The following is a 57,671-nucleotide window of genomic DNA, read 5'->3' as shown; positions in this document are numbered from 1 at the left end:
GTTGCTAATCGCATGACAGAAGAGCTCCTGGATGTGGCAGACAAAGTCTATACCCGTGATCTCTTCAGTCGGGATTAAGCCGTTACCGAAAGATTCAAGACAGGCCAGGGCAAAGTACATCCGGCTGATAGGTTGTTAGACAGCCTTTACAGAATATTGATGTGATCTTCATCTATTAGCAACATCTCTCGGTTAAAATAGCAGTAAGAAGAAACATGACTTTTTCGGCAGCGGGGGTTGATGTCAGGGTGTGAAGGTATCCATCATTAAGGAGTCATTTGTTGAAAGCCTGTCGCCAAAACCATAACAGTACTTAAAAACAGATGGGCATTTTGATGAAAGATGAGAAAGGTTGGGAAGTCCAAGGGAGGAAGCTAACCATGCGCATCGCCATTTTTACCGATACATTTACCCCGCAAATCAACGGCGTCACCAATACTTTGAATCAGCTAATCCGTCAGTTGGAATCCAGAGGCATTGAACACAAAATTTTTGCACCAAAGTACGATCATGAAGCTGATCATCAGGAAGAGCGCTTCTACAGTCTCAAACTATTTCTCTATCCGGAATGCCGATTGGCGCTGCCAAATATCTTTCGGATTCACGATTCTCTCAGCAAATTCAAGCCTGATCTCATTCATTCCTTCACCGAATTTAACATGGGGATTACTGGGCTTCGTTATGGGAAAAAACACGGTATTCCCACCCTTTCCAGTTATACCACCAATTTCACCCAGTACGCTGATTATTACAAAATGTCGATGCTGAAACAACCGATTTGGGAATACATGCGCTGGTTCCACAATCAAAATGAGCTGACTCTCTGCGCAACCGATGAAGCTCGAAAACTGCTCCATCGCAATGGAATTCATCGCACAGCCATTTTCTCCAGAGGCATTGATACCAACAGATTCAAACCGATTCAAAGAAGCGAAGAGCTGCGTCGCTCTTTGGGCGTAGACGGTCAAAAGGTGTTCTTATATGTGGGCAGGGTATCGTTTGAAAAAGACATGGACATTCTGTGCAAGAGCAGTCGACAGCTGCAGAGCCTTTATGGAGACAAAGTGGCGTTTATCGTGACGGGTGATGGGCCCTACCTTGAAAAATGCCGGCAGCTAATGCCTGGAAACACAGTTTTCACCGGTTTTAAAATGGGCGATGAACTGGCTCGCCTGTATGCTTCCAGTGATGTGTTCGTGTGCCCTTCTTCCACTGAAACCTTTGGGAATGTGGTGCTGGAAGCCATGGCCTCAGGCCTGCCGGTGATTGGCGCTGACGCCGGTGGGGTGCGTAATCTGATTAAAGACGGCCAAAATGGACTCACATTCAAAGCAAGGGACGAAGAAGACTTAACCCGATGTATGACAAGGTTAATGGAGAATGAATCACTGATCAATCACCTGATCAAGAATGGACTGTCTTTTTGCCGCAGTCGTTCATGGAAAACCATTGTAGATGGACTGGTGCAACAGTACCAGTATGTGGTTGAAAACGATGCATCATCCAAAAGTGCCAAATCATCACAAAGTGCCTAATTCCCCCTTTAGATAGACAGCAAACAGCAAGGCTCTCCCTGATTATGGGAGAGCCTTGCTGTTTGTGCGATCAGTGAATGGTTTATGATTAATCGGATACTGGCGGCGGTTCATAGGCAGTGAGTAGATAGGCTTCATTCATCAGTTCGAAATCCTGACGAAGCCCGGGGGTCAGAATCACTTCATCGTCGCGGGTGATAAAAATGGCATCAGCACCGGGCGTATCAGTCACATATCGGTAACCTTTTTCCAGGCCCATGACAAAAACAGCGGTGGAGAGGATGTCAGCCTCCAGGGCGGTGCCAGAGGCGATGGTGACGCTCACCAGCTCGTTGGAAGCCGGTCTGCCGGTGCGGGGATCAAGGATGTGGTGAAAGCGTTCACCTGTGTTTTCGTCAGCGAGATAGCGTTCATAGTCACCCGATGTCACTACAGATCGATTGATGACACCAAGACGCCCCACCAGGCCAGTGCTGCCAGGGATGGGTTCTTTGATTCCGACGTACCAGGGAGTGCCGTCAGGCTTTTCTCCCAAGGCATAGACATCGCCGCCAAAATTGACAAAACCGCTGGTGATACCCAGATCCTGGAGCACCCGGGCAGCCTCATCCACGGCATAACCTTTGGCGATACCTCCCAGATCAATAGCGGTGCCACGTTGGCGTATGCGCACGTCACTGCCTGAAATTTCGATGGTTTCGATGTCAATGGCCGCCAGGGTATTCTGAATGGCTTCCCGCTCGGGCACCTGGGGCCGGTCTGTGCTGAGTCCCCAAAGGGATGTCAGGGTTCCCAGTCCGATATGAAACAGCCCGTCAGTGAGCTGATAATGGCGAAGGCCCTCTTCAATCATAAAGAGCACATCGTCAGTTACGGTGACGCCTGTTCGGCCTGCAGCGGCATTGATTTGATAGATTTGGCTGCCAGGAAGGGTGGCTGACATGCGCCCTTCAATTTCCTGTACCCGTTCGAAAGCTGATGCCACAGCAGTATCGCCTTCGGGCCGATGTTCACTGTGAATTCGAATGTGGCTGATGGTGCCCAGCACTGTTTCAGTCTTTTCAGACCAGCCAGGATCAGTGGAACTGCAGCCAGAGAACAGAACGGCAAAAAGCAATGAAGCAGAAAGCAGCAGACTGGTCATTTTCACCGGAATGCCGCGTGTTGTCAACAGATGTTTCATGATTTCTCCCCATTTCCTGCGTGATAAAGAACATCCTAATTACAGCATAGGCAAAAGAGAATGTCAATGGCTGGAAGTGGGAAGTGCGATGAAGTGGCATCGCTGGCCCGATTGTCGAAGGTATGAATACGAAAGTGAGTGAAAAAGGTGATGATGAGGATTGTTTGTGTTAAAATGAACATGGCCGCAGAACTGTCGGCGGCCATGAATGATCAATGACAAATGACCCATTACACAGAAGGAGTGGAGCCCTATGAAAGATCCCCGCATTCAACAATTGGCACATAATCTGATTCATTATTCTGTTTCCCTTCAGCCGGGTGAGAAAGTTCTCATTGAAGCAGTTGGGCTGGAGTACCCACTGGTGGAGGCACTCATTCATGAGGCATATGAGGCAAAAGGATTGCCGTTTGTCACGGTGAAGGAACCCCGGTTTACCCGCCAATGGCTGCTGGGAGCCAGCGAAGAACAGGTGAAACTGGCGGCTGCCGTTGAACTGCAGCAGATGAAAGCCATGGATGCCTATATCGGTATTCGGGCAGGTAACAATGCCAACGAACTGGCAGATGTACCCGGAGAAAAAATGCGCCTCTATTCAGAGCATTTTGTGGGACCGGTGCACATTCAGGAGCGGGTGGGCAATACCAAATGGGTGGTGCTGCGTTATCCCAACGAAGCCATGGCACAGGCCGGCATGATGAGCACCCAGGCTTTTGAGGATTTTTATTTCAATGTGTGCAACCTGGATTATGCCAAAATGGACAAAGCCATGGACAGCCTGGTGGAATGGCTGGAAAAGACCAGCGAAGTACACATCACCGGCCCAGGCACAGACCTGCGTTTTTCCATCAAAGACATCGGTGTGGTGAAATGTTCCGGCAAACGGAACATTCCTGACGGCGAGGTATACACAGCACCGGTGAAAGATTCGGTGGAGGGCACCCTGACATACAATACACCTTCGCTGCATCAGGGTTTTGTATATGAAAATATCTGTCTGACGTTTAAAGAAGGGAAAATTGTGAAAGCCACCTGCAATGACGAAACAAAAATCAACGAAGTGTTGAACACTGATGAAGGGGCCCGCTATATCGGTGAATTTGCCATAGGCGTGAATCCCTACATTCTGCATCCCATGAAAGATACTCTTTTTGATGAAAAAATCATGGGAAGCTTTCATTTCACCCCCGGCAATGCTTATGGTGAAGCTGACAACGGCAACCGGTCGTCGGTGCACTGGGATTTGGTCTGCATTCAAACCGCTGCTTATGGCGGCGGCGAGATCTACTTTGATGGTGTGTTGGTGCGCAAAGATGGTTTTTTTGTACCAGAATCACTGCAGGTGCTGAATCCGGAACAGCTGAAGTAAAAGAGAATCCATTGGAGAGGGAGTGAGCAGAAATGACACGGGAACAGCTTGCAAACCGTCTGAAAAACGGAATCCTGCTGGGAGATGGGGCCATGGGCACCATGCTGGGAGATGCGCTGGCAGATGCCCAGTGCCCAGAGGCGCTCAATGTGCATATGCCTGAAAAAGTGAAAGCTGTCCATGAAGCCTATGTGGCGGCGGGCAGCGGCATGATTCAAACCAATACTTTTGGTGGGAATCCACTGAAATTGAAAGCCTATGGACTGGAAGCCTCTCTGGAGAAAATCAATGAGGCGGCAGTCAGGCTGGCGCGGGAAGCAGCCGGTGAACAACGGTTGGTGGCCGGCGGCATTGGTCCGACAGGCAAATTGCTGGCTCCCATGGGTGAATTGTCTTTTGACGATGCGGTGGCCTGCTTCTATGAACAGGCCTGTGTGCTGGCAGCAGCAGGCTGCGACCTGTTTCTCATTGAAACCATGTCTGACATTCAGGAAGCCCGGGCAGCAGTCATAGGGGCCAAAAAAGCAGCGAATCTGCCGGTGATCTGTACCATGACTTTTGATGCTAATGCCAGAACCCTCACTGGTTCTGATCCGGAACAGGCAGCCACAGTGCTGGAAGCGCTGGGGGTCAGTGTGCTGGGAGCCAACTGTGGCATCGGGCCTGAAGTGATGGTGGAAATTATTCATCGGATGCGCCGGGTCACCAGCCTGCCCCTCATGGCCCAGGCCAATGCCGGCTTACCGGTGCTTCGGGGGGGTCAGACGTTCTTTGAGATGACGCCTGATAAAATGGCCGCCTTTATCAACGGAATGGTGGATGCCGGGGCCAATGTGATCGGCGGTTGCTGTGGCACCACACCAGATCATCTGGCGGCTTTTGGTGCCATTACCCGCACCTTGAAACCGGTGCAAGTGTTTGAGCGTGGCATTACCAAGCTGGCGGGCACTCAGGTGACGGTGATGGCAGGTCCCGGCCATCCCACTCCCATGATTGGTGAAAATATTAATCCCACTGCACGAAAGGTCATTAAAGAAGCTTATCTCAGTGAGATCTATGATCCCATTGTGGAGGAAGCCCTGCGCCAGCAAGAAGCGGGCGCCTCGGTGATTGATGTGAATGCCGGCGTACCCGGTATTCAGCAGGTGTCAGTGATGCCCCGCATCTTACAGCGAATTCAGCAAACCATACCCCTGCCGTTGTCCATTGACGCCACCGACCCGGAAGTGACAGAAGCAGGACTGAAAGTTATTCGGGGTAAAGCCTTGATTAACTCAGCCAACGGTGAAACAGCACTGCTGGAAAAAATGGTTGATTTGGCAGTCGCCTATGGGGCAGCGTTGCTATGCCTCACTTTGGATGAAAAGGGAATTCCCGAAAAAGCAGAAGGTCGTCTGGCGGTGGCCCGGCAAATGGTGGATACGGCACTAAAAAGAGGCATGCGCCGGGAAGACATTCTCATTGATCCCCTGACACTCACTGCGGGAGCACAGCAGGACCTGGTAATGGAAACCCTGCGGGCCCTGCGGATGATTCGGGAAGAACTGGGTGTGAAAACCATCTTAGGTGTCAGCAACATTTCCCATGGTCTGCCCGCCAGAAAGCCTGTGAATGCCGCATTTTTGGCCATGGCACTGGAAGCCGGCCTGGATATTCCCATCATCAATCCCAGGGAACCCCTTTATCGTCAGACGGTGGCAGCAGCAGATGTGCTGACGGGGCGTGACCAGAAAGCCCGCAGGTATATCAAAATGGCGGCAACCGCTGAGTCCCAACCCGGGTATCAGACGCAGACAACGGCATCCACTGGAAAATCAGATACTGAAAAAATACCAAAATCGGGTACATTTGTGTCGGATTCACCGACAGCGAAGGAAACGCAAACCCCGGCTCATCGACTTCATCAGAAAATTGTTCAGGGAGATGCCGAAGGCATTCTTCCCCTGGTGGAAGCCCTGCTGACAGAGGGATGGAACGGACTGAAAATCATCGAAGAGGTGATCTCACCGGCCCTGGGGAAGGTGGGTGACTGGTATGAAGACGGCACCTATTTTCTTCCACAGTTGCTCATGGCAGCCGAAGCCACACAGGAAGCTTTTGCCGCCATTAAAAAAGCCCTGCCGGGATCTGATGAAACCAGCAGAGGGACCATTGTCATGGCCACTGTGAAAGGCGATATTCATGATATCGGGAAGAATATTGTATCAGTGATGATGGAAAACCATGGCTTTCGCGTGGTGGATCTGGGGCGGGATGTACCGGCGGAAACCATTGTGGAGGCAGCTCAGCGGGAAGGAGCACACCTCATTGGGCTCAGTGCCCTCATGACCACCACCATGCAACAGATGGAACGGGTAGCGGAACTTCTTAAAGCGGCAGGAATGACAACGCCGCTGATGGTAGGCGGAGCCGTACTGACGCCGGGATATGCGCAGAGCATCGGGGCTGTCTATGCACCAGATGCAGTGCAGGCTGTGAAAGCAGCTAAAAGGCTGCTGGGTTAAAGCCCGGCAGCCTCAGTCACATCACTCTCCAATAATCATGCCCAGTGCAATCAGTTCCTGCTGCAGATCAATCAACTTGTTTTTCAGAGCATCATAATCTTTCTTTAACATTTCTTCATCCAGCAAGCGTTCTGTCTGGGGAACCAGGCTTTCAATCTGTCGGTAAACTTGCTCCAGTTCCCGCTTAATGTTCTCTTTTCGCTGAATGGGCAGTAACACTTCAGCAGAATCGGCTTTAAGCACTGCTTCCTCCATTTCAAAAGCATAACCCACAGAGGGAACTTCAACAGGTATGTGAAACTGATCCCGAATCAATTCAGCCAGCGCGTTGGAGGCATCTGGTTCGCCATGAACCAGAAAAACTTTTTTGGGCTTCTTTTGAAAGCCTCGCAACCACTCCAGCAGAGCCGGTTGATCTGCATGACCTGAAAAACCGTCTATGCTCACCATTTCAGCCTTTACAGCGATCTGCTCCCCCAGAAGCTTTACTTTTTTGATGCCGTCTTTCAGCAGCCGCCCCAGCGTTCCCTGGGCCTGATAGCCCACAAAGATCACTGTATTTTTCGGGCTCCACAAGTTGTGTTTCAGATGATGGCGCACCCGGCCGGCAGTACACATGCCGCTGGCAGAAATGATGACTTTTGGGTGAGTGGCAGTGTTTAACTTGATGGATTCATGATGATCCCTAACAAAGTGGAGGTTGTCAAATGACAGCGGGTTATCTCCCTTGAGAATCAGCTCTTTGGTGGCATCATCGAAAGAATGGGCATTCCTTTTAAATATTTCTGTGGCAGAGATGGCCATGGGACTGTCGATATAAACCGGTGTTTTTCGAAAGAGATCCATCTCGTTTGATTCGCCAAAATAGCGATTCAGCTCATAGATAAGTTCCTGGGTACGTCCCACGGCAAAAGAAGGAATGATGACGGTGCCTCCCCGTTGAAGCGTTCGGTTAATGGCACTCATCAACAGGTTCATTCGGTCTGCCACCTGTTCATGGGTACGGTCACCATAGGTGGATTCCATGATGAGATAGTCTGCTTCTTCAATGATCTCAGGGTCGCGTATCAAGGGTTTATCAGGCATACCCAGATCGCCGGAAAAGACGATTTTTACAGTATCTGGCGCCTCGCCGCCATTTGGCTCTGTAATCCAGAGTTCAAGGATGGCAGAACCCAAAATATGACCGGCATCCCTGAATCGAATGCTGATCTGATGGTCAATCACAATTTTTTGACCATAGAGCACGGGATGAAAGTATCGCAGGCTTTCTTCAGCATCTTTCACCCTGTAGAGAGGTTCGATGGGTGGATCCCCCGCCCGTTCCCGCTTTCGGTTGGTCCATTCAGCGTCATTTTCCTGGATATGGGCGCTGTCCAACAGCATAATCTCTGCCAGGTCTCTGGTAGCCCGGGTGGTAAAAATTTTCCCCCTGAAACCCGCTTTAACCAGCAGGGGTATCCGGGCACTGTGATCCACATGGGCATGGGTCAGAAAGAGATAGTCGATGGTGGCGGGGTCATAAGTGAAGGGTTTTCGGTTCAGAGCTTCCAGCTCGCTGCTTCCCTGAAACAGACCACAGTCAATTAACAACCGGCTTGATTTTGTTTCGATTAGAATATTGGAACCGGTGACGACCTGAGCAGCACCCAGAAAACGAATTTCCATGGCATTCACCTTTCTTTCTTATGATGGACTCAACAACAGCAACATTGTTACATACATTCCCCAATATGCAGATGACAAACAACCGAAAAAAGCCGTTGCCTTGGCACTGAAGAAACGTTACACTGATAGAAAGACTCATCAACAACGGGGACATCAAATCGGTGATGACGTCACGCGACCAAGTAGTCGACGTTTCCGATACTGCTGAAACCGGAGCGAAAGGAACCTGAAACGACGATGCAAGCTGCCAAAATACTGATTCTGGAAACCAGTACCCACAGTAACAGACTGAACAAAGACCAGTTTCGAAAATGGGGCTTTGAGGTGACTCAGCGTATCTGCGACGAGAATGTGTTGCAAGAAGTGCTTCGCATGGAGCCGCAGTTGATCTTTGTCCAAACCGATAACGAAGACATGCCAAAGCTGCTTGCATGTATCAAGCATGCCAGATTACAGATCAAATTGAAAGAAACACCCATCGTTGTGCAGCTTCCTGACAAGGGGAACACGGCAAAGGAGTCACTGTTCCAGGCAGGAGTCACTCATTGCCTGCTGGAACCGGTTTCGGAAACTGAGTTGAAGGAGTGCGTCAACAATCTACTGAAACAAGTGGAATTAAAAAACAGGTTGGAGATGACCCAACGCGCTTTAGAAGAGAGCCTGCATAAGGTTAACCGCCAACGGGCAGAACTGGATCACCATCTGACATTAGCGGCTAAAATTCAAGAGTCACTGATTCCTCAAAATCTGATACAAGTGCCGTTTTGCAATTTCTATTGTCACTTTCAACCCTCCGGAAAAGTAGGAGGCGACATTTACGACATCTTCATGCTGGATGACCGGCACATGGGACTATATATGGTGGATGTGATGGGACACGGGGTGGCTTCTTCCATGCTGGCTGTGGCACTCTCTGAGTTCCTTGTGGTGGATGTGAATCGAGGCACACCCTTAAAAAGAGAACTTGATGAAGCCCCATATTATGAAATTGTATCACCGGTGGAAGTGATTCACTACTTAAACAAAAGATTTTCCTTTACAAAATACCAGCATTATTTTACAATTTTCTACATGGTGTTCAATGTGGAGACTGGTGAGTTGCGGTATGTTCGTGGGGCCCATCCTGAACCGCTTCTCATGCGGCAAGACCAGACAATTGAAACACTAAACGCCTATGGCACGCCAATCGGTTTTGAATTCTCTCAGGGATATGAGGAAGGAACACTTCAGTTGCAGTCTGGTGACCGGTTGCTGGTCTATTCAGACGGACTGTTGGAACTGGAGGATGACATGCGGCAACCCATGGACTATGATAAGCTGCAGCACATGGCAGGTAAATACCTGGCTGAAAGTAACGGCCAGGGAAGGCCCTTTGCCATGAAGTTCAAGCAAATGGTGGATCATCAGTCTCGCTTAAAAGATGATCTGACCATGATTGAAATGGTGTGGCAGCCCTAACATCTCTCATGGAATGATGATTGCGGAAAGAAGGGATTTATGAAATAGTGCGAAAACAAAATGGATAGTACCCTCTGCCACTGTTGGTTCATTCCTTAATGATGAACAGGGCCGCAACATATCACCGATGAATAGGAGATGCTGAATTGAAAGAGTTTACCATTATGAAGAAGCTGGAAGAATACACCTATGTTTTGGAAGTTATATTGGCTGTTCTGCTGGCAATTGGAATTGCCATAGGTCTCATTGACATTGTTAAGTATTTTGTAGTTATTTTACAGGCAGGAACTGACGAAGCGTATTCCATTTTTAAGCATTTTTTGGCACATACACTGTTGTTGGTGGTTGGCATCGAGCTCATGCTGATGCTGCTATCCCACTCAACAAACGCCATTTTGGAGTTGGTACTATTTGTCATAGCCCGAAAGATGCTGATTTACGGTGAAACAATGATGGATATGGTACTGGGAACATTGGCCATTGCCGGTGTTTTTGCCATTCTAAAATATCTGGCTCCGAAGAAAGACTTTGTTGCACGGGATGACAGAGTTTACTCTGCATCCACCAGTGTTGATAAAATTCATCAGGATACCGGATTGGATTTGCCGACAAACCGGGGGAACACTGTGGGAGGACTGGTGTGCAGTCTGGCAGAAGAAGCCTGCGTGCCCGTTTCGCAGGGATCAGAATTCGAATCAGGAGATATTCGCATTAAAGTTGTCAAAGCCACTGACGGTGTGATTGAAAAAGTCATGATCACCAAAGTTGACCAAAATTCAGAAGCAGAAAAAGACAAAGAAGACACACAAACAAACTGGCATTATTAATCTACTGCCTGTAAAAAACCTCCTTTTCACGGAGGTTTTTGCATAAGTGAAAACGGGAAAAGGTTTGCATAAATATTCATTTATTTGAATTATTTTACATTTTACCCTTTACAATTGAATGGAGCATGCTATAATTAGTTTTATTGATGGTGTCGATTCATCAAGGCGAAGGAGGCTATGACAATGGAAAAAAACCTTGACCACTTATTGTCACAGAAAATGCTTTACAGCGTACCGGTGTGGGCCCATGATAAGGATACACTGACCAGGCTGTTACAGGCATTCCCCAACATCCAGTTTGTTTCGCTGGTGGGGGTGGATCTGAGAGGAAATAATACAGATGAAAAAATTCCCATCTCCATTATGCTTGATGATGTGGAAGCCTTTTTAAAACTGGGCGTTCAGACTGACGGTTCCAGCGTTATGCTTCACGAGATTGCAACGCTTAATAATGCCAAAGTGGATATTATTCCAGATTTGGAAGTCAACTGGTATGTGGATTACAACCCGGATCACCACTATGAAGAAAATGGGCTTCCCATTGGAACACTTCGAATTCCTGCTTTTCTGGAACATGAAAACACCTATGTTGGTTCCCGTGGTGTTCTGAAACGATTGGAACTGTTCTTTGACACGGAACTTAAAAAGACATTTGCAGCTCACCCTGAAATGTTAAAGTCTTACGGAATTGGTTCTGTGGATGACATTGAAAAAGTGAAACTGACTGCAGCAACAGAGCTGGAGTTTTGGGTCAGAACGCCCCAGGATAGAGCCAATATTGAAAAGCTGTCCACCTCACAAACGCTGAAAGAACAGTATTGGAAGCGCACAAAAGGCAGTGTGCGGACGGCCCTCGAAGAAACCATGATGATGCTGGAGTACTACGGCCTTGAACCCGAGATGGGGCACAAGGAAGTGGGTGGTGTGACGGCTAAAATCGGTAACACCGGCAAGCTGGACCATGTCATGGAGCAGCTGGAAATCGACTGGAAGTATAACACGCCCATGGAAACAGCAGATAATGAAGCTTTTGTAAGAGACATTATCGAAGAAGTGTTTGAAAAATATGGGCTTGAAGTCACTTTTATGGCGAAACCCATTGAGGGTGTTGCCGGCAGTGGCAAACATACACACATGGGCATTGGTCTTTCCCTGAAAAACGGCCAATTTATTAACCTGATGACGACGCCTGAAACCGATGAGTATTTAAGTCCGGCAGGGTGGGGCTGCCTCATGGGGTTGTTGGAAAACTATGAAGCGATTAACCCATTTGTTACCTCCACCAATGATGCTTTCAATCGGCTGAAGCCTGGGTTTGAAGCACCTGTGTGCATTGTAGGTTCAGTGGGTCACACCCCTCAGTCGCCTTCCCGAAACAGAACAGTATTGGTGGGATTGGTACGCGACATGAAAAATCCGTTGGCCACACGCTTTGAGCTGCGTGCACCCAATCCACTGTCCAACACCTACCTGTATGTGGCAGCGTCCTATCAGATGATGCTTGACGGAATCAAGGCAGTAGCTGCCGCCGGTTTAACATCAAAAGAGTTGGAAGCTGAGTTTTCCAAAGGAGCTGGAGAAGAGAAATTCTACCTGGATGACGCCAGAATGTTCCGTAGCGAGCATGATGTCTTTGACGACTACACAGAAATAGAACGAAACACACTTTTCAGTAAACCGCCGGCCACTGTCTGGGAAAGCCTGACGATCTTCCGCGAAGCTGCTGACAAAAGAGAAAAATTATTCCGCGGCAACGTCTTTACAGAGGCTATTGTCCATTCTTATGAACTTGCAACTCTTGACCAGTGGGTTAGTGAAATTTCCGGGCGTATCATTTATCAGCACATGAAACTTGTTCGCAAAACCAGTAAGCTTCATGGGTTGGATTACGTCACTGATATTGATGTCGTTAACTGGGAGAAAATCAATGCCATTCGGTATGAGCTGATGAAAGACAGCCTTGAGAAAAAAGCACACCTGACACAGTTGAGAGAAGCAGTTACCGATCAAGACTATGCACGTGTTTCTGAACTGCAGTTGTACATTGCAGAGCAAGTGAACAGCCTGAAACAGCTTTACCTGCAATATCGTCGAAATCTCCTGGAAGAGATTAATGGGTTTTAGGTAAAGTCTGCAGTAAAAATACTACAACATTTTCAGACAAATATCGCCAAGAGCCCCCGGTTTTTATGGGGCTCTTTTATTTTTTTCCGGCACTTCTGTCGATGAAGAACGCCAAAAGTCTCAAAATGCTTGTTTATATTGCATGTGATGGGGTATAATCCAACGAAACAACGTCATCAAATAAGGGAGTGAAAGTGCATGAGCTTGAAAGAACTGTCCAAAAAAATGCATGAACTGAAAAAGGTACTTGACCCTGAACGTGCACGGAAAGAAAAAATGGCTGAAAAACGCAGAGGTGTTGCAAAAGGCCTGGTTACCGGTGCATTCCTTGGAGGCTTAGCCGGTGTCTTCTTTGCGCCTGACAAAGGAGAAAACACCCGCAAAAAAACGAAGGAAGAAATTCTTAAAGCCAAGGAAAAGGTTGAAGAGGAACTGAAAGAAACCAAAATAAAACTGGGCGAAAATCTGGAAGAGGGCAAGGAAAAAATCAGCTCCTTTTATGAAGAAACAAAAGAAGTGATTGGTGATAAGGCAGACGACCTGAAAGAAAAAGCAGTCGACTTGAAACTGAAACTCAAGCGAGACAAAGAGAACCTTGATGAAGAACTTGACGCAATGGCAGATGGTGTGGAAGACAAAGTTGAAGATGTCAAGGAACAAATTGAAGATGCTGTGGAAGAAAAAGTTGAAAAAGGGAAAGATGCGAAAGAGAAAGTTGAAAAAGCTGCCGAAGCTGCAAAAAAGGAACTTGAAAAATAATAATCTTCCATAAAGGTGTGATTACATGAATGCAACCATCACTGTTGGCGAACTGCTCGTCGTGCTGATGTCTGTTTTAGGTGTGGGTGTGCTGGTCTATCTTCTGATCCTGCTCATGCGGGTGAATGAAACACTGAAGAGTATCCAGGAAATTGTTTCAAAAAATGAAAAACACCTGGACGAGTCCCTGGAACGTATTCCCCGTGTACTTGAACATGTGGAAGGGATCACGAAACATGTGGATCAAAGTATGGTACATGTCCAGTCGGCCATTGAAAATGTCAGCGATGTGACTGATTATGTGACAGATATGGTGGAAGGCATCAATGAAGAAGTGGTGGAGCCCCTAAAGGAAGCGTTTAAATTGCTGCTGATGATAAAATCGTTCTTTGGGGGATCCAAAAAGAAAAAGTGGTTTTAGTTCCGGCAAATCATGTGTAAGAACCATAACAAGATGAATGAATATCAACCAGCAGACGCATTTCTGAGCAAGAGGGCGTCTGCTTTTTTGGTGCAGGAAATGGTGTGTGCATCAAAAATGAGGAGCAAAGTTTATAAAGTATCAGGTTGTGTTTTTATACTCGCAGCTCTCCGACAGTTTCTCAGCTGCCGGCAGAAATACTGCAACAGCGGCTTTGATCTGTCTTTCATTGCTGAAATAAAAGTGTCACAGGCAACAGATAAACGTTAAATAGTGCTTGACAAAAAGGTTATTTATAAGTATAAATGTATATATATACATTTACGAAGGAGTGGTTCACATGAACCCTTGTGAAAAAGCCGGTATCTTGGTGGAGAGCATCCCCTATATTAAGCAGTTCAGGAATGAAATTGTGGTCGTTAAATATGGGGGAAATGCCATGATAGACGAAGAGTTAAAACAGACTGTCATTGAAGACATAGTGCTGATGAAATATGTGGGGATGAATCCTGTGATCGTTCATGGTGGCGGACCTGAAATCAACGCACTCATGGAAAAAATGGGCAAAGAACCGGTCTATGTGAATGGCCTTCGGGTGACAGATGCTGAAACCATGACACTGGTGGAGATGGCGCTGCTGGGAAAAATCAATTCGGAAATAGTCGGTCGTCTGAATCAAATGGGTGTACTGGCAACCGGCATCAGCGGAAAAGATGGGAGACTGCTGGTTTCTGAAGCCCGCGACCCGGCTCTGGGACTGGTGGGAAAAGTGAAAGAAGTGAGAGGCGAACTGATTCATCAGCTGTTGAATCTGGATTATGTTCCGGTGGTGGCACCTGTCGGCATTGGTGCATCCGGTGAGTCATACAACATCAATGCCGACGAGGCAGCGTCACGAATAGCACTGGCATTGAATGCCAAGAAACTGGTGTACATTACCAATGTTGAAGGTGTGCTGGAATCGGTGGAATCACCCGGGAGCCTGCTGTCGCATATTCATGTGGATGAAATCGACGATCTCATCGCCCGGGGCATTGTTCAAAATGGAATGATCCCGAAAATAAAATATTGCCGAAAGGCTGTCATGGGAGGGGTCGAACGCGTACACATGATCAACGGTAATAAACCACACGCGCTACTGCTTGAAATTTTTACCAACGATGGGATTGGTACCATGTTGACACGGTAGCATCGGCATCCTGACATTACAATGACCTGCTACATGCGGCTAAAGCATATGACACTTCGCAACAGCCTGAAACCTGCCACTATGGCGGGTTTTTGCATATTTAACCATGTAATGGGTATAAGCCCAAGGAAAGGCCAGAGACAGCGAAAACTATTGAAATATAAATGATCAGAAATGGAGCTGATGGTCATGAAGTTCATTCTGCAGGATAAAGTGGTTTTGGGAGTGAGTGGATGTAATTTTGGGGCGCCCTACAGATATAACCGGAAAGGGTGGGATCGAATCCAGCTGTTGAACAGGGAGCAGGGTGATTTCATCTGGCATCCTGTCTGTCCTGAAGTGGCGGCAGGCCTGGGTGTCCCCAGAGATCCCATTCGACTTTCGGGAGGCAATGGGCACGATGTATGGGCTGGAAAAGCGCGTGTGCTGAATCGCAGAGGACAGGACGTGACAGATGCTGTCAAACAGGCTTGTCTCCAATCGCTGGAGATTTTGCGATCAGCCGGAGCCGTTGGGTATGTTTTTATGGAGGGCAGCCCTACCTGTGGTGTTTACCGCACAAGCCTTAAAAACCAAAGACTGGGACACCCCCCGGGCGTTTTGGGGGCGCTGCTCCTTGAGGAAGGTTTTTTTCTTATTCCAGCCATTGATCTCGAAAGCCCACTGCGTTGGTGGGATTGGCGCAGAAGGCTGCATGCGTTTGTTTGGGTGGGAAGGCAAGAGGTGACTTCGAAGCAGGAATTGTATAATTTGTGGTATACTGTCAAGTTTTTGTGTCAGGAGCTGGACGAACCAGCCGCCCGACAGATCGGGAAAGATCTGGCAGCACTGCCCAAGGGTTTTTTCCCTGGGCATTCAGAAGAACTCAAAATGCAAATACAGGCGATTTTAAGACAACCTTCAAAAGTGAGCCGGATCAAACAGCGTCTTTGGAAAAGCTATGTGTATTACCGAAGGCATACACTGGGAGACGATGCATTTGTCCTGCCGCCAGAAACGCCTCGCAATATGACCCAAATTACCCATGAGTTGATGAACATGGAACGAAAAGCCTTTGAAGAAGGACAGTTTTTTTCCTCTGCCCCCATTCTCTATCGGGATGAACAGCGGGTTCGTAAAATGATGAATGAATCACCTGATGCTCCATGAGAGAGGGTCTGTTTCTGCCGATGACGTAAACCTGAGAGAAATTCATCGAAAAACCAGTTGAAATCTGTTAAAATGATAGTGTGGTGATGATTAGAAACCAGACTTGGGCAAGGAGCAGACCACACTGAATCGATCCGTCGGGAGGAGACGTGTTTGTGCTGATCAATTCCCATTCGTATATTTGGCTTTTTTTCTTTTATGGCTTGGCCTTTTTTACTCTGGGAACTTCATCATTACAACAGAAGTTAAGGCATAGCAGTGAATTTCCACTGATGCGATGTATCCACTTGCTGGGTTTTTTCGGGGTGCTTCATGGTATTTCCGAATGGATAATCATGTTGCGGGTCATGGGTGTTTATCAGGAGATTGATTCGGGACTGTACCTGGTCGAGACCTTTGTTAATGGTGCTTCCTATGCATTCTTACTCAGCTTTGCCATAGCCCTGTTGGTGCGGGAACGCCTGAAATACTTAAATCTGCATATTTGGATTCCAGCGATGATCTTTACCCTCTGGTGTTTTTTCTACCTTGGGAGATACTATGGTGCTCCGGTGCAGGTATACCGTCACATCACTTTATTTAACCACCTTACCCGCTACTTCATGGGATTCCCTGGGGCACTGCTGTCGGGTGTGGCCTATTATCTCAGTGGGCGTCAGTTGCGGTTACTCAAGTTACCGGTCTATGCCCGGCTCTATAGTGTTGCCGGCGTTCTGTTCATTGTCTATGGGATCACAGCGGGGCTCTTAACACCACAAATGACAGGTTCTTATCAAAATGTCACGGCGGTGGAAACCATTATTATGACATCCAGGCTTCCAATTGAGCTGCTGCGGGCGGGTTCGGCCATCGGAATTACCATATTGACCATACGGTTGTTTGATTCTTTCTGCTGGGAAATGCAGGAACGTCTTAATGAGTATGCGCAGCGACAGCTTTTGCTGCAGGAACGAAAGAAAACCACTCGAATGGTGCATGATCAGATTATCCAACGTCTTTTTGGGGCAGGAATCTATATTGAAAATATGCTGGGTAAAGAACCGGCCACCTATGAAGAAGGGCTGTTGGTACTCAAAGATGAGTTGAATGCAACCATTGGAGAAGCCCGGGCGTTCCTGAAGAGTTTTTCTGAGAGCAGCCTCGTTATGGAGGACTTTCAGGAAAACCTGCAGCATCTGGTGGATCGCTTTCGAATGCAATCTCAGGCAAAACTGGATTTTGAGTATCACGTTCCACCAATGGTGCTGGGAAAACTCTCTGCCGAGAAAAATGCCCAGCTTTACTACATCGTACAGGAAGCGCTGCTGAATATTCAAAAGCATGCCCAGGCGAGTCATGTTCGACTGACAGCCACCTCAAACCTTGAAGAACTGGTGATACGCATTGAAGACAATGGCATCGGTATTTCGTTGACATCTGATTCTTTTCAGGGATTTGGAATACGATCCATGAAAGAAAGGGCTGAAAAAATGAATGCCACCATTCATTTTGAACGTCGGCAATCACACACCTATGTAACCATCATGGTTCCCTGGGAGGAGCGATAAAATGAAAAAGGACATCAGTCAGATCATGCTGGTGGACGATCATAACATTGTACGAATGGGGCTCAAAGGTTTAATTGACAATGATCCTGAACTGAAAGTCTGCGCAGAGGCAGCATCGTTGTCTGAAGCCTACCAGCTGTTGTCATCGATCACACCTGACCTGATACTGCTTGACATGAAACTGCCCGATGGCTATGGAGCTGAAGGTGTCAGAGAAATGAAACGAATGCTCCCAGGTACAAAAGTGTTGATTCTGACAGCTTTTGCAGAGGATTATATGGTTCAGGAAAGCCTGCGTAATGGTGCTGACGGATACTTGTTGAAAAATGTGGACGGACGCTCCATCATTCAGGCGATTCATAACGTCTTAAACAGTCTGATGGTGATGGACCCATCAGTGGGAAATACCATGCTGTCCACATCCAGAGATCCGCTGATTGGCCAGTTGATTGATCGGGAACAGATGGTTTTGAACCTGATTAGTCAGGGGAAAACCAATAAAGAAATTGGAGAAAGTCTTTTTTTAGCAGAAAAGACAGTGCGTAATCTGATTACAAAAATCATGAAAAAAATAAACGTAACCAATCGAACAGAGGCGGCAGCTTTTTGGTTAAAACATCGGGCTGGAAAAGATGAAGATCGGTAAAAATCATTTACTGAGAGATAGGGACAAATATCACTTTTTATCAAAATCCCAAATGAACGCCTATCTTCGAAAAAAAGCAGACAGTGAAAAAATGATTGAAGATCAGGGATAAAAGAGGATGGATGATACAAGAAAATGCAACAGGCATGGCACAAATGTCCCGTGTCTGTTGCATCCACTTGTTTAAATTGATGGAAGCGGGTATAATGATGAAGGTAATACCAGAGTGGTCAATCAATTGTTGATAAATATGAAGGAGGCGTATTATGAGTAAGAAGCAAATGAAAGGTGCACTGATACTGATGATGGTTGCAGTGCTTACCATGGGAGTATTGACTGCTTGCGGTGGATCAGGAGCCACAGAAGAGGCACCTGCGGCAACCCCGCAGACAGTATCAGGTACAGGACAGGGATATGCAGACGATGTGGTTGTTGAGGTGACTGTTCTGGATGGGGTTATTCAGTCCATCGAAGTGGTCGAATCAGCAGACACCCCGGGCTTGTCTGACGGCGCCTTTGATGCTGTTATAGAAGCCGTTCTGGAAAACCAGTCCACCGATGTGGATGCGGTCTCCGGTGCCACTGGTTCCAGTGAAGGACTTCTGGAAGCCATTGAAGATGCTCTTTCCAAAGTTGAATAATCATTAAACAAGCGACTGAAACCCCCGGCCTCCATCTGGAAGCCGGGGGTTTCGTTTCGGTAACAGTAAAATGCTTCTTCAGCGGTAACTGTGAATTCCAGGCAAAAGCGTATTCACCCCAATAAAGGTAAAAATAACGGCGATGAAACCAATGACAGAAAACCAGGCGGCTGGTTTTCCCTTCCAGCCCCGGTTAAACCGTAAATGAAGATAGGCAGAGTAGATGATCCAGGTAATGAGAGACCAGGTTTCCTTCGGATCCCACCCCCAGTAACGAGACCAGGCACTGCGGGCCCAGATGGCTCCGGTGACAATGACCAGTGTAAGCATCAGGTACCCAAAAGCGATAATCCGGTAACTGAGAAAATCGCAGGCATCCAGATCAGGGAGCAGGCGCCTCTTATGAGCACCTTCCTTGCGGCCTGAAATGAGATAGATGAGAGACAAACCTGCGGCCACAGCAAAAGCACCATAAGACAGCACGGCGGTGCCAACGTGGACGGTGAGCCAGCGGCTCTGCAATGCCGGCATTAGCGGGCGCACATGACGGGGCAGTAAAGAGGCATATCCCATCATTAGAAATGCCAAAGGCATGACAAAGGCACCCACTGCGGTAAATCGATAGTAGAAATGAATCGCCAAATAACAAAGAACAATGCCCCAGGTAAAGCTGTTGGCGAATTCATACTGGTTACTGAAAGGCAGACGGCCAGATTCAAGAATGCGGGCGCCCATGGCCAGTGTGTGAATGAGAAATCCCGATAGAGCGGCATAAACGCCCAATTGGCCGGCCCGGGCTTTGGAAGATGCCAGGAAAGCAAAAAAACTGAGAGATGCAGCAATGTACAACACAAAGGCGATGGTAAACAACATTTCTTCTACAGCGATTAAATTCATGAACGTTCTCCTTCTTTCTCTTTCAGTTGTTGGAGGATTCGCTTCAACCACATGGAGAAGCCCCAGGCATTTTGTCGCGAAATGGCGTAAAGTTCCCCCTGACGAACAAGGATATACTTGGGATAGAAGTAAAAAGCCATCAGAAGACCCGCCATCAGCAGCAAACAGCCGGCCAGCACTGCATAGTAACCAAAGTCTTTTCGATAAATAATGCCGGTGTATAATACGCTTTCTGCAAAACCAATTTCATAACCCTGGTAGGTAAATCGCTGAGAGGGATTCATGATAAAAGAGTCAACAAACTCACCAAAATGATAGAGGACCACGGCATAATGGGGATTGCGCTCTTCTTGGGACAATGTGACAGGCATTCCCTGATGACCCAGCTGAAACTCCGGGAAATATCCAAAAAGATGCACCGTCAGATGTGCAGGCTGAAAAAAAGTGGTTTCGTCATTACGTAAGAACTGATTGAAGACTACCTCATTGGTTTCAATTTCTTTAATCTGCAGACGACTGGCCCAGCCAAAACTGCTTTGATAAAGCATCATGCCCCGGTGACGCAGGGGACGGTTGACCCAGATGGTTTCTGAACCGACAGGAGCGTCATTTTCCAGGATTAACAGATCGCTATAGTATTGCTCGGTTGATCCGTCTTCTCTGAAGGACATGTAGAAGTCCTGAAGCTGAACTGAAAAACCTTCCTGATGAAAAGTGGCAGTTTCTCCGGGCATCAAGTTGAAAAATCCTTCCTGAGCAAAATAGTTCCCAATAAAACTGCCCAGAATAATGGTGATGATGCCTGCGTGGGTGATGGTGGAGGCAAAAACACCCCAACGGTTGCGAGTGGCATGGTAAGTTCCGGGTTCATGGAGAATTTCGGAGATGTGATACTTTTTGCGACGAAGCAGGTCCAGCAACTCATCAGAAGTAATGTCATCCCGCCACAGGTTCTCTGCATCCGGTTTGGGAGATGGGAAATAGTCCTGTCGATAGCGTCGTTGTTGTGACGGAATCATTTTCAGGGTACATCCCGCCAGATTGATTAAGAACATGACCATAATCACTCTGAAAATCCAGGAACTGTAGGTTTGATGGAATCCCAGAGCAATAATGAGACTTCCAAGACGGTAGCTGTCCAGGTAATGGCCAGGCGGAAGGTCTTGGGGCAATAGGGTTCCGAAGGTGACATAGATGGCCATTATAATAAAGAGAAAAATGCCAAATCGCAGGCTGAACAACCAGCGTTTGATACGATTGAAAGTCATGGGAGGCCTCCTTCAGTCCATAAGCATCTTTAATGCGATGAAAAAGGGAGATTGCTCTCCCTTTTTCAGGTGATTCATAAACGCTCAGATGGAATTGACGATGTGATTTTCTATTGAGGAACGACTGGAATCAGGTTCCAATTTGCCTTGCTGTCAGACTCCAGCAAATCTTCTTCCCGCAGGAAAATCTTCTCGTTGCCGTGGCATGCGTCACACGATTCGTTCTGGAAAGTGATGCGCTGAATGTTGTGAGTGGGGGAATATTTCCAGTTGCTGATGTCATCATAATTGGGAAGCAGGTCTGGTCCCACGACTTCAAACGAATCCACATAAGTGGGGATATGCCGCAAGGTGACGTATTCGTAGGGGCGAGATTCTGACTGAATGGGATTCTTGCCAATACGGAACATCAGACGAACCGTTGAGGTGCTTCCCAGTCCGGTCTGGTCTTCGTTGTATTCCACGTGACATTCAAAGCAGTTGTTATTGGCCTGAGCATGGCAAACCTGGCATGACAAAGAATCACCGTGAATGTTATGCACCTGTAGTTCAGATTGTCCGGGTCGCTGATCATCATGGCAGTCATAGCAGCTGGGAAGTTCAGACTTCGTCCACATGCTGTCATTCACTTCCCCGGTACCATGGAAGTTGTTGACAGGATGGCAGTCCATGCAAGTCATCCCCATTTCAAAGTGAACGTCTCCCCGAAAACCAACTGTCCCCATGAACTCGCCGGCATTTCGGGCACCGTGACATCCGAAGCAGGTTTGATCCATGGGAGGGGTTCCAAAGAAATTATGCTGATCGATGAGGCCGCCGGTGAATACCTTGGGCCGGCTCACATGACAATCGCCACAGGTTGCATGGCAGGCAATGCAGTTCTTATCAAAAATTTCATCATGATGAGGTGAATCCGAAAGAAGGCTGTCATGGGAAAATGCCATGAGTCCGTTTTGCATACCATGAAGGTTGTAGTGGATGGAATCGGCAAAGGTATCGGTCACGCCGGCGTGGCACTGATAACAGATTCCCTGCAGGTCACGGGACGGATAAGGCTGCATGCCAGTGTGCGCGGCATCCTTGTCCATCACATTGTCACCACCGTGGCAGGTGATACATCCCAGTTCGCCGTGGGTTGAGGTTGTAAAATCTGTGGAAACCAGAAACATGTCTGTGGCCGTCAACTGAGGCCCGGCAACACCTCAGCCGCCTTCGCCGCCGTGACCGCCGTCCTCTGCCATGACCGCCATGGTTTCGATGACCGTTGCATCTGTATGGCATGCGATGCAGCTGCTGCTATCTGTGGGTGCGATGGAAACAGGCGTGGTGGGCTCTTTTGGCCCACTGCCGGTGGTAAGCGTATGTACTCCCGCCAGAACCGCCACAGAAAGAACAGTCATCAGGAGGGCACTGACCCATCTGTTTTCATAGAGTTTCAGGGATTTATCTGCCATAACATCACCTCCATTGTTGATATTCGTCGCGATGTCAGCACATCATTTTGTTTCATATAATATCAGTGTGTTGACATTATTTTACCGGATGTATGGCACCAACACAAGGAAAATAAAAAAGTTGAACGAATATTTATAAAAAAATATCTGGTTCAGCAGATTTGTGATGTCGTGAGGAATGAAAAGGGAGCCCTTCCAAATCATTAATGATATCAGAAGGGCGTCCTCATGGTAGCGGTGAGGGTTATTCGGTAACGACGGGCATTTCGGCGTTGGTCCAGCCTGCCATGCCGCGGTTTAGAGTAAAGCTGTTGTAGCCGTTAAGTCTTAGCAGCAGATGGGTCTGGCCAGCCGTCTGGCCAGAATAGCAGGTGACATAGATGGGACGCACTTTGCTGATTTCACTCAGACGCTCACCAACGTTCCGGAAAGGAACATTGACAGCACCCTCAATATGACCTGTGTCAAAATCATCTTCTGCCCGGATATCCAGTACGGTGATGGCATCGGGTGTACTGTCAATTAAATCGAAAAGATCCTGTGGCGGAATGATGTGGTTGTTGCCGGCAGCAAAGTAAGTGCTGATGGCATCGAACAGAATTTCTTGTTCATCGTCCAGATTCATGTCCCGCGCGTCACCCAGTTCACTGGCTTCAGTTTCCAATGTATCTTCACCCAGATCCAATGGCGCCCAGCCGAAGTTCATGCCACCCTGCATGGAGATGGCGTTGTAACCAAGAAGCTTTAAAGCGGCGACGCCTTGCGCTGAATTCTGTCCACTGTAGCAATAAACAATAATTTGACGTGTGGTGGACAAGCGATTCATTTGATTGGCAAACTCAGGGAAAGGAATGTGGACAGCACCTGGAAGGTGGCCGGCTTCGTAGTCTTCGGCCGCACGCATATCCACCAGCACAATGGCGTCGGGGTTGTCTTCCATCAACTGCAGCACATCTGCAACGGGAATCATGTTCAGGTTATCTGGGATACTCTCAAAATAACTGCTTGTGTGAGCAGCAATGACTTCTGCGGGGTCAAGTGTAACTTCGGGCTCTTCCTCAGGTGCTTCTGCCGGGGCTGGTTCTTCAGCCGGAGCCGGCTCTTCTGCAGGTGCCGGAGCGGGTGCCGGAGAACCACATCCTGTGAAAAGAATGAGCGAGAGCATTAATGCCAGAAACAGAATGAGTTTTTTGTTGCTAAATAACATGGTAAATCCTCCTTTGTCATTTGAGATTTTTTTGTTTATACATATTTCAGCATTTCCAGATGAAAGAAAGGGAAGCAAAGCATCTTCATCCGGCAATGGACTGATCAAATACTACGCTGAGAATACACATGGAGATGGAAACGTTTTCACGAAAGCGGCTAAAAAAAACAATCAGGAAGGTAAATACGCTGACAATATAATTTTTATATGCTATGATAACATCATAACCGAATGTTAAAATAAAAGCAATCCATATTCATTAATTTTATACCCATTTAATTCCATGAGCCTGACAGGCGTTCCTGTTTTTATGTTAGAATATAATCATGAAACCATCTGCCCATATGACAGATGCACTTGAAAGGGTGGATCCAATGATCAATTCAGCGGCACTGGCAAAAATCAGGAATATAAGAAAAATGAGTCAGCGTGAGATGGCCGACCACCTTCGTGTTCCATTGAAACAATGGCAGGAACTGGAAAGAGGCGAAAAAGAACTGACGCCCAGTACCTTCAGCCGTATGGTGACGGCGCTTGAAATCAGCGATGATGAAATTCCCAGTTGGAAACAGCTGGCTGTGGGCAATACAGGGGTTAAGATTCGCGCACTGCGAAAAAAACAGGGGTTCAGCCTGGAGCAGTTGGCCACCTTGACAGAACTTTCGGCAACGTATTTGAGCGAGGTGGAGCGGGGAGAAAAAATTGCGTCTTTTTCTGCCCTGAGATCCATCACAGAAGTGTTCCAGGTACCTATCAGTCTCTTTGTGGGAAACAAGCGCAAACAGAGCATTGTCGGGGAAAAACTGCGTGCTGCCCGAAAAGATCGTACCATGACACAACAGCAACTGGCAGAAGCCGCCGGAATCTCCACAGCCATGGTGGCACATCTTGAAAATGGTAAAGTGCAGGCATCTTTGGATACCATCGAAAAGATCAGCGAGACACTGGGTATATCAGTTTGTTACCTGATTTTGGAGCAGGAAGAAGTGGAAGAAATGATCGGTGCCATCACACCTGAAATGAGGGATATTCTTTTTGATCCCCAGGTTCAAAATATCATTGGCTCCATTTGTACCTTTAGTAAAGAAGAAATGACGATGGTGTTGAACTATGTTCATATGATTAGAAATCCCCATATCAAAGCCTGATCATCACTGATAATTATATGGAAAGTACGAATGAGGCGGGAAAAGGGGCTTGTGATGTGGGAATAACGCCCTATTTATCCTTCGTTCACTGGACATTGGGTGGAAAATCCGATATTTTACTATCATAAAGTTATACGGAGCCCACCAGAGTTGAGAGCGTCTAAGGAGTGAAGCCGATGTCTGCCTGCCAGGATGAAATTCTGTATCACATATTAAAAAACCCACATCTAAACCTGGAAGAGATTGCCTTTCTGACAGAAACCTCTGAAGATCAATTAGTACGTATGAAGCAGCGCCTTGAAAAAGAACCATCAGATTAATCAAAACAGCTTGAGTCAACTCAACAGCATTTCTGCAAAAACTGCCGCGAACTTTATTTTTCGGCAGTTTTCTGTGCGTTAGTGCACCTTTCCAATTGGAAACTTATTCACGGAAAGGTTTCCTTAGAAGTGAAAGGGATTGACAAAAGAGAAAAGACTTCATACAATGATGTTAGTTATTACTAACGAAATGAAGGCGGGATGAATCATGCCGAAATCTTATTTAACACGCAAAGAAAAAATCATTATCAATGCCATTGATATTCTTGACCAGGGAGGCATCAATGGGTTAACAATGAAAGAAATCGCCAATCAACAAGGCATTACAGAACCTGCGGTGTATCGCCAGTTTAAGAACAAACAAGAAATTGTGTTGACAATTCTCGCACGTTTCAGTGCCTTCGACAAGGCTCTGGAGAACGCGATTTATCAGCATGCGTATGCCCCTGATCAGGCGATCGTCTATCTGATGGAATCCCACATCACCTATTATCAAAATTACCCGCAGGTGATCACCGTGTTGTTTTCTTTCGATGTCTATCGGTATGATCCGGAAGCAATGGCCTTGATGGAGACGATTATGAGACAAAGGCATCATTTGATGACAAAACTGGTGACGCAGGGCGTTGACCAGGGTCTTTTCAATTCTGAACAGGAGCCTTCTGACTATGCAGAAATGCTCTTGGGGCAGATGGAATCAACCATGTATCGTTGGAAGCTGGAAGATTGTCGGAAAGATGTCAAGGAAATTCTGATGAAACGTGTTCATTGGATGCTTGAAAAAATGAAACAGCCCATGAATGAAGACGGCAAAGGATAAATGGGTTAAAGAGAAGTGTGGAAAGAAGGGATAATCGTGAGAATTCTCATCGCAGAGGATGATTTGGGAAGCCGTGTGTACATGCAGCATTTTCTGAAGTGTTTCGGGGAATGCGATTTGACAGCTGATGGAATCGAAACAGTGGATGCATTTCTGATGGCCTGGGAAGAAGGCGAGCCTTATGATTTAATTTGTCTGGATATCATGATGCCCAAACTCGATGGCCTTAAAGTCCTGAAAATCATTCGCGATCTTGAAAAAAAAGACAGATTGAAGAAGATCAGCAGGCAACCATCATTATGACCACTGCGCTGGACGAAAAACAAACAGCCTCTAACGCATTTGACCTGGGTTGTCAGGCCTTCGTCCCGAAGCCCATGGATATGGAATATCTGAAAAAAGTACTGGTGGAACTGGGGTTTACAGAAAAAAACAAGTAAAAAACACCTGGCGGCCGCCAGGTGTTTTTGAAAGGGTCGGTAGACGAATGAAGCACTACTGATTAAAGTGGTTCCAATGAAGCACTTCTTCCAATTCCCGTTTCTCTGCCACAAAATGTTCGTCGCTATAGCCCAGAGAGACGATGGAAATAAGTTCCATTTCAATAGGGGCTTTCACAATTTCTTTCAGTTTGGAACAAAGGTCGTCATACATGGGAGGAATTTTGCAGGGAACACCTTCGCACATGGCGATATCATCATTTTCGTAATAGGGGCCCTTGCAACCCCCGATCCAGCAACTTTTAAGGTCATAGAGGCGTGCGGCCACGATAATATTCTGTGTGGCAGCAGATCCGTCCTCAATGAAATAGTCGGTTTCTCGGCGACAGAGAACAACAATGGCAGCCGGTGCATCTTTCAGAAAACGGCCATTGATGTGAACTTCAGCAAGTTGTGTCAGAACTTCCCGATCGGTGATCACCACAAACTCCCAGGGCTGAATGTTTCTGGCAGTAGGGGCCATCCGTGCAGCATCCACCAGATCCTTCAGAACTTCCTCATCAATGGGTGTGTCTTTGTAGGTGCGAATACTGCGAATATCCTTTAAGAAAGCTGTTTTTTCAGGATTAGCGCTCATAAGATCCCTCCGTTTTGTCTGATTGATGGTGGATAACGTGCTGATTATCCCATAAATACCCAGCAGCACGGGGGGTTCAATCAATTAATTTTATTTTATGTAGACACTTTTATGCGGAGGTGCTGAAAAAAGCACGATAGATCGCCGAAACAGCCTTTTCAAAGTCTTTATTTTCAACGCCCACAATTATGTTAATTTCGCTGGAACCCTGATCAATCATACGGACATTGATGCCGGCGTTGTAAAGAGCTGTAAAAAGTCTTGAAGAAATACCGGGAGTATAGGCCATTCCATGACCCACAGTGGCGATGAGGGCCATGTGAGGGTACACCTCAAGCAAATCAGGCTGACATTGCAAATGAATTTCTTCCAGCAACTGGTCCAGTTTTCCATTCAGTTCACTGCTGGGAATCACCAGTGACAACGTGTCGATACCCGAAGGCATATGTTCAAAGCGTATCTGAAGCTGTTCCAAAATCGTGAGCAACCGCCGCACAAAACCCATTTCTCTTTTCATTAGATTTTTTTCGATGGCGATAACGGTAAAATCTTTTCGACCGGCGATGCCAGTGATGGTGCCCCGGGGTGTCACCGCGTCTGCATAGCTGACAATCATGGTGCCTGGATTTTCAGGTTCATTGGTATTTTTGATATTGATGGGAATGCCGGCCTCAAGCACCGGGAAAATGGTTTCTTCATGGAGCACTTGAGCCCCCATATAGGAGAGTTCCCGCAGCTCCCGGTAGGTGATGGTATGAATGGGTTGTGATTCCGGAACAATACCGGGGTCGGTGACAAGAAAGCCGGAAACATCGGTCCAGTTCTCATAAATGGAAGCGCCAACAGCTCGTGCCACGACTGCGCCGGTAATATCAGAGCCGCCCCTTGGGAAAATTTTAATGGAACCATCAGGCAGTGCTCCGTAGAAGCCGGGGATTACCACTCTGGATTTGCCGGCAACCGCCGTATCCATGGCTGATGCAGTTGCTTCAGCATCCACAGAATGGTCGGCTTTGAAGCGAATGACAGTTGCGGCGTCCAAAAAATCACATTCCAGAAAGTGGGCCAGCAGAAGACCGTTCAAGTATTCTCCCCGACTGACCACATAATCAAGATTGGCGCCTGCACTGATCTGTTCCCGGGTATCGTCCAACACCTGTTTCATGTCAAAATCAATGGCCAGTTCACGGGCGATTTGCAGGTATCTGTCGGCTATAATGCGAAATATTTCGCCGAAAGGAACCCGGTGAGAGACTTGGGCGTGGCATAAATATAAGAGATCGGTAATTTTAATATCTTCCCGATGGCGCTTGCCCGGCGCAGATGGGACGATGAATTTTCGGGTGTCATCTGACAAGACAATGGAACGTACTTTTTGGTATTGGCCGGCATCTGCCAGAGAACTGCCGCCGAATTTGGCAACTTTAATGGTCATGTGCAACACTCCTCAAAATGAATAATAGCATTATAATGTAAATTTTCAGAAACAGTCAAGTTGTTTTGCATGAAGAAATGGAAAATGCCTGGGAGCTGGCAATGAAACTCAGCAAAAGGAGTGGTGATATGCCAACTGTTTATCTGCTTTATTGCGCCGACGGGAGCTACTATACCGGCTGGACAAGCAATCTGGAAAAGCGCCTGAAAGTACATCAAAGCGGCCGGGGTGCCCGGTACACCCGCAGCCGTCTGCCGGTTCGGCTCGCCTATGCGGAGGCAGTGTCTGATAAAAGTGCAGCACTTAAAAGAGAATACCAGATACGTCGTCTGAGCCATCAGCAAAAAGCAGCCATGGCGGCGACCTATCATGAATAAAAAGCCGATTTCCAGTGAGGAAATCGGCTTTAAAATGCACATTATATACAAGCGATGATCAGGCAGCTTATTCTGTTCGGGCAGCCATTTCTTTATCCAGAAGATAAAGGATGTGACCCTTGGCACCCACCATTTTGATTTTGTCAATAATGCTGCGCATGGTGTCTTCCTCTTCCACCTGCTCGTCAACAAACCAGTTTAGGAAAGATACGGCAGGATAGTCTTTATCCGCCAGGGCCATCTCCATGAGAAAGTGAATGCGTTTGGTGACGAATTGTTCATGTTCAAAGGCGGCTTCAAAAACAGCCTGAATTGACTCGAACTCGTTGGTGGGTTCATCCAGCCCCTGAATCACCACTCGCTGGCCAAGTTCATCAATAAAATTAAAAAACTTCATGGCATGCATGTTTTCTTCCTGGGCCTGCACCTTGAAAAAATGGGCGAAACCCGGCAGGTTCTGATCATGACACCAGGCAGACATGGCCAAGTAATAATTGGCAGAAAACATTTCGTGCTTGATCTGATCATTCATCTCTTTCAAAAGCTTTTTTGATAACATATTTCATCCTCCTGTTCAGTAGTTGCATTATTCAGTGGTTGCAATAATCACTTCAGCTTTATTATACACTGATTTGCAACAGGATAAACACATATCTGGTATAATAAAATCATCGACTTACAAGCTATTTCAAGATGTCACCCGCAAAGGAGGAATTTTATGAAGGTACAGTTGCTGGCAACAGACATGGATGGTACGTTGCTGGATGACTATAAACGTCTGACCGAAAAAAATTGCCTGGCCTTACAGGGAGCTCATGATCAGGGCATCCAGGTGGTCCTCTGTACAGGGCGCCCTTATCAGACGGTGAAACCCTATCTGACTCAGCTGGCAATTCCCTGCTGGCTTATAACCAACAATGGCGCTGTCATTCGAGATCCCAAAGGGAATGTGCTGCATACCAGTTACCTGCGTCACGAGACCTTGATTCAAGTCATTCAGGCACTTGAAACACCGCCTCACCTCTATTATCATGGTTCAGACGATCACTACACCTATGTCAAAAGCCGCTGGCAGCGGATGAAAAACATCTTCAACTTTGAACGAAGAAGCCTGAAATCCAGACAACAGGCAGCCTTCCATGCTGTTGACACGGTTTTGCTCTCAGGCCTTCATCGGAAGGTGAATTATGCTGCTTTTTTACAGAATGGCGGGCAACTGGCCAACCTGATTGTGATCTCTCCAGATGAAGAAGCGCTTAAAATCAAAAGACAGCAGCTGGAAAAAATTCCCAACCTTTTCCTGACCCGTTCAGGACATGATAATCTGGAAATACTTGACAGACACACCACCAAGGGAAATGCTCTGGCTTGGCTGTGCCGTCATCTGAATCTGGAAATGGGAAATGTGGCTGCCATTGGAGATCACGAAAATGATGTAAGTATGATTACCATGGCAGGGTTTGGGTTCGCGACAGAAAACGCTGTCACCACAGCCAAAGAGCAGGCAATGCACATTACCTGCTCCAATAACGAAGGTGCCTTATGGGAGATGGTGACGCTGCTCGAATTAAAAAAGCAAGCGGGTTAAAAGCGGTGAAACAGTGAGAATCACCACCATGACGGTGGCAGCCCAAATAAACATGACCCTCCGTCGGCTCATCACCTGTTTTTCCATACGGTAGTGAGCCCACATCAGCATAGCGATTGCGAATACCTGAAACATCCGCTGATAGGGCGCCAATATTGCCACATAAGATAAACCGATGCCACTAAGCCCGAGTGACACAATGATCAGTGGAATCACTCAGCACATAGAAGAGAGCAGTGCACCGCCTACGGCACCGATTCCCAGCAAATAGTCTTTTAATGATTTCATCCATCAACACCTCATTTCATCGCAGACTCAAAACACGGTATGTCATTGCAAACTCATTCTACCACATGCAAGCACATGAGAGAACCTTGCGAGAAAACAAAAGCAGCCGCCCTGGCTAAAACCCTTCGTCTTCAACCTCGGCAGCAGCCTTGTAGATGCTTTTGGAAAAAAACAACATTTTTCGATGAAATTTCACGGGAATAGCAGGAACTTTCAGATTTATGTCGAATAATGGCAGTGACACGCTTTTTGAAAAGACACACACGTGAAAATTTCATGCCATTGAATCATCAAAAAAACAAGAGAAAGAGAGGGAAGGTCAACATGAGTGTATTTCCTGATGCAAAAATTTTGGATGTGAACCTGACAGAAGGCACCATCACCACCCGCACCCTGCCGGGAGACATTTACCGGTTGTATCCTGGTGGTTCAACCCTGGGATTGTACCTGGCACTACAGGAGATGGAGCCCAATATCGACCCCCTGGCCCCTGAGAACATGCTGATTTTTTCAGTGTCGGTACTGACGGGGCTGCCCATCAGCGGCCAAAGCCGCCTGGTGATCACCACAAAAAGTCCCTTAACAGGTACCATCGGCGACAGTCAGTCTGGCGGCTTTTTTCCGGCTCACTTAAAAATCAACGGGTATGACGCAGTTGTGTTTAGAGGAAAGGCAGTAAAACCAGTGTATCTCTATATTGACGGTGATGATGTCAGTTTACGGGATGCCGCCGGCGCCTGGGGAAAAGTCACAGGTGAGGCAGAAAAAGTGATTAAAGATGAACTGCAGGATGAAAATATTGAAATCGCACAAATCGGTCCCGCCGGAGAAAATTTAGTGAAATATGCTTCCGTCATGAACATGAGCAACCGGGCCAACGGCAGAAACGGAACCGGAGCTGTCATGGGCTCCAAGTTACTGAAGGCTGTGGTGGTAAAAAAGGGTAAAGCTCGAAAGGCGGCGGATCAGGAAAGCTTTCGTAAACTCACAGGAAATGTAAGAGATCGCATCAAAGAAAATGAAGGAATTGAAGCACTGGGATTATTTGGTACCGATGGAGAACTCAACGCCACCAACCGGGACGGTTTTTTGGCCACGCGAAATTTCAAATCAGGCCATTTTTTCGAAAAAGCCAAGAAAATCACCGGCACCACCATGGCAAAAACCATTCTGAAAGAAAGAGATACCTGCTTTGCCTGTGCCATTCGGTGCAAACGTGTGGTTGAGGTGGAGGGAAAGGTTGATCCCTTCTATGGCGGGCCAGAGTATGAAACCTGTGCCACCTTTGGGTCATACTGTGGTAACGACAGCCTTGAAGATATTGCCATTGCCAATCAGTACTGTAATATGTATGGTGTGGACACCATCTCGTGCGGTGCTACCATTGCCTTTGCCATGGAGTGCTTTGAAAAGGGACTGCTCACCACCAAAGACACCGACGGCATGATCCTCAAGTTTGGCGATGGTTCGGTCTTTAAGGAATTAATCGAAAAGATTTCGCTGCGTCAGGGATTTGGTGACATGATGGCTGAAGGCAGTTACCGAATGGCAGAAAAACTGGGTCCTGAAGCCATACCATTAAGCATCAGTGTGAAAAAACAGGAACTGCCGGCGCATATGCCTCAGTACAAACCTGCTGTGGGCCTCATGTATGCAGTAAATAACTTTGGTGCAGATCACCAGTCCTGTGAACATGATCCATTCCTCACCATGCCGCCGGATGCCAAAGAACAGGTGTGGCTGGGAATGCTGGGGATTAACCTTCTTTACGATGATCAATTTTCACTTGACGAAAATAAAGTTCGGTTTGCCACTGCCGGTCAGCGGTTTTACTCGATGATGGACACCCTGTGCCTATGCCAGTTTGCCTGGGGACCAGCCTGGCAGCTTTACGGGCCGGCTGATCTTGTGGAAGCCTGCAGCGCCGGAATCGGATGGGACACTTCGATTCAGGAGCTCATGGAAATTGGTGAAAGACGTATTAACATGATGCGCTGGTTTAATGTAAAAGCTGGATTCACGTCAGCAGATGATCAATTGCCTGACAGGATCTTTGAACCACTGCCTGAAGGTCCTTCGGAGGGTCATCAGATGAGCCGGGAAGATTTCGAGAAAGCACGCAGCACCTACTATGAGCAAATGGGATGGGATCAGCAAGGGTGTCCAAAAGAGACAACTTTGCAGCGACTGTCTCTGGGGTGGCTTCTGGAGAAGTGACACAAGTCATGCAAAAAAAGTAAACGAACGAAATAGCGGACTGTTGGCCGGCAGGTTGACTGTCCGCTTATATCTTTCCCGGTATACGCTTTTTCTTGACGAAAGTCAGTCGGTTCCATAAAATAAAAGAAAAGCAGAAATCAGGTGATGGCATGGAACCAACCATTCACGATCGACGAAATCAACAGAATGCGACAACAGACCATCGGGAACGGCGCAAAGGTCCCGATATCTGGCTGCGGAGTATTCAGTGGATTGGAATGATTTCCTGGGGATTAATGTTACCCTTGCTGTTTCTCATTGACCGGGCAAAACCTGAATTCGAAACATTTTTTGACAAAATGTTTGATATTCAGGTGCGTTCCACGTGGGATCAGGATGTTTTTCGATGGGCCTTTTACCTCATGGTGGGTTTGCTGGTATTATCAGCTGGCGGACTGGCCATCAATAAATCCCGCAAAAGACGCCGGGAAGACTATTACCGCATTAACCTGGTCATCATCTTTCTGTTGTCTGCTGCCGGGATTTTATATTATCTGATGAACTTCATCTGATGAATATCGGATCAACAGCGTCAAGTGCCTAATGAGCCATTAGAAAATGGTTCTTTGTAAAAAGTGAGGGAAACCGATGCGTATTGTGGTTAATGGAGAATCCGTAGAAACGGTTGATAATGCTGTTGTGATTCAGGTGCTTGAACAACAGCAGACAGGGCGAAATGTGGCCGTTTGGGTCAATGAGCGACGCCTGCTGCAAAAGGAGTATCCTACTTTTCTGCTTCATGAAGGGGATCACCTGCGAGTGCTTAAACCCCTGGGTGGCGGGTAGCTGCCTGAAAGAGGTGCTTCCGATGTTTGAAATTAAGCGGGATTTACAGGGCGATCAGCTGCCCATCCCCATTCTGGTCTGGCTGCCAGACCAGAGTGAACTGGAAGAAGGCTGTTTTCAACAGGCATTGAACCTGTCCCGATTTCCCTTCGCACATCATCACATTGCGCTCATGCCGGATACACACCAGGGGTTTGGTATGCCCATCGGTGGTATATTGGCAACGCGGGATGTGATTATTCCCAACGCTGTGGGTGTGGATATTGGCTGCGGTGTTGCTTTCGCCCAAACCAATCTGCAGTGGGACGGCGTCTCCCGTCAGACTGTTCACAAATGGGTGGAAGCGATCATGCAAAAGATTCCCCAGGGATTCAGTCATCATAAAGATAAAATGAAGGCGCAGGCATTGGATGATTTTCGACGGGACTATCCGGAAGAAAAGCAGCAAGGGATACTTTGGAAAGAAATTGAAAGAGGCTATTACCAGATGGGAACCCTGGGCGGCGGAAATCATTTTATCGAGCTGCAGTCAGATGAAGAAAATCGAATTTGCCTCATGATTCATTCTGGTTCCAGAAATTTCGGCTATCAGATTGCCCGTCACTTCAATACCGTTGCAGGCAGGCAGCGTCGACAATGGCAGAGTTGTGTGCCAACAGCACATCAACTGGATTATTTACCGGAAGACAGCCACGAAGGACGCTCGTATATCCGGTGGATGGAACTGGCGAAGGCTTTTGCCCGCGAGAGTCGGCAGCAGATGTTGCAGACCGCTTTACAGATTGTGGCTGGCCAACGGTTTGAAGAAAAAGTGATTGACATCATTGATGTTCATCACAATGATGTTAATCAGGAGGTTCATGGGGGAACCACTGTTTGGGTTCATCGGAAAGGCGCCATCCGCGCCAATGCTGGTGAAAGGGGATTGATACCGGGAGCCATGGGGCGTAGCTCCTATGTGGTCACAGGCAGAGGGAACGTTAGCTCATTCAACTCCTGTTCCCATGGAGCAGGCCGGGCAATGAGTCGGAAAGATGCATTACAGAATTTTTCCAAAGAGAGGGTAATGAAAGAATTGGCAGTGCAGCAGGTGGTTCTGGGGAAGAAACAGCTCACGGATGTGGGGGAGGAAGCTCCCATGGCCTACAAGGAGATTGCCTTTGTAATGAAGCAACAGGAAGACCTGGTGATTCCTGTGAGACAGTTAAAAGGAAAAGCGGTTATTAAGGGTTAGTGCGGCAAAAAAACATCAAGGAGGATTAAAATGGAAAAACAATACGTTATTTTCAAGCTGAATCAGGAAGAGTACGGTGTCGCCATCAGCCATGTTCAGGAGATCACGGAGATCAAAAGCATTACCAGCGTTCCCAACACGCCTGCTTTTGTGGAGGGAATCATCAACCTTCGGGGGAAAATTGTACCGATTGTCAGTATTAAAAAGCGATTTGACCTGCCTCTCGAGGGAGAGCTTGAGGAACAGCGCATTATCATTATCAATCTGAACGAGAAACAGGTGGGTTTTATTGTCGATGATGCTTCCCAAGTGCTGACAATGGACGAGAGTCAGATTGAGAGTCCTCCGGAACTCATCGCAGGCATAGATCGGGACTATATCATAGGAATTGGTAAAGTGGATGAGAAAATCATTGTATTGCTGGATCTGGAAAAAATTCTCAGCGATAAAGAGAAAAAAGAAATAGAAGCCATGTAATCCGGTTTCAATGCAGGCCTGCTATCATGCAGAAACTCCTGACATAAGAACGCTGCAGGTGGAGAACTCTCCGCCTGCAGCGTTCTTTGTCTGAATCATCAATTTCAGAAAGTATCCTCCCTTTGTTCTTTTTGGCAGAATGAGGTACAATATGGATGTAATCATTAGAAATGACAGAAATGACGCAGATTGGTTCACTCGAATACGGAAACGAGGGAATATAAATGAAAAAAAAACAACATCGGGAACCGGGTGCAATGCCGCAGGAAATCAGGATGGCTTACGGAAAACTTCTGGGGCTGATGCTACTGGCAGAGCCGCGGCCAGAATCGGCTCAAATCGTCGCATTTTATCGGGCTTTGAGTGGCATCAATCTTAAAGATCGTGACCGCCATGCTGTTCTTGAGTTCATCATCTCGCCTGATACATCTGGCGAAGAGCTGTGCAGGCTGATTCTTGACACGCCGGATGAACAGGAGCATAATCTGCTTCGCTTTACGTTGCTGGAAGACCTTTATCGGATCATGATGGCCGATCATTATGAAGGTGATGAAGAAACGGCATTCTTTATGCGCGTTGCCAGATGGCTGTCCATTCGCCAGGAACATGTTGAACAAGTGCGCAGAAGCATTGAAGAGACTGCAGGTTATTTGCCGGCAGACGAAAAGCCTGCACTGGGAAACCGGGTCATGCATCAGGCAGTTGCAGGGACGGCGGGATTGGCTGTTCCGCTGCTGATGGTGGCAGAAGCCGGTCACAGTGGCCTGACACCCAGAGGAATCATCAGCGGCCTTCATGCCCTCAGTCCCGGCAAAAGCCGCCGTCGGTCCATCATTCCAGGACTGCTGATTACCCTTGCCGCAGGAGCAGCAACATGGCAAAGTTCCCGTTGGCTGTTCCAGCTGCCCCAGTGGCGGCGGAACCGTATGGCAGCCCGGATTTTCAAGATTGAATGCAAACAGCTGCGCCAAATTGAAAAAGACCTGCAGAAAGATGAACAGTTGGCACGACGCATGATCAAACGTCAGTCCCGGGAATTTCAAGACTCAGACACCTGGCAGGAGCTGGCAGCGCTGCTGCTTAAAAGCAGGGCACTGGCCGGTGTTTTGATAAAAGAAATGCGTAGCTGACAACGGCAATATAGCACCGAAGTCATTCTGATGTAGGGATGTTTATCCTGATATTATTGGAAGCTGACGGGGTATAAAACTTGTGATTGGCAGAAAATCGGGAAAGCGTTATAATGGATTGAAACCGTTTTAAAGCGGTGAGCATGACAGGAGGTTGCGGCTATGAAGGTTGGTATTCCAAAGGCACTATTATACCATTATTACTTTCCATTCTGGAAAACCTATTTTGAAGAACTGGGGTTTGAGGTGATGGTTTCAGCATCAACCAACAAGGCCATTATGGATCTGGGCGTAAAAGCCTCTGTGCCGGAGATCTGCGTTCCTATCAAGGTATATCTGGGACATGTGCTGTCGCTGGCAGAAAGGGGCGCAGACTGGCTATTTATTCCCCGGTTTGTTTCCATTCAAAAAGGTCAGTTTTTCTGCCCCAAGTTCATGGGACTGCCTGACATGGTGCGCCATTCATTTCCCCATTTGGCAAGCCGATTATTGATTCCATCGGTGGAGAGTTCAACAGATGATTTGGCAACTTCTGTGAAACAGTACCAGATAATGGAAGAAAAACTGGGAGTCAGCCGAAGTGACAGCCGACGGGCGCTTCGAAAAGCCGAAGCAGTGTGGCTGGACTTCAGACGCTGGAGCCTGAAGGGTTATGAAGTGCCTGAAGCAATGACAATGGCATTAAATAAAACGCAGGGGAACATCATTGAAAAGGAAACGGTGGATGCTGGGCATCAGCAGGAAATAACCCTGGGAGTGCTTGGCTATGTGTACAATCTTTACGACTCTATGATCAGTCTGGATATCCTCAGCCGTCTGCGGGAAATGGGTGTTCGTGTGGAAACCTTCGAAATGGTCCCGGAACGAGCCTTGAGACAGCAGTTGACAGGAATGCCCAAAACCATGTTTTGGACGTTCAGTGATAAATTGTTTGCAGCAGGGTATCATTTTTTTGAAAAACCCGAAATTGACGGACTGATTCATGTCACAGCCTTTGGCTGCGGCCCTGATTCCATGCTGGGTAAACTGCTTGAGCTGGATTCAGTCAAGTTTCAAAAACCCTTCATGACTGTTCGCATTGATGAACACTCTGGAGAAAATCATTTACAAACACGCATTGAAGCTTTTGTCGATATGCTGAGGCTTAAGAAACAAATGAACGCTCAAAGAGGTGCGTAGGCATGAAAGTATCATTTCCTTACATGGGGACCACGGTGGTCTACAAAAAACTGCTGGAAATGCTGGGGCATGAAGTGATTATGCCGCCGAAACCCACCCAGCATACCATTAATCTTGGTGTTAAATACAGCCCTGAGTTTGCCTGCTTTCCATTAAAAGTCATCATGGGCAGCTATTTCGAGGCAATTCAACGGGGAGCAGAAGTGATCGTTACTTCTGGTGGTCACGGCCCCTGTCGGGCGGGTTTTTACGAACGGGTTCACCAGCGAATTCTGGAGACAGAGGGTCACCAGGTAGATTTTATTGTCTTTGATTCCATGTTTCGAAATCGAAAAACCTTTATGGAAAATGTGAAGCGCTTAAAGGGTCAGACGCCTATACATCGGGTAATCCACGCGCTTTGGCTGGTGTACGACATGATCGGAAAACTGGATCATTTGGAAAAACAGGTGCAGCGAATACGGGCTTACGAAGTGAATCGGGGGGAGACCACCAGGGTCTGGGAACAGATTCAGAAATTGTTTGATCAGGCATATACAAAAAAGGCACTGAGGGAAGCCTATAACCAGGGCCAAGAGATGATTTCAGCCATTCATTTGAAACAGGTAGACAAAGAAGATCGCATTAGAATCGGCATTGTGGGTGAGATCTACGTGGTAATGGAAGACTCCATCAATATGAAGATGGAACAGCTGCTGAACAGTCTGGGAGCTGAAGTGGAACGATCTCAGTACTTATCTCAATGGGTCACCTACAATATGCTGCCCAAATGGATGAACTGGTCACACGAAAAGAAAATCCTTCAAAAAAGTGATGGATACCTGCCGATTCAAATTGGCGGGCATGCCAAGCAGAATGTGGGACAAATCATAGACTACAGCCAGCGGGGATTTGACGGCGTTGTTCACCTGATGCCCTTTGGATGCCTTCCTGAGCTGGTTTCTCAGAGTATTATTCCCAAAATTAATGAAGACTATGAGATTCCCGTGCTTACGATATCGCTGGATGAACAGACGGGAATAGCCAATAATCAGACCAGGGTGGAGGCATTCCTTGATTTGGTGAGAGGAAAGCATCAAGAAAAGAAGCTGAGCAGGAATCGTGTCGCAGAGTCGGTGACACAGCAGGTGTCACCCACAGGATAACCCTTACAAAAACATTATTGAATCAATGACCATAGGAGGATGAAACAGTTGCGAGAGCTTTATATGGGTGTAGATGTGGGCTCCGTCAGCACCAACATTGTGGTGGTGGACGAAGCTGTGAATGTGATTTCAAGCCAGTACATCCGAACGAATGGACAGCCCCTTGAAACTGTCAAGGCAGGGCTCAAGACATTGCAGCGACAATTTCCTGATGATGGTGTGATTAAGGGTGTCGGAACCACCGGCAGCGGTCGTCAGCTGGTGGGTGTGATGCTTGGTGCAGATGTCATTAAAAATGAAATAACTGCCCATGCAACGGCCACCATTCAATTTGTTCCGGATGTACGTACCATTTTTGAAATTGGTGGGCAGGATTCCAAAATCATCGTAGTGGAAAACCAGATGGTAACCGATTTTGCCATGAACACTGTTTGTGCAGCGGGCACCGGTTCATTTCTGGATCATCAGGCAGAGCGGCTGGGCATCCCCATTGAAGACTTTGGAGACAAAGCCCTTTCAGCCGACCGGGATGTTCGTATTGCAGGGCGCTGCACTGTTTTTGCCGAATCAGACATGATTGCCAAGCAGCAATTTGGATTCTCAAAAGCAGAAATTATCAAAGGACTGTGTGAAGCCCTGGTACGCAACTATATCAATAACCTGGGCAGGGGCAAAAAACTGGAACCGCCTTTTGTTTTTCAGGGTGGTGTTGCTGCCAACAAGGGAATCATTGCTGCATTTGAAAAAGAAATTAATCATCAAGTGATGGTACCTGAGCACTACAATATCATGGGAGCTGTGGGTTCAGCCATTTTGGCCCGCAATGAAGTGAAGATCAGCGGAAATGCCACTAAATTCAGGGGATTCCAGGCTGCTGATCTGGAGTTTGTCCCTGCAACGTTTGAATGTGAAGATTGCCCCAATCACTGCGAAGTGATTGAAGTCAAACTGGATGGACACATTGTGGCTCGCTGGGGAGATCGTTGTGGGAAATGGACCAATTCAGTCAGTGCCATTGCCTAATCGTTATTCCGCCATGATCTGTGCTCAATTGCTATGATTCATGATGATTGTTGAAATGAATGTCAGGAGCCTCTGAACCCCTCCGGTGCAGAGGTTTGTTTTCAGAACATAACCCCTCCCCCTACGGGAGAGGAAACGAAGAAGGAGTGATTACATGCCAGACGTTTCTTGGATGGTTGCACTGGCAGCCGGCGGTATTTCTTTTCTGTCTCCCTGCATTTTACCATTGGTTCCCGGGTATATTGGCTATATCAGTTCCGGGATTGATGAAGTGGAGGGTAGTGAGCCCAATACGCGGTTGATGGTAATCCGGTCATTATTTTTTGTGCTGGGCTTTTCTTTGATTTTTATTGCTCTGGGAGCGACTGCAAGTGCAATGGGCCAGTTTCTTTACCAGTATGTGCACTATCTCAACCGGATTGCCGGTGTCTTCATTGTCTTTTTTGGCTTATACCTTCTGGGTGTAATTCCTCTGGATCAATTGGGCAAAACATTCCGCCTGCCACTGCCAAAGGCAGGAGGGGGATCCTTCAGTGCTTTTCTCATGGGATTGGCCTTTGCAGCAGGATGGACACCCTGTATCGGCTCGGTGTTGGCAGGCATTCTCTTATATGCAGGCATGTCTGAGACCATGTTGCAGGGCGTCATGCTGCTGGGTTTCTATTCTCTTGGACTGGGAATACCCTTTATTCTCACAGCAGTATTCCTCAAATACTTTTATGGTTTCATTTCCCGATTTGACCGGGTGCTGGCGGGGATCAGCAAGGCCGGCGGGTTCCTGCTCATTCTTCTGGGGCTGGGAATCTTTTTTGACAAAATGACAGACATTACCATTTGGCTTCAGACCATTGGACTGTAATGGTCTGAACACCAAAGCCATTTGAAAAGGAGTGAAGCGTAATGAAAAAAGGCATTTTGCTGTTGGTGGTGTTGTTGATAGGCATGGCGGTACTGCAGGCGTGCAGCCCGGCGACTCCTGAATCGCCACCGGTGACGGTTGAACCTGCAGAAAAAGAGGAAGCGGTAATAGAAGAACCTGAAGTAACGGAAGCATCGGAAGCAACTGAAGCCAACGAACCGCCGGTGGGTATCTTTCAGGGGAATCGTGCCCCCGACTTCACCCTCTATGATCTGGAAGGCAACCAGGTGTGCCTGGAAGACCTTCGAGGGAATCAGGTGGTCTTGAACTTCTGGCACATGGGTTGCCCGCCCTGCGTCATGGAAAAGAAAGAAATTCAGGCTTTTCAAGAAGCGCACGAAGATAAAAACATACTGATTCTTTCCATTAACATCAGAGATTCTCAACAGGCTGTTGAAGCCTATATGGAAGAAAACAGCTACACGTTTCCTGTTCTTTTTGATACCAATGACAACTTTGCCGCTGTGGAATACCGTGTCCGGGCAACACCCACCAGCGTGTTCATTGATGAGGACGGACTGGTGAAGCACCGGGTGGAAGGTGCCATGAATGTGGCTTTTATGGAAAATCGTTTGGGATTAAGTGAATAAATTACTTTGAATCATCCGGCGCAGCAGAACAGCTGCGCCTTTGTTATGCAGCCGTTGTCGGGCGCTGTGATGTCTTTTTCAACGGATTGCCAAACGGGTAAAACTGCGTTACACTGTATGCAGGCACAGAGTTGGAAAGCATGCACAAGAAGATGCAGGAGTTGAAAAAATGAAACCAGATATGAAGCTTGTCAAAAAAATTGATTTTGGTCTTATCATCCTGGTCTTATTACTGTGCACCTATGGGATGGTGGCCATTTCAAGTGCCACGCTGAATCACCGGTTGGGCTCGGCGGCCTTCATTAAGAGCCAGCTGCGTTCCATTCTGGTGGGACTGGCTGCCATGGCCGTTACCATCACCATTAATTACAAAACCTTGAAACGACTGGCAACACCCATCTATGTGGTAAGTAACCTGCTGCTGGTGCTGGTGCTGGTGGCTGGTACCGGTGCAGAAGACTGGGGTGCCAACCGCTGGATTCGAATTGGGGGGTATGGCTTCCAACCCGCAGATTTCGTCAAAATCGGCCTGATCATCTGTCTGGCCAAAATTGCTGACGATCACCGGGACTTTCTCGACAGTCCCGGCGTGTTGATCAAAATTGGTCTCTTTATGGCACTGCCCATGGGACTCATCATGATGCAGCCAGACTTGGGCACCACCGTCATCATATTGGCATTTACCGTGGGGATTTTATTCATGGCAGGGTTGCAGTACCGTTACCTGTTTGGAGCCATGGGAATGGGGCTTATCAGCCTTCCGGTCTTTTGGCATTTTCTGGAAGGTTACCAAAAGACGCGTATCTTAATTTTTTTAAATCCTGAAATGGATCCCATGGGTGACGGATATCAGATCATCCAGTCCAAGCGAGCGGTGGGAGCAGGCATGATGCGGGGACAGGGATTATACAAGGGAACCCAGAGCCAATACGGGTTTTTACCGGAACGGCATACAGATTTCATTTTCTCAGTCATCGCTGAAGAGCTGGGCTTTATCGGGGCGGCGGTATTGTTGCTGTTGTTCTTTGTACTCCTGGTCAAATGTATCCAAATTGCGGTCAATGCGAAAGACCACTTTGGTATGTATTTAGTGATTGGAGTGGTTTTCATGCTTGCCTTTCACATTATCATCAACGTGGGTATGACCATTGGGTTGTTTCCTGTTACAGGAAAGCCCCTGCCCTTCATCAGCCATGGCGGTACCTTTATGCTGACCAATTTCATTGCCATTGGCTTGGTGCTGAATGTGAACATGCGCCGTGATGTGATCAATTTTTAGAAATGACGATTTCAACACACAGAACCCCATCAATCATGTCTGTCATCAACTGTTTGTTGAGACAGACATTTTGAAAAGCAAGTGAAGGTACTTTAAGGGAGGTGGAAACGGATGGATTCAGGACCTGATACGCACAGTACGAAGCGCACCATTGAAAAACTCAGTCAGGAAGACGCCCGTCCTCCCAGGCGGGGTGTCACCTGAAGAAATGTGAGGTGACCCCATGAATGAAGAAATGACAATGTTGTACGAAGAAATGATGCGGCTCATGGAAGAAAAGCATTTTTCCCAGTTGAGGGAGCTGCTGGTGGACACGAAACCGGTGGATATCGCCGAAGCAATGGAAGAAATGAGTGAAGAAGCACCTGAAAGCACCATTATTATTTTTCGGCTGCTACCCAAAGATCTGGCAGCAGAGGTGTTTTCCTATCTATCCACATCTGAGCAGCTGAGTATTGTGGATGCACTCCATGAAAAGCAACTGAAGAACATTGTCGAAGAACTTAACTTTGACGATAAGATTGACTTTCTGGAAGAAATGCCGGCCAATGTGGTGAAACGCATCCTGAAAAACGTGACAGAGGAAGAGCGTAAGCTGATCAACCAGTTCCTCAACTATCCCGAATACTCGGCCGGCAGTCTGATGACCATTGAGTACATTGACCTGAAGAAAGAAATGACTGTGTCTGAAGCCCTTCAGCATATCCGCACCACCGGTGTTGACAAAGAAACCATTTATACCTGCTACGTGCTGAATGAAACCAGAAGGCTGGAAGGAATCGTTTCTCTTCGCAAACTGGTGTTGGCAGAAGCACATATGCTGATTGAAGATCTGATGGATGAAGATCTGATTAACACATCCACCTGGGACGACCAGGAAGAAGTGGCCGATCTTTTTAAGAAGTATGATTTGATGACCCTCCCTGTTGTTGATCAGGAAGGACGTTTGGTGGGAATCATCACCATTGACGATATCGTAGACGTTATTGAACAGGAAAACACCGAAGACTTCGAGAAAATGGCAGCGCTGTTGCCTGGCGACGAAGAGTATCTGGACGCCAGTATTCTTACCATGGCAAAGAAGCGTCTGCCCTGGCTCCTGATCCTCATGATCTCTGCCACCTTCACCGGCAGCATCATCAGCCGGTTTGAAGATGTGTTGCAGGCAGTGGTGGTATTGGCCGCAGCCATTCCCATGCTCATGGATACCGCCGGAAATGCAGGCAATCAGTCGTCCACACTGGTCATTCGGGGCATTGCGCTGGGTGAAATTGAACTGGAGGACTATTTGCAGGTGCTGTGGAAAGAATTCCGTATCAGCCTATTGGTGGGTTTGATGCTGGGACTCATTAATTTTGCCCGCATGCTTCTCATTGTTGAATCCTCAATTCTGGTAGCGGTGACAGTATCTTTCACCCTGTCCCTCACAGTGGTTATGGCAAAGATCTTTGGCGGTCTGATGCCCATTATTGCCAAAAAAATGAAAGTGGATCCGGCTATTATGGCGGGGCCGCTGATCACCACCATTGTGGATGCCATGGCGCTGATTGTATACTTCAACATGGCCAGCCTGATTCTGGGGATTCATTAAGGAACCTGTTTTCCTGCCGGTGCAACTGAACATTCAATGAGCAATCTGTGACACAATGACATTTGGTACTGCACTTAAGACAATCAAAGGAGGCCATATTTATGAAGCTGATCACCATTTATCATCAGGAAAAAGAGTTGCCGGCATTGCTGGTCAATGACGGTCAATCAGCCCTGCCCCTCACAGCTGTACTGGGAGACGAAGCCCCGGCATCAGTGCTTGATCTCATCTTGTTGCAGGACGACCATCTCAATGACCGGCTGAAGCTTGCCCAGGAAAATCCGGGAGAAGGTCAGATATCCCTGCAAGACGCGCAGTTGCTGGCCCCCATCCCCCATCCGGTACGAAATGTCATTTGCCTTGGCTTGAATTATCAGGATCATGCCACTGAGCTGAAAGACAGCTTTGGAAAACAACGGCAGGTGCCGGAGGCGCCTGTGTACTTCGGTAAAATGGCAACAGAAATTGTGGGTCCGGGAGCTATCCTAAAGCGCCATGAAGGGATTACCAATGCCATTGACTATGAGGTGGAACTGGTGGCAGTCATTGGCAAGGGTGGCACCAATATTCCTGCAGAGAAGGCCTTTGAACATATCTTTGGATACACCATCATGAACGATGTCACTGCCCGTGATTTACAACAGCGACATACCCAATGGATCAGAGGGAAAAGCCTTGACACCTATACAGCCATGGGGCCGGCACTGGTGCACCGCAGCCTCTTTAATGATCCGCCGGAACTGGATCTCAGCTGTGCCGTTAATGGTGAAATCCGGCAATCTTCCAATACCCGCCAGTTTATCTTTAATCTGTCCTATGTTATCAGTGACCTGTCGCGAGGGTTCACACTGAAACCGGGCGATCTCATTGCCACCGGAACCCCTGCGGGTGTGGGAATGGGCTTTGATCCTCCCCGTTATCTGAAGGCGGGAGATGTGGTAACCTGCACCATTGAAGGAATCGGCACATTGGAAAATCGGGTGGAGGCATAAGACAGAATCAGTGAAACAGGAGGGAGCTTCATGGATCAATTGATTTTTGATGATGGCATGGCCGGCAGTCTTCTTCGGCAACATGAGCTGGAAGACCTGAAAGCCCAGTTGGAGGCAGTCGACCGAATGCTGGATGAAAAAGACGGGCCGGGAAGTGAATTTCTGGGTTGGCTGGACTGGCCGGCCCAGTTGGAAACCACCGAGTTAAAACAGATTCAAAAAGTGGCTGAGCACCTGCAGGGCCTGGCGGATGTGCTGGTGGTCATCGGCATCGGAGGGTCCTATCTGGGAGCCCGGGCCGCCATCGAAATGCTCACCCCCACCTTTGGAACTTTAAAGGGAATGGAAGTTCACTACGCCGGTCATCATTTAAATGGTGAATATATGACAGAACTGCTGGCATACCTGGAAAACAAACAAGTGGCTGTCAATGTGATTTCCAAGTCTGGCACCACCACAGAGCCAGCTATTGCTTTTCGACTCATCAAGGAAATGATGGAACGAAAATACGGAAAAAGCGGAGCAAAGGAACGCATCGTGGTAACCACTGATGCCGCCAGGGGAGCATTGAAGAATCTGGCAGACAAAGAAGGGTATGAAACCTTTGTGATTCCAGACGATATCGGTGGCCGTTATTCAGTGTTAACACCCGTGGGGCTGCTTCCCATTGCCGCCGCAGGCATTGATATTGAAGCCATGATACGGGGAGCAAGGGAAGCTCAGGCCCTTTATCTTGACCAGCCGATTCTGGACAATGCCTGCTATCGTTATGCCGCCATTCGAAATATCTTGCATCGAAAAGGCAAAACCACTGAAATTCTTGCCACCTTTGACCCGGCTTTTCAATACCTGGGAGAGTGGTGGAAACAACTCTTCGGTGAGAGCGAAGGAAAAGATCATATGGGAATTTTCCCCGCATCCCTGCAAATGACCACCGACCTCCACTCCATGGGGCAATATGTGCAGGACGGTCAGCGTATTCTTTTCGAAACCATGGTACTGGTGGCAGACAATGGTCAGGAACTTCTCATCCCCGATACGGGAGAAGACGATGACGGGCTGGGATACCTGGCAGGCAAACCGGTTTCACTGGTGAACCACAAAGCCATGGAAGGAACCGCCATGGCCCATATGGACGGCGGCGTTCCCGTGCTGAAAATCACCATTCCTAAAAAAAGTGCCTATTGGACAGGCCATCTGTTTTACTTCTTCATGAAGGCTTGCGCCGTCAGTGGTTATTTGCTGGGAGTGAACCCTTTCAACCAGCCAGGGGTGGAAGCTTACAAGGCTAACATGTTTGCGCTGCTGGGCAAACCCGGGTCTGAAACACTGAAAGAGGAGCTGGAACGTCGATGACAGCCGTCAAATCCGGGGAACAGGGAATCGGTATTTTTGATTCCGGTCTGGGCGGGCTGAGCGTGCTGGCAGACCTGACCAAAATTCACCCTGGCGATGAATTTCATTATTATGCTGACACCTGCTTTGCTCCTTATGGCGAAAAAAGCCGTGATCTGGTGCAAAAACGGGTGTTGGAAGTGGCTGAAAAACTGTTACAGCGACACATTCGGCTATTGGTGATTGCCTGCAATACGGCCACCAGTGCAGCGGTGGAAGAATTGCGGCAGCTTCTGCCCATTCCCGTGGTGGGTATGGAGCCGGCACTGAAACCGGCGGTACTGGGTGAAACACCGTTGCGAATCGTTGTGGCGGCCACGCCGCTGACACTGAAAGAAAAAAAATTCTCAGCATTGCTCCAGCAAAACCAGGGCTTTCACGACATTATTCCCTTACCCTGCCCCGGGCTGGTGGAAGTCATTGAAAATGCAGGGCCAGGTTCCCGTCAGGTGGATGAAAAGCTGGCTGAGCTTCTGGCACCTGTGGCACAAACCCCGATACACCGGCTGGTGTTGGGGTGTACCCACTATGTGCTTATTCGACCCCAATGGCAGCAGGCAGTTGGTAGTGGTACCCAATTGGTGGACGGCAATGAGGGCACCGTCAGGCAGGCCCTTCGGTTGCTCTCCGTCACCAATGAGCGGGAGAAACATACGTCCACAACCCGTATTCACCTGATGACTTCCGCTTCGGGGTTGGCACCCAGAGAAATGATGAAACATATTTTACATCAGCAACTCCTTCAGCGGGGGCTGCCTGCAGTACTATTGGAAAAACAAATGCAGATCATACTGGAAGAGGAATAGCGATGAACCAAATTACCTTACACCAAGTGACCCATCACTACGGCATCAAGCTGCTGCTGAAAGACGTTACCCTTCATATTACCGATGATACCCGTCTGGGGCTCATCGGTATAAATGGTACCGGAAAAACCACACTGTTGCGCATTTTGGCAGGTGAGCTGACCCCTGAATCGGGAGAGGTTGCCTTTCACCCCGACACCCAATGTCAAATGGTGGATCAAGACCCGCAGCTTTCACCTGAACTCACCGTGTTGGAGGCCGCCTTTCAGGGTGGTGACCAACAGTGCCGTCTGGTGCTGGCGTACCAGCAAACACTGAACCGCCTTCAGGAAAAACCGGATGAACCCCAATTGCAGCAGCGCTTGCTGGAACTGCAGCAGCAAATGGATAGTCAGAATGCGTGGGATATGGAAACCCAGGCTCGAATGATTCTTACCCGTTTGGGGCTCCCAAATGTACATGCCCGGGTGGAGACCCTTTCCGGCGGCCAGCGGCGGCGCATTGCCCTGGCAGGAGCACTCATTCGACCTGCCAGCCTGCTGATTTTGGATGAACCCACCAACCATCTCGACCTGGAAATGATCGAATGGCTGGAAACCTATCTTCAGCAACGCAAAGGCGCGCTGGTGATGGTCACCCATGACCGCTATTTCCTTGACCGGGTGGTGAATCAGATCGGAGAACTGGAAGACGGCACACTGACCCTTTACAGCGGCAGCTACAGTGAATACCTGACACAGAAAGAAGAACGCATGGCCAAAGAGGCAGCCACCCAGCGAAGGCTGCAAACCCTTTTCAAACAGGAACTGGCGTGGATTCGCCGGGGAGCCAGAGCCCGCACCACCAAGCAAAAAGCCCGCATTCAGCGCTTTGATCATTTAGAAGAATCACTGGTAAAAAATCAGGAAACCAACCTGGATTTGCCGGTGTTAACTCATCGGCTGGGCAAAAAAGTCATGGAACTGAAACAGGTGAGTGTTGCCTACGAAGGACAACCGCCGGTGATCCAGAACTTTAACCTGTTGCTGAAGCCCGGAGAAATTGTGGGACTGGCAGGCCCCAACGGCAGCGGCAAAAGCACTCTGATGAAACTGATGGCAGGAGAGCTGGAGCCTGTAAAAGGAACTGTGGAACGGGGAGAAACCGTGCGTCTGGCCTTTTTTCGTCAGGAAAACCAGGAGTTAAATGCCCAGCAAAGAGTATTGGAGTACATGCGGGAAGGTCGGGAAGTGATTACCCTCAACCAAAACCAGCGAATCACAGCTTCTCAAATGCTGGAACGATTCCTGTTTTCCCCTGAAAAACAGTGGACCACAGTGGGTTCCCTTTCCGGCGGCGAAAAACGTCGCCTGTTGCTGTTAAGGCGCCTGATGGAAGAACCCAACCTCCTGCTGTTGGATGAACCCACCAACGACCTTGATGTGGTCACGTTGGCTGTGCTGGAAGACTATATTGACCAGTTTCCCGGAACGGTTGTCATTGCCTCTCATGACCGATATTTGATGGACCGCCTGGCAGATCGGCTCATCGTTTTTGGATCCGATGGCAGTGTGACAGAAACAGGCCTTTCATGCAGCGAATGGCTGAAAGAACAACGTTCCAGAGAAAAGGAACGGGGTGACGCAGCAAAGGCAGCAGATACTGAAAGAACTGAAAAAAGAGCTGATACACCAGACCAGCCACTGAAAAGAAGCCAGGCAGAACGCCCCCTTAAATTCACCTATAAAGAACAACAGGAGTATGACACCATCGAAGAACGCATTGCAACCCTTGAAAAAACCATCAGTTCACTTGAAGAAGCCATGCTGGAAAAAGCCACCGATTTTCAGTTTCTCGAAACTGCCACCGCAGAAAAACTGGCACTGTCACAACAAATGGACGCACTGCTGGAACGATGGACTTATCTGTCGGAAAAAGCGGAAACCATTGCTGAACAATAAACAAGGGTCACCCTTCAGTTGAATGTGAAATAGGTCTTTAGACATAATCCCTGTCAAAGACCTTTTCAATTGCCTGCAATCAGCGGGCTTCTTTTATGGAAAAACCGTTTTTACCCAATGTCAAGGGAAAATATGGTTGGATCAGCTGAAAAAAAGCCGATGATACGTGAGAAAGAGAAAGAAGAAGCTATTCGACAGAAAAACATTAAAATCAAGGATTTTGGCATTTTGAAATCATTTCAAAATAGGCTAAACTATACCATATGTTGTGCATTCATTTTATTATTCTACTAAATAAAGGAGGTTACGGATCGTGGCCATTACCAAGATTCAAAAAAGAAACGGGGAAATTGCCGATTTCCAGCTGACAAAAATCAAAGATGCCATCTTCGCCGCGGTGAAATCCGTGGGGGGAAGCGATGAAATAAGAGCCGGCAGCCTGGCAAAAAAAGCAGAGGACATTCTCAACGAAACCTTTCGCGCCAGCATACCGTCTGTTGAAGACATTCAGGACATTGTGGAAAAAGTGCTCATTGAAGAAGGTCATGCCAAAACGGCCAAGGCATACATACTTTACCGCAAGCGGCGGGAAGAGATTCGGGAAGTTAAAAACCTGTTCATGGATGCAGAAGAAATGGTGGAAGAATACGTGAGCCTGGCCGACTGGCGGGTGAATGAAAACGCCAATATGGGTTTCTCTCTCCAGGGATTGAACAACCACATTGTGGAATCCATCAGCTCCAAATACTGGCTGAACAAAATCTACCGAAAAGAACTGCGGGACGCCCACGTGCGCGGCGACCTGCACATTCATGACCTGGGGCTGTTGGCCCCCTACTGCTGTGGCTGGGACATGGAAGACTTTCTCCGAAGAGGCTTTAAAGGTGCCAAGGGGAAAGTGGAATCAAAACCTCCCAAACATCTTGAAACCGCCCTGGGGCAACTGGTGAACCTGCTGTACACCCTGCAGGGTGAGTCAGCCGGTGCCCAGGCTGTTTCCAGCATCGACACCTACCTGGCCCCCTTTATTTACTATGATGAGTTAGACTATGCCCAGGTGAAAAAAGCCCTGCAGCGTTTTGTCTTTAATCTGAATATCCCCACCCGGGTGGGTTTTCAGACCCCTTTCACCAACATCACCCTTGACATTGCTCCCCACCCCATGCTGAAAAACCAGCCGGTGACCATCGGCGGTGTACCTATGGACAAAACCTATGGAGAGTTTCAGAAAGAAATGGACCTGTTCAACATGGCTTTCTGTGAAGTCATGATGGAAGGCGACGGGGCCCAGCGGGCTTTCAGCTTCCCCATCCCCACCATCAACATCACCCCCGACTTCCCCTGGGAGTCCGAGGTGGCCGACGCCATCATGGAAATGACCCGCAAGTTCGGCACCCCCTATTTCGCCAACTTCCTCAATTCAGATATGTCACCGGAAGACATTCGCAGTATGTGTTGTCGCCTGCGGCTGGATAACCGGGAACTGCGGAAGCGGGGCGGCGGTCTCTTTGGCGCCAATCCCATGACAGGTTCCATCAACGTGGTCACCCTGAACATGGCCCGCATTGGTTACCTCACCAACAACCCGGAAGAGTTTAAACGAAGGGTGCGGGAACTAATGGAGCTGGCCCGGGAAATCTGTGATGAAAAGCGCCTGGTGCTGGAAAACTACATGGAATCAGGCTTGTACCCCTATTCCCGCTACTATCTGCAGAGCGTCAAAGATTCCACGGGAGAATACTTTAAAAACCACTTCTCCACCATCGGCCTCAACGGCATGAACGAAGCCTGTCTGAATCTTTTGGGAGTCGACATCACCAGTGAAGAAGGTCAGGAGTTTGCCATTGATATCATGGAGTTTATGAACCGGGTGATTTCCATCTTCCAGGAAGAAACAGGAAGCCTGTGGAATCTGGAAGCTTCACCGGCAGAGGGAACCTCCTACCGGTTCGCCCGCATCGACAAAGCCATGTATCCCCGCATCATCAGCCAGGGAGAAAACGAGCCCTACTACACCAACTCCACTCAGCTGCCTGTGGGTCACACCAAAGATATTTTTGACGCCATTGAAGCCCAGGAGCCCTTGCAGACCAAATATACCGGCGGCACCGTGTTCCACGGTTTCATCGGTGAAGAAATTGAGAACGTTGAAACAGCCAAGCTTCTCATTAAGCGGAGCTTCCAACATTCACACATGCCCTACATGACCCTGACACCCACCTACAGCATTTGTTCTGAACATGGCTACCTGAAAGGGGAACAGTTCACCTGCCCCCACTGCGGCAGCGAAGCAGAAGTGTGGACCAGAGTAGTGGGTTTCCATCGACCGGTGCAGTCCTGGAACAAAGGGAAGAAAGAAGAGTTCAAGGATCGTCTGGAGTTTGACACCCAGGTGAGCTTGCAGGGAGCCACCGCCAAAGCCCAGGTGGAGCAGGAAAAGACCAGTGTAAAAGCAGGATAATATCTCTACGCCTATATCAACGTGACCGATCATAAGCAAATGGGGAGACCGGATACATCGGTAACTCCCCATTCTTTTTTCGTCGGTTGATAATGAAAACCCCGATGGTTTATCGACACTTTTACCTGATGTGGAATTTTTCTTGCCTTACGACCGGATATGCTTTAGGATGAAAAGAGGAAAACGATTTACCCAATCCAACAAACCGAGGTGAAGCGTGTGCGCATTGGCGGCATTCAGAAAACATCGCTGATCGATTATCCCAACGGGCTATCCACAGTGCTATTTTCAAAGGGGTGCAATTTCCGCTGCCCTTACTGTCATAATGCTGAATTGCTGGAAGGGGAAGGAGAAGACCTTGACCAGAAACAACTATTGGAAGAATTGGCAAGACGCGCCCATCTCATCGATGCAGTGGTCTTTTCAGGGGGGGAGTGTACCCTCACCGACGACCTGTATGACCTGGTGGTGGAGGTTCGAAAACTGGGCTACCTGATTAAAATTGACACCAACGGCACCAACCCTGAGTTGTTGGAGCGCTTGCTGAAAGAAGGTCTGGTGGATTATGTGGCCATGGATATCAAGGCACCTCCAGAGCGTTATGAAGCAGTTGCCGGCGTACCGATGGATGAAGTGGTCATTAACCGCAGTATTGAACTCATCAGAACTCACCTGAAGCAATATGAATTCCGCACCACCGTTTGCCAGGAACTGCTTTCCAGGGAAGACCTGCTGGCCATCGCCTACTGGCTGAAAGGCAGCAAACGTTATGTGCTCCAAAATTTCCGGGACAGCAAAAATGTGCTGGCGGGCAAAGGCTGCTTTCATCCCTATAAAGAAAGCTTTTTGAAGAGCGTTCGAGATGAAATGAAGCAATGGTTTGAAGAAGTGATCATACGGCTGTAGTGATGAAAGGCGCTTTGAAAGGACTCCCGGACAGCTTTTTCGGGTGTCTTTTTGTTTGGTAGTCAATAACCTGGCCCATACTGGGTAAATATGTGAAGTAACCTGTGAACAGGACACAATGAGTGAAAGAAACGGAGTGGAGCCCATGCGAAAATTAGTTGTCTATGCCCCCAAATACCTGAAGGTTGACCGGGAAGCATTTGAAAAACTGCTGCCAGCAGACGAGTGGCAGTTGGAGACCGTGATCCGGCCGGAGGAACTGGCTGAAACCATTGAAGATGCCGAGGTACTGGTGGCGTTTCCCTGCGAGATGGATATTCTTCGAAAAGGCCGTCGGCTCAAATGGGTACAGGCCCTCAGCGTGGGGGTGGATGCCTTCCCCCTGAAAGAACTGATAGATCAGGGAGCGGTGGTCACCAACGGAAAAGGGATACACCGCATTCACATGGCCGAGTATGCCATCGCCGCCATGGTGATGCTGGCTCGCAGCATTCATATACTGATGCGGCGCCAGTTCAGCGGCCAGTGGGATCGCAAGTCCCTGCAAGGGGAAATTAACGGCGCCACCCTGGGTATTCTGGGTTTGGGAACCATCGGTGAAGAGGTGGCCCGCAAAGCCGAGTTCATGGGTATGCGGGTGCTTGGCCTGAAAAACAATCCCCGTGAAGTACCCCATGTGGACAAAGTGGTGGGCATGGAATCCATTGAATGGCTCTTCAGCGAAAGCGACTATATTGTCAACCTGCTGCCAGGTACTCCAGCCACAGAACACCTTGTTAACCGCGCCCTGCTGGAAAAAATGAAACCGGAGGCCTGCCTCATTAACATGGGCCGGGGCAGCACCATCAAAGAAGCCGACCTGATTGAGGTGCTGCGGGAAGGGAAGATCCGGGCCTTTTGGTCCGATGTGTTTGAGGCGGAGCCCTTGCCGGAGAATAGCCCCCTTTGGCACATGGAAAATGTGGTGATCACCCCCCACATCTGCGGCGAATCCACCAAATACATGGAAAAAGCCATGGAAATTATCTCCAATAACCTGCAGGTGTATCTGTCGGGAGAAGGCACCATGATGAACCTGGTGGATCCTCAAAAAGGCTATTAAGCCGCCAACGGCTCTCTAATAACACCCATTAAGACACCACTCATCAGCAGTCAGCTTCTCAGCCTTTCACAGGCTGTCAGGTTGGCTGCTTTTGAATGGTATGTTAAAATGAGGGAAATCAGGCAGACATTTTTCCCGTAAAACTTCGCCTTGGCATTGAAAGGAATGAAATAGAGATGCTTCAGTTTCTCATGGTCATACCGAATCCAGAAATAAGAAGCAAGCTGGAGATGGTATATCTGAAATACCAAAAAGTAATGTACTATATGGCTTTGAAGATATTGAAAAATCCCCAGGATGCTCAGGATGTGGTGCAGGCATCGGTGATCAAGCTGGCTCCCTATATGGAAAAAATGGAAGACATCGACTGTAACAAAACCAAAGCCTATATCGTTACAGTTGTTAGGAACACTTCCATTGATCTGTACCGAAAAAAACAGCGCCGGTCGTTGGTGCCTTTTGATGACATTGAAGACCAAATACCCGATGAAGCAGATTCCATGGATAATGTCATGATCCGTGTGGGCGACGCAGCCTGGATTAAAGAAAAGCTGAAGCAGCTCAAGCCTGAATATGCAGAGGTGTTGATGCTGAAGTATTACAGCGATTTTAAAGATCAAGAGATCGCCGACACACTCAGCATTCCAAAAGCCAATGTCAGGGTGCGCCTCTCTCGAGCCAGAGCAGCCCTTCGAAAGCTCGTCGAGAAAGAGGCACAACGGGAAGACAGGGAGAAATGTGCTTATGAGTAAAAAAATCGAAACACCACAAGAGGAAGTCGATCACATGATGGAAGGGTTTTATCGCTATGCCGGGTACTATTTGGCAGAAAACATGGCAGAAAACCTGGATGCCATGGCAAAGGAAGCCGCTGAAACGCCCTATCCCCCAGCGCTGGACCGATGGTTTGAAGACTACATAAGTGGATTGAAAACAATGGAAAAACAGCAGGAAAGACGTCGGTACATCACACGCATTGGCAGAAGGGCGGCCATGGTGTTGCTGGCTGTGGGCTGCGGCATGGCTGTGCTGGTATTCAGCGTGGATGCCTTCCGTGTCAATATGTTTAATCTGGTCACCGAAATCACAGAGCGGTACACCAGTGTCGATTTCGTCGCCCAGGAAGCATCGGAGCAGGTGATGATCCCTGAAGAATGGCAACAGGTATATCTGCCGGCTTTTGTTCCTGAAGGTTATCAGGTGGCAGACACCATGAGTGTTGGTGACATGCGCATCCTCTTTTATCGTAATGAGTTCGGGGATGAAATTCAGTTTTCCCAGTCTCCCACCGGAGGAAGCTTTCAGCTGGATACAGAAGATGCCGCTACCCAGCAAGTGTTCATCGGACAAAAAGAAGGGCTGTTGGTGGAAAAAGAAGGACTAAGAACGCTTTTGTGGTATGACCATGTGCATACCTTTTATCTCATCGGCAACATCGATGAAGAAACCATTGTCCAAATGGCGGAGAACATTCAACTGGAAAAATAAGAACAATGGATGTGCTTTGGAGGTGAAACTAAAACGGGACGTCAATCTCAGTTTTAAAGTGGAGGTGCTATGATGACTCGAAAGCAAAAATGGCTAATTGGCCTGACCTGCTTCATAGGATCGGTTCTCATGGCTTGTGATGATGGCGGAACAATGGCAAGGGAAGAAATTGACTTGCAACACTTGGTGACGCCAGCAGGCCTGATGGTCCAAAACAAGGAAGTTTATGAAATGGTCCAGGAAATAGGCAACAGTGGCCCTGGGGTTGCTTTTGAAGACCTAAGTCAATTGGAGGACGAAGAACGACAAGAAATTGAAGCCTTCTTTGGACAACTGCCAGGGCAAATGCTGGAGATTGAGGAAAGAACCGTTGAGATCAGAGATGAGGCGACCATCGATGCCATCTTTGATGCGCTGAGAACAGCTTCTGGGGAATACGTGAATGCAGACAAAGACATGGCCAGTTGGCTTGATGGCGAGTTCTATTACATCCGTGTGGCTTATGAAGACGAAGCCCTTAACCAGAGAGGCTACGCCATGGACTACCCGGAGCAGCTTCAGGATGGGTATGTCTTTCATCTGTATGTGTTGGAGGATGAGAGACTGTTTTTTTCAGATGGAAAAATGAATGATGAAGGCGGAAAAGGACTGGTGACAGTGCCTTTCGATTTTCAGTGGTTTGATGGGTTGATCCATTAGCCGCTATACTTTCAACGCAGGGAACTTCCAACAGAAAAAAACAAGTGTAACAGATAGCTCCTCTATATCGTTTTCATAGCAAAAGGAGATGATCATATGAACATGAGAAAAGTATTTCAGTTGCTGTGTGTAGGTGTCGTCATTTTTTTGTTGAATGGGCCGGTTTTTGCGTTGAACGAAGTGAAAGAAGCACCAAGTATTGAAACACAAGAATTGATACAGCCTCTGTTTACACACATCGTATTGTTTCAGAATAATTTTGATATTGCTTCAAACGGCCAGGTATCGGTTTCGTCTTATTTAACAGCAAGAAATGTTGACTCCCTCAGAATCAATATCAGCTTACAACGCTACAACAATAATAGATGGACAACCATAAAATCATGGTCGAATACTGCGAATGGTACAAGTATGGGGCTCAGCGGGAGTCACTATGTTACAAAAGGGTACTCGTATCGAATGGTTTCAAATGGAATTGCTTATCGAAGTGGTTCACAGGTTGAAAGTGCGGCACATACAAGTTCATCAAAGTACTACTGATGTGTTGTGCGAACATGAGTGTGAGCCGTCATAATTCCTAAGAATCACATCAAAAAAATGAGAAAGGGGTTTAACAATGAACATTAGCAATGTGAGCTCAACCAATTATTACACTGGAGTTAAGGCTGCCTCCAACAATAACCTTCAAGATAAGTTCGAAGACTTGATCAATAGCGAAACTGATATATATGTATCAGAAAAATTTAAAGTAGCAAAAAATAATGATTTTGGTTCAAAAGTGTTCGATTTATCCAAACTTAATGGGAGGTTACAGAATACACTGCTGTCCAATGATGTAAAAATGTTTTATCAGGAAAGTACAGGGCGGACAATTTTCAGGACATTCTTTAAAAAGCCCGACTCCAATGAACCTATGATAGTTGATGTATGTGTGCCTAATCATAAGTTTAGTGAGGGTATTGATGAAAAAACATTTAATGAAACGATAGGCAAAGCTATTTTGCTTATGGATAGAGTACTTTCAATGCATGCAGCTCTTGGAGAGGTAGTTGCTGATGCATATGGGTCTGAATTTAGGTATATACACCAGGCGAAAGAGCTAGACTTTTCAGGATATGTGGAAGGGATAAAGAATCGGATCAAGTCGAGGGCCAATTATGATTTATACAAAGACAACCCATTAAGCAGCGGCAAACATGTTTCGGAGGCAACGATTCAAGAGCTGTTGAAAGAGCTGGAAGACATCTTATTTGAGTTGAAAATAAAAATGTAAATGATAATCGTCTTTCAGCAAACTGATCAACAGGAGTGACATTTTCAACTGAGGTATAAGCGGAACCTAACCAAGCATCTTCGACTCAAAAATGTAGG

General features: G+C 47.8%; 56 protein-coding genes (1 of these 56 cut by a window edge). 46 read left to right on the top strand and 10 right to left on the bottom strand.

Annotation, left to right across the window (positions count from 1 at the left end; translation table 11 throughout):
* Together QOL74_RS02615 and QOL74_RS02610 are read left to right on the top strand one after the other, a co-directional pair.
* A protein-coding gene (locus QOL74_RS02615; RefSeq protein ID WP_283407870.1) for a nucleotide sugar dehydrogenase crosses the window boundary here: on the top strand, positions 1 to 78 show its 3' portion. The gene continues 1,089 nt to the left of window position 1, outside the view; 78 of the gene's 1,167 nt are visible here — the last part of the coding sequence; the start codon falls outside the window, past its left edge; the stop codon is at positions 76 to 78.
* A 302-nt stretch (positions 79 to 380) separates the two neighbouring features.
* Complete coding sequence (locus QOL74_RS02610) at positions 381 to 1,535, top strand: glycosyltransferase family 4 protein (RefSeq protein WP_283407869.1); 1,155 nt, start codon at positions 381 to 383, stop codon at positions 1,533 to 1,535.
* An 88-nt stretch (positions 1,536 to 1,623) separates the two neighbouring features.
* On the opposite strand, the gene QOL74_RS02605 is transcribed toward QOL74_RS02610, so the two are convergent.
* Positions 1,624 to 2,718 carry an FAD:protein FMN transferase gene (locus QOL74_RS02605; RefSeq protein WP_283407868.1) on the bottom strand — a complete coding sequence of 365 codons (1,095 nt, stop codon included), beginning with the start codon at positions 2,716 to 2,718 and terminating at the stop codon, positions 1,624 to 1,626.
* A 253-nt stretch (positions 2,719 to 2,971) separates the two neighbouring features.
* Between QOL74_RS02605 and QOL74_RS02600 the strand changes: the two genes are divergently transcribed.
* Together QOL74_RS02600 and QOL74_RS02595 are read left to right on the top strand one after the other, a co-directional pair.
* Complete coding sequence (locus tag QOL74_RS02600; RefSeq protein ID WP_283407867.1) at positions 2,972 to 4,087, top strand: aminopeptidase; 1,116 nt, start codon at positions 2,972 to 2,974, stop codon at positions 4,085 to 4,087.
* Positions 4,088 to 4,119: 32 nt separating this feature from the next.
* The gene (locus tag QOL74_RS02595) at positions 4,120 to 6,591 is read left to right on the top strand and encodes a homocysteine S-methyltransferase family protein (protein ID WP_283407866.1); all 2,472 of its coding nucleotides are present in this window, start codon (positions 4,120 to 4,122) and stop codon (positions 6,589 to 6,591) included.
* A gap of 21 nt (positions 6,592 to 6,612) precedes the next feature.
* Here the strand turns inward: QOL74_RS02595 and QOL74_RS02590 are convergent, their stop codons facing one another.
* Entirely contained in the window at positions 6,613 to 8,259 is a 1,647-nt protein-coding gene (locus QOL74_RS02590) for an MBL fold metallo-hydrolase RNA specificity domain-containing protein (RefSeq protein ID WP_283407865.1), read from the bottom strand.
* A 237-nt stretch (positions 8,260 to 8,496) separates the two neighbouring features.
* On the opposite strand from QOL74_RS02590, the gene QOL74_RS02585 reads away from it, so the two are divergent.
* The 10 genes from QOL74_RS02585 (at position 8,497) to QOL74_RS02540 (ending at position 19,020) form a co-directional block, all read left to right on the top strand.
* Positions 8,497 to 9,717, top strand: coding sequence for a SpoIIE family protein phosphatase (locus QOL74_RS02585; protein WP_283407864.1), 1,221 nt, complete (start codon positions 8,497 to 8,499; stop codon positions 9,715 to 9,717).
* A gap of 146 nt (positions 9,718 to 9,863) precedes the next feature.
* The gene (locus tag QOL74_RS02580; protein WP_283407863.1) at positions 9,864 to 10,544 is read left to right on the top strand and encodes an HlyC/CorC family transporter associated domain-containing protein; all 681 of its coding nucleotides are present in this window, start codon (positions 9,864 to 9,866) and stop codon (positions 10,542 to 10,544) included.
* Positions 10,545 to 10,727: 183 nt separating this feature from the next.
* Positions 10,728 to 12,668: a glutamine synthetase gene (locus tag QOL74_RS02575; protein ID WP_283407862.1), complete on the top strand. Its 1,941-nt coding sequence runs from the start codon at positions 10,728 to 10,730 to the stop codon at positions 12,666 to 12,668.
* Positions 12,669 to 12,866: 198 nt separating this feature from the next.
* A complete protein-coding gene (locus QOL74_RS02570; RefSeq protein WP_283407861.1) occupies positions 12,867 to 13,427 on the top strand; it encodes a YtxH domain-containing protein in 561 nt (186 codons plus the stop codon).
* Positions 13,428 to 13,452: 25 nt separating this feature from the next.
* Positions 13,453 to 13,848, top strand: coding sequence for a hypothetical protein (locus QOL74_RS02565; protein ID WP_283407860.1), 396 nt, complete (start codon positions 13,453 to 13,455; stop codon positions 13,846 to 13,848).
* 340 nt (positions 13,849 to 14,188) lie between these two features.
* Positions 14,189 to 15,037, top strand: coding sequence for an acetylglutamate kinase (gene argB / locus QOL74_RS02560; RefSeq protein ID WP_283407859.1), 849 nt, complete (start codon positions 14,189 to 14,191; stop codon positions 15,035 to 15,037).
* A gap of 189 nt (positions 15,038 to 15,226) precedes the next feature.
* Positions 15,227 to 16,186, top strand: coding sequence for a 2-thiouracil desulfurase family protein (locus QOL74_RS02555; RefSeq protein ID WP_283407858.1), 960 nt, complete (start codon positions 15,227 to 15,229; stop codon positions 16,184 to 16,186).
* A gap of 272 nt (positions 16,187 to 16,458) precedes the next feature.
* Positions 16,459 to 17,733, top strand: coding sequence for a sensor histidine kinase (locus QOL74_RS02550; protein WP_283407857.1), 1,275 nt, complete (start codon positions 16,459 to 16,461; stop codon positions 17,731 to 17,733).
* A 1-nt stretch (position 17,734) separates the two neighbouring features.
* Entirely contained in the window at positions 17,735 to 18,379 is a 645-nt protein-coding gene (locus QOL74_RS02545) for a response regulator (RefSeq protein WP_283407856.1), read from the top strand.
* A 266-nt stretch (positions 18,380 to 18,645) separates the two neighbouring features.
* Complete coding sequence (locus QOL74_RS02540; RefSeq protein WP_283407855.1) at positions 18,646 to 19,020, top strand: FMN-binding protein; 375 nt, start codon at positions 18,646 to 18,648, stop codon at positions 19,018 to 19,020.
* A 78-nt stretch (positions 19,021 to 19,098) separates the two neighbouring features.
* On the opposite strand, the gene ccsB is transcribed toward QOL74_RS02540, so the two are convergent.
* The 5 genes from ccsB to QOL74_RS02515 all read right to left on the bottom strand — a co-directional run bounded on the left by ccsB (position 19,099) and on the right by QOL74_RS02515 (position 23,846).
* The gene (gene ccsB, locus QOL74_RS02535; protein WP_283407854.1) at positions 19,099 to 19,917 is read right to left on the bottom strand and encodes a c-type cytochrome biogenesis protein CcsB; all 819 of its coding nucleotides are present in this window, start codon (positions 19,915 to 19,917) and stop codon (positions 19,099 to 19,101) included.
* Positions 19,914 to 21,185, bottom strand: coding sequence for a cytochrome c biogenesis ResB family protein (locus QOL74_RS02530; RefSeq protein ID WP_283407853.1), 1,272 nt, complete (start codon positions 21,183 to 21,185; stop codon positions 19,914 to 19,916). The genes ccsB and QOL74_RS02530 overlap by 4 nt, the downstream gene beginning before the upstream one ends.
* A 110-nt stretch (positions 21,186 to 21,295) precedes the next feature.
* Positions 21,296 to 22,369, bottom strand: a complete 1,074-nt coding sequence (locus tag QOL74_RS02525) for a cytochrome c3 family protein (RefSeq protein WP_283407852.1) — start codon at positions 22,367 to 22,369, stop codon at positions 21,296 to 21,298.
* Positions 22,370 to 22,387: 18 nt separating this feature from the next.
* On the bottom strand, positions 22,388 to 22,639 hold the full coding sequence (locus tag QOL74_RS02520; RefSeq protein ID WP_283407851.1) for a hypothetical protein: 252 nt from the start codon (positions 22,637 to 22,639) through the stop codon (positions 22,388 to 22,390).
* Between the two features lie 244 nt (positions 22,640 to 22,883).
* The gene (locus QOL74_RS02515; RefSeq protein ID WP_283407850.1) at positions 22,884 to 23,846 is read right to left on the bottom strand and encodes a rhodanese-like domain-containing protein; all 963 of its coding nucleotides are present in this window, start codon (positions 23,844 to 23,846) and stop codon (positions 22,884 to 22,886) included.
* A gap of 419 nt (positions 23,847 to 24,265) precedes the next feature.
* On the opposite strand from QOL74_RS02515, the gene QOL74_RS02510 reads away from it, so the two are divergent.
* The 5 genes from QOL74_RS02510 to QOL74_RS18535 all read left to right on the top strand — a co-directional run bounded on the left by QOL74_RS02510 (position 24,266) and on the right by QOL74_RS18535 (position 26,574).
* Positions 24,266 to 24,994, top strand: a complete 729-nt coding sequence (locus QOL74_RS02510) for a helix-turn-helix transcriptional regulator (protein WP_346771698.1) — start codon at positions 24,266 to 24,268, stop codon at positions 24,992 to 24,994.
* A 176-nt stretch (positions 24,995 to 25,170) separates the two neighbouring features.
* A complete protein-coding gene (locus QOL74_RS02505) occupies positions 25,171 to 25,314 on the top strand; it encodes a hypothetical protein (protein ID WP_283407848.1) in 144 nt (47 codons plus the stop codon).
* Between the two features lie 208 nt (positions 25,315 to 25,522).
* The gene (locus QOL74_RS02500) at positions 25,523 to 26,134 is read left to right on the top strand and encodes a TetR/AcrR family transcriptional regulator (protein WP_283407847.1); all 612 of its coding nucleotides are present in this window, start codon (positions 25,523 to 25,525) and stop codon (positions 26,132 to 26,134) included.
* 36 nt (positions 26,135 to 26,170) lie between these two features.
* On the top strand, positions 26,171 to 26,437 hold the full coding sequence (locus tag QOL74_RS02495) for a response regulator (protein WP_488153918.1): 267 nt from the start codon (positions 26,171 to 26,173) through the stop codon (positions 26,435 to 26,437).
* The gene (locus QOL74_RS18535; protein ID WP_488153917.1) at positions 26,434 to 26,574 is read left to right on the top strand and encodes a hypothetical protein; all 141 of its coding nucleotides are present in this window, start codon (positions 26,434 to 26,436) and stop codon (positions 26,572 to 26,574) included. The genes QOL74_RS02495 and QOL74_RS18535 overlap by 4 nt, the downstream gene beginning before the upstream one ends.
* Before the next feature lie 55 nt (positions 26,575 to 26,629).
* Here the strand turns inward: QOL74_RS18535 and QOL74_RS02490 are convergent, their stop codons facing one another.
* Both QOL74_RS02490 and QOL74_RS02485 read right to left on the bottom strand, forming a co-directional pair.
* Complete coding sequence (locus tag QOL74_RS02490) at positions 26,630 to 27,211, bottom strand: nitroreductase family protein (protein ID WP_283407846.1); 582 nt, start codon at positions 27,209 to 27,211, stop codon at positions 26,630 to 26,632.
* Positions 27,212 to 27,320: 109 nt separating this feature from the next.
* Positions 27,321 to 28,646: an aspartate kinase gene (locus tag QOL74_RS02485; protein WP_283407845.1), complete on the bottom strand. Its 1,326-nt coding sequence runs from the start codon at positions 28,644 to 28,646 to the stop codon at positions 27,321 to 27,323.
* 128 nt (positions 28,647 to 28,774) lie between these two features.
* On the opposite strand from QOL74_RS02485, the gene QOL74_RS02480 reads away from it, so the two are divergent.
* Complete coding sequence (locus tag QOL74_RS02480) at positions 28,775 to 29,023, top strand: GIY-YIG nuclease family protein (RefSeq protein WP_283407844.1); 249 nt, start codon at positions 28,775 to 28,777, stop codon at positions 29,021 to 29,023.
* Positions 29,024 to 29,090: 67 nt separating this feature from the next.
* Here QOL74_RS02480 and QOL74_RS02475 read toward each other — a convergent pair whose 3' ends face one another.
* Complete coding sequence (locus QOL74_RS02475; protein ID WP_283407843.1) at positions 29,091 to 29,582, bottom strand: ferritin; 492 nt, start codon at positions 29,580 to 29,582, stop codon at positions 29,091 to 29,093.
* Between the two features lie 159 nt (positions 29,583 to 29,741).
* On the opposite strand from QOL74_RS02475, the gene QOL74_RS02470 reads away from it, so the two are divergent.
* The 26 genes from QOL74_RS02470 (at position 29,742) to QOL74_RS02345 (ending at position 57,573) form a co-directional block, all read left to right on the top strand.
* Complete coding sequence (locus QOL74_RS02470; RefSeq protein ID WP_283407842.1) at positions 29,742 to 30,611, top strand: Cof-type HAD-IIB family hydrolase; 870 nt, start codon at positions 29,742 to 29,744, stop codon at positions 30,609 to 30,611.
* Positions 30,612 to 31,223: 612 nt separating this feature from the next.
* Complete coding sequence (locus QOL74_RS02465; protein WP_283407841.1) at positions 31,224 to 33,116, top strand: aldehyde ferredoxin oxidoreductase family protein; 1,893 nt, start codon at positions 31,224 to 31,226, stop codon at positions 33,114 to 33,116.
* Between the two features lie 152 nt (positions 33,117 to 33,268).
* Entirely contained in the window at positions 33,269 to 33,670 is a 402-nt protein-coding gene (locus QOL74_RS02460; RefSeq protein WP_283407840.1) for a hypothetical protein, read from the top strand.
* Positions 33,671 to 33,746: 76 nt separating this feature from the next.
* Entirely contained in the window at positions 33,747 to 33,944 is a 198-nt protein-coding gene (thiS, locus tag QOL74_RS02455) for a sulfur carrier protein ThiS (protein ID WP_283407839.1), read from the top strand.
* 22 nt (positions 33,945 to 33,966) lie between these two features.
* On the top strand, positions 33,967 to 35,178 hold the full coding sequence (locus tag QOL74_RS02450; RefSeq protein WP_283407838.1) for an RtcB family protein: 1,212 nt from the start codon (positions 33,967 to 33,969) through the stop codon (positions 35,176 to 35,178).
* 30 nt (positions 35,179 to 35,208) lie between these two features.
* Positions 35,209 to 35,655, top strand: coding sequence for a chemotaxis protein CheW (locus tag QOL74_RS02445; RefSeq protein ID WP_283407837.1), 447 nt, complete (start codon positions 35,209 to 35,211; stop codon positions 35,653 to 35,655).
* A gap of 224 nt (positions 35,656 to 35,879) precedes the next feature.
* Positions 35,880 to 36,785 (top strand): tellurite resistance TerB family protein, encoded by a 906-nt coding sequence (locus tag QOL74_RS02440; protein ID WP_283407836.1) that lies wholly within the window; start codon positions 35,880 to 35,882, stop codon positions 36,783 to 36,785.
* Between the two features lie 162 nt (positions 36,786 to 36,947).
* Positions 36,948 to 37,964 (top strand): acyl-CoA dehydratase activase-related protein, encoded by a 1,017-nt coding sequence (locus QOL74_RS02435; protein ID WP_283407835.1) that lies wholly within the window; start codon positions 36,948 to 36,950, stop codon positions 37,962 to 37,964.
* 2 nt (positions 37,965 to 37,966) lie between these two features.
* Positions 37,967 to 39,109 carry a 2-hydroxyacyl-CoA dehydratase gene (locus tag QOL74_RS02430; protein ID WP_283407834.1) on the top strand — a complete coding sequence of 381 codons (1,143 nt, stop codon included), beginning with the start codon at positions 37,967 to 37,969 and terminating at the stop codon, positions 39,107 to 39,109.
* A gap of 39 nt (positions 39,110 to 39,148) precedes the next feature.
* On the top strand, positions 39,149 to 40,132 hold the full coding sequence (locus QOL74_RS02425; RefSeq protein ID WP_283407833.1) for an acyl-CoA dehydratase activase: 984 nt from the start codon (positions 39,149 to 39,151) through the stop codon (positions 40,130 to 40,132).
* A 154-nt stretch (positions 40,133 to 40,286) separates the two neighbouring features.
* Positions 40,287 to 40,991 (top strand): cytochrome c biogenesis CcdA family protein, encoded by a 705-nt coding sequence (locus tag QOL74_RS02420; protein ID WP_283407832.1) that lies wholly within the window; start codon positions 40,287 to 40,289, stop codon positions 40,989 to 40,991.
* Between the two features lie 41 nt (positions 40,992 to 41,032).
* Complete coding sequence (locus tag QOL74_RS02415; protein WP_283407831.1) at positions 41,033 to 41,641, top strand: peroxiredoxin family protein; 609 nt, start codon at positions 41,033 to 41,035, stop codon at positions 41,639 to 41,641.
* 169 nt (positions 41,642 to 41,810) lie between these two features.
* Entirely contained in the window at positions 41,811 to 42,920 is a 1,110-nt protein-coding gene (rodA, locus tag QOL74_RS02410) for a rod shape-determining protein RodA (protein ID WP_283407830.1), read from the top strand.
* 223 nt (positions 42,921 to 43,143) lie between these two features.
* The gene (gene mgtE / locus QOL74_RS02405) at positions 43,144 to 44,511 is read left to right on the top strand and encodes a magnesium transporter (RefSeq protein WP_283407829.1); all 1,368 of its coding nucleotides are present in this window, start codon (positions 43,144 to 43,146) and stop codon (positions 44,509 to 44,511) included.
* Positions 44,512 to 44,612: 101 nt separating this feature from the next.
* Positions 44,613 to 45,503 (top strand): fumarylacetoacetate hydrolase family protein, encoded by an 891-nt coding sequence (locus QOL74_RS02400; RefSeq protein ID WP_283407828.1) that lies wholly within the window; start codon positions 44,613 to 44,615, stop codon positions 45,501 to 45,503.
* A gap of 30 nt (positions 45,504 to 45,533) precedes the next feature.
* The gene (locus QOL74_RS02395) at positions 45,534 to 46,859 is read left to right on the top strand and encodes a glucose-6-phosphate isomerase (protein WP_283407827.1); all 1,326 of its coding nucleotides are present in this window, start codon (positions 45,534 to 45,536) and stop codon (positions 46,857 to 46,859) included.
* The gene (gene murI, locus QOL74_RS02390) at positions 46,856 to 47,704 is read left to right on the top strand and encodes a glutamate racemase (RefSeq protein WP_283407826.1); all 849 of its coding nucleotides are present in this window, start codon (positions 46,856 to 46,858) and stop codon (positions 47,702 to 47,704) included. Before QOL74_RS02395 ends, murI begins: the two co-directional genes overlap by 4 nt.
* A gap of 2 nt (positions 47,705 to 47,706) precedes the next feature.
* Positions 47,707 to 49,644: an ABC-F family ATP-binding cassette domain-containing protein gene (locus QOL74_RS02385; RefSeq protein ID WP_283407825.1), complete on the top strand. Its 1,938-nt coding sequence runs from the start codon at positions 47,707 to 47,709 to the stop codon at positions 49,642 to 49,644.
* Between the two features lie 313 nt (positions 49,645 to 49,957).
* Positions 49,958 to 52,105 (top strand): ribonucleoside triphosphate reductase, encoded by a 2,148-nt coding sequence (locus tag QOL74_RS02380; protein WP_283407824.1) that lies wholly within the window; start codon positions 49,958 to 49,960, stop codon positions 52,103 to 52,105.
* A gap of 219 nt (positions 52,106 to 52,324) precedes the next feature.
* A complete protein-coding gene (locus QOL74_RS02375; RefSeq protein WP_283407823.1) occupies positions 52,325 to 53,011 on the top strand; it encodes an anaerobic ribonucleoside-triphosphate reductase activating protein in 687 nt (228 codons plus the stop codon).
* 145 nt (positions 53,012 to 53,156) lie between these two features.
* Positions 53,157 to 54,113: a D-2-hydroxyacid dehydrogenase gene (locus tag QOL74_RS02370; RefSeq protein WP_283407822.1), complete on the top strand. Its 957-nt coding sequence runs from the start codon at positions 53,157 to 53,159 to the stop codon at positions 54,111 to 54,113.
* A gap of 176 nt (positions 54,114 to 54,289) precedes the next feature.
* Positions 54,290 to 54,865, top strand: a complete 576-nt coding sequence (locus tag QOL74_RS02365) for an RNA polymerase sigma factor (protein WP_283407821.1) — start codon at positions 54,290 to 54,292, stop codon at positions 54,863 to 54,865.
* Complete coding sequence (locus QOL74_RS02360; protein ID WP_283407820.1) at positions 54,858 to 55,601, top strand: DUF4367 domain-containing protein; 744 nt, start codon at positions 54,858 to 54,860, stop codon at positions 55,599 to 55,601. The genes QOL74_RS02365 and QOL74_RS02360 overlap by 8 nt, the downstream gene beginning before the upstream one ends.
* A gap of 72 nt (positions 55,602 to 55,673) precedes the next feature.
* A complete protein-coding gene (locus QOL74_RS02355; protein WP_283407819.1) occupies positions 55,674 to 56,300 on the top strand; it encodes a hypothetical protein in 627 nt (208 codons plus the stop codon).
* Positions 56,301 to 56,396: 96 nt separating this feature from the next.
* Positions 56,397 to 56,840, top strand: coding sequence for a hypothetical protein (locus QOL74_RS02350; protein ID WP_283407818.1), 444 nt, complete (start codon positions 56,397 to 56,399; stop codon positions 56,838 to 56,840).
* 76 nt (positions 56,841 to 56,916) lie between these two features.
* Positions 56,917 to 57,573 (top strand): hypothetical protein, encoded by a 657-nt coding sequence (locus QOL74_RS02345; protein ID WP_283407817.1) that lies wholly within the window; start codon positions 56,917 to 56,919, stop codon positions 57,571 to 57,573.
* The last annotated feature ends 98 nt before the right edge of the window (positions 57,574 to 57,671 follow it).

The organism is Anoxynatronum buryatiense (genome assembly GCF_900182905.1).
GTDB classification, from domain to species: Bacteria; Bacillota; Clostridia; order Peptostreptococcales; family Tindalliaceae; genus Anoxynatronum; species Anoxynatronum buryatiense.
Note: the sequence above shows the minus strand (reverse complement) of the source record. Positions and strands in the feature narration are given on the sequence as shown.

Bases quoted from the DNA above. Each gene is read 5' to 3' on its own strand.
- QOL74_RS02610 (WP_283407869.1), top strand. From the start codon at position 381: ATGCGCATCGCCATTTTTACCGATACATTTACCCCGCAAATCAACGGC.
- QOL74_RS02605 (WP_283407868.1), bottom strand. From the start codon at position 2,718: ATGAAACATCTGTTGACAACACGCGGCATTCCGGTGAAAATGACCAGT.
- QOL74_RS02600 (WP_283407867.1), top strand. From the start codon at position 2,972: ATGAAAGATCCCCGCATTCAACAATTGGCACATAATCTGATTCATTAT.
- QOL74_RS02595 (WP_283407866.1), top strand. From the start codon at position 4,120: ATGACACGGGAACAGCTTGCAAACCGTCTGAAAAACGGAATCCTGCTG.
- QOL74_RS02590 (WP_283407865.1), bottom strand. From the start codon at position 8,259: ATGGAAATTCGTTTTCTGGGTGCTGCTCAGGTCGTCACCGGTTCCAAT.
- QOL74_RS02585 (WP_283407864.1), top strand. From the start codon at position 8,497: ATGCAAGCTGCCAAAATACTGATTCTGGAAACCAGTACCCACAGTAAC.
- QOL74_RS02575 (WP_283407862.1), top strand. From the start codon at position 10,728: ATGGAAAAAAACCTTGACCACTTATTGTCACAGAAAATGCTTTACAGC.
- QOL74_RS02570 (WP_283407861.1), top strand. From the start codon at position 12,867: ATGAGCTTGAAAGAACTGTCCAAAAAAATGCATGAACTGAAAAAGGTA.
- QOL74_RS02565 (WP_283407860.1), top strand. From the start codon at position 13,453: ATGAATGCAACCATCACTGTTGGCGAACTGCTCGTCGTGCTGATGTCT.
- argB (WP_283407859.1), top strand. From the start codon at position 14,189: ATGAACCCTTGTGAAAAAGCCGGTATCTTGGTGGAGAGCATCCCCTAT.
- QOL74_RS02555 (WP_283407858.1), top strand. From the start codon at position 15,227: ATGAAGTTCATTCTGCAGGATAAAGTGGTTTTGGGAGTGAGTGGATGT.
- QOL74_RS02550 (WP_283407857.1), top strand. From the start codon at position 16,459: ATGCGATGTATCCACTTGCTGGGTTTTTTCGGGGTGCTTCATGGTATT.
- QOL74_RS02545 (WP_283407856.1), top strand. From the start codon at position 17,735: ATGAAAAAGGACATCAGTCAGATCATGCTGGTGGACGATCATAACATT.
- QOL74_RS02540 (WP_283407855.1), top strand. From the start codon at position 18,646: ATGAGTAAGAAGCAAATGAAAGGTGCACTGATACTGATGATGGTTGCA.
- ccsB (WP_283407854.1), bottom strand. From the start codon at position 19,917: ATGAATTTAATCGCTGTAGAAGAAATGTTGTTTACCATCGCCTTTGTG.
- QOL74_RS02530 (WP_283407853.1), bottom strand. From the start codon at position 21,185: ATGACTTTCAATCGTATCAAACGCTGGTTGTTCAGCCTGCGATTTGGC.
- QOL74_RS02520 (WP_283407851.1), bottom strand. From the start codon at position 22,639: ATGGCAGATAAATCCCTGAAACTCTATGAAAACAGATGGGTCAGTGCC.
- QOL74_RS02515 (WP_283407850.1), bottom strand. From the start codon at position 23,846: ATGTTATTTAGCAACAAAAAACTCATTCTGTTTCTGGCATTAATGCTC.
- QOL74_RS02510 (WP_346771698.1), top strand. From the start codon at position 24,266: ATGAGTCAGCGTGAGATGGCCGACCACCTTCGTGTTCCATTGAAACAA.
- QOL74_RS02505 (WP_283407848.1), top strand. From the start codon at position 25,171: ATGTCTGCCTGCCAGGATGAAATTCTGTATCACATATTAAAAAACCCA.
- QOL74_RS02500 (WP_283407847.1), top strand. From the start codon at position 25,523: ATGCCGAAATCTTATTTAACACGCAAAGAAAAAATCATTATCAATGCC.
- QOL74_RS18535 (WP_488153917.1), top strand. From the start codon at position 26,434: ATGACCACTGCGCTGGACGAAAAACAAACAGCCTCTAACGCATTTGAC.
- QOL74_RS02490 (WP_283407846.1), bottom strand. From the start codon at position 27,211: ATGAGCGCTAATCCTGAAAAAACAGCTTTCTTAAAGGATATTCGCAGT.
- QOL74_RS02485 (WP_283407845.1), bottom strand. From the start codon at position 28,646: ATGACCATTAAAGTTGCCAAATTCGGCGGCAGTTCTCTGGCAGATGCC.
- QOL74_RS02480 (WP_283407844.1), top strand. From the start codon at position 28,775: ATGCCAACTGTTTATCTGCTTTATTGCGCCGACGGGAGCTACTATACC.
- QOL74_RS02475 (WP_283407843.1), bottom strand. From the start codon at position 29,582: ATGTTATCAAAAAAGCTTTTGAAAGAGATGAATGATCAGATCAAGCAC.
- QOL74_RS02470 (WP_283407842.1), top strand. From the start codon at position 29,742: ATGAAGGTACAGTTGCTGGCAACAGACATGGATGGTACGTTGCTGGAT.
- QOL74_RS02465 (WP_283407841.1), top strand. From the start codon at position 31,224: ATGAGTGTATTTCCTGATGCAAAAATTTTGGATGTGAACCTGACAGAA.
- QOL74_RS02460 (WP_283407840.1), top strand. From the start codon at position 33,269: ATGGAACCAACCATTCACGATCGACGAAATCAACAGAATGCGACAACA.
- thiS (WP_283407839.1), top strand. From the start codon at position 33,747: ATGCGTATTGTGGTTAATGGAGAATCCGTAGAAACGGTTGATAATGCT.
- QOL74_RS02450 (WP_283407838.1), top strand. From the start codon at position 33,967: ATGTTTGAAATTAAGCGGGATTTACAGGGCGATCAGCTGCCCATCCCC.
- QOL74_RS02445 (WP_283407837.1), top strand. From the start codon at position 35,209: ATGGAAAAACAATACGTTATTTTCAAGCTGAATCAGGAAGAGTACGGT.
- QOL74_RS02440 (WP_283407836.1), top strand. From the start codon at position 35,880: ATGAAAAAAAAACAACATCGGGAACCGGGTGCAATGCCGCAGGAAATC.
- QOL74_RS02435 (WP_283407835.1), top strand. From the start codon at position 36,948: ATGAAGGTTGGTATTCCAAAGGCACTATTATACCATTATTACTTTCCA.
- QOL74_RS02430 (WP_283407834.1), top strand. From the start codon at position 37,967: ATGAAAGTATCATTTCCTTACATGGGGACCACGGTGGTCTACAAAAAA.
- QOL74_RS02425 (WP_283407833.1), top strand. From the start codon at position 39,149: ATGAAACAGTTGCGAGAGCTTTATATGGGTGTAGATGTGGGCTCCGTC.
- QOL74_RS02420 (WP_283407832.1), top strand. From the start codon at position 40,287: ATGCCAGACGTTTCTTGGATGGTTGCACTGGCAGCCGGCGGTATTTCT.
- QOL74_RS02415 (WP_283407831.1), top strand. From the start codon at position 41,033: ATGAAAAAAGGCATTTTGCTGTTGGTGGTGTTGTTGATAGGCATGGCG.
- rodA (WP_283407830.1), top strand. From the start codon at position 41,811: ATGAAACCAGATATGAAGCTTGTCAAAAAAATTGATTTTGGTCTTATC.
- mgtE (WP_283407829.1), top strand. From the start codon at position 43,144: ATGAATGAAGAAATGACAATGTTGTACGAAGAAATGATGCGGCTCATG.
- QOL74_RS02400 (WP_283407828.1), top strand. From the start codon at position 44,613: ATGAAGCTGATCACCATTTATCATCAGGAAAAAGAGTTGCCGGCATTG.
- QOL74_RS02395 (WP_283407827.1), top strand. From the start codon at position 45,534: ATGGATCAATTGATTTTTGATGATGGCATGGCCGGCAGTCTTCTTCGG.
- murI (WP_283407826.1), top strand. From the start codon at position 46,856: ATGACAGCCGTCAAATCCGGGGAACAGGGAATCGGTATTTTTGATTCC.
- QOL74_RS02385 (WP_283407825.1), top strand. From the start codon at position 47,707: ATGAACCAAATTACCTTACACCAAGTGACCCATCACTACGGCATCAAG.
- QOL74_RS02370 (WP_283407822.1), top strand. From the start codon at position 53,157: ATGCGAAAATTAGTTGTCTATGCCCCCAAATACCTGAAGGTTGACCGG.
- QOL74_RS02365 (WP_283407821.1), top strand. From the start codon at position 54,290: ATGCTTCAGTTTCTCATGGTCATACCGAATCCAGAAATAAGAAGCAAG.
- QOL74_RS02360 (WP_283407820.1), top strand. From the start codon at position 54,858: ATGAGTAAAAAAATCGAAACACCACAAGAGGAAGTCGATCACATGATG.
- QOL74_RS02355 (WP_283407819.1), top strand. From the start codon at position 55,674: ATGACTCGAAAGCAAAAATGGCTAATTGGCCTGACCTGCTTCATAGGA.
- QOL74_RS02350 (WP_283407818.1), top strand. From the start codon at position 56,397: ATGAACATGAGAAAAGTATTTCAGTTGCTGTGTGTAGGTGTCGTCATT.
- QOL74_RS02345 (WP_283407817.1), top strand. From the start codon at position 56,917: ATGAACATTAGCAATGTGAGCTCAACCAATTATTACACTGGAGTTAAG.